Annotated in this window: 44 protein-coding genes and 1 tRNA gene (2 of these 45 cut by a window edge); 25 read left to right on the top strand and 20 right to left on the bottom strand. The window is 64.6% G+C overall.

All coding sequences use genetic code 11. The features are described from left to right. The 3 genes in view from F8O07_RS10435 to F8O07_RS10425 are tightly spaced (each overlapping or abutting the next) and all read right to left on the bottom strand, a layout consistent with a single transcriptional unit that may run on beyond the window. Window positions 1-220, bottom strand: the 5' end (the start) of a protein-coding gene (locus F8O07_RS10435; RefSeq protein WP_158032122.1) for a MazG family protein. The gene continues 533 nt to the left of window position 1, outside the view; the window shows 220 of its 753 coding nt (coding positions 1-220); it begins with the start codon at window positions 218-220; its stop codon lies off the left edge, out of view. Then, window positions 213-1367 carry an ABC transporter permease gene (locus F8O07_RS10430; protein WP_158032121.1) on the bottom strand — a complete coding sequence of 385 codons (1155 nt, stop codon included), beginning with the start codon at window positions 1365-1367 and terminating at the stop codon, window positions 213-215. Before F8O07_RS10430 ends, F8O07_RS10435 begins: the two co-directional genes overlap by 8 nt. Continuing rightward, entirely contained in the window at window positions 1367-3850 is a 2484-nt protein-coding gene (locus tag F8O07_RS10425; protein WP_158032120.1) for an ABC transporter ATP-binding protein, read from the bottom strand. The genes F8O07_RS10430 and F8O07_RS10425 overlap by 1 nt, the downstream gene beginning before the upstream one ends. 184 nt (window positions 3851-4034) lie before the next feature. On the opposite strand from F8O07_RS10425, the gene hisS reads away from it, so the two are divergent. The 8 genes from hisS (at window position 4035) to F8O07_RS10385 (ending at window position 12442) form a co-directional block, all read left to right on the top strand. Then, window positions 4035-5390 (top strand): histidine--tRNA ligase, encoded by a 1356-nt coding sequence (gene hisS / locus F8O07_RS10420; RefSeq protein WP_158032119.1) that lies wholly within the window; start codon window positions 4035-4037, stop codon window positions 5388-5390. 159 nt (window positions 5391-5549) lie between these two features. Further along, window positions 5550-6626 carry a methionine ABC transporter ATP-binding protein gene (locus F8O07_RS10415; protein ID WP_158032118.1) on the top strand — a complete coding sequence of 359 codons (1077 nt, stop codon included), beginning with the start codon at window positions 5550-5552 and terminating at the stop codon, window positions 6624-6626. A 5-nt stretch (window positions 6627-6631) separates the two neighbouring features. Then, entirely contained in the window at window positions 6632-7369 is a 738-nt protein-coding gene (locus F8O07_RS10410) for a methionine ABC transporter permease (RefSeq protein ID WP_225733287.1), read from the top strand. Window positions 7370-7422: 53 nt separating this feature from the next. Beyond that, the gene (locus F8O07_RS10405; protein ID WP_158032116.1) at window positions 7423-8244 is read left to right on the top strand and encodes a MetQ/NlpA family ABC transporter substrate-binding protein; all 822 of its coding nucleotides are present in this window, start codon (window positions 7423-7425) and stop codon (window positions 8242-8244) included. Between the two features lie 374 nt (window positions 8245-8618). Next, the gene (eno, locus tag F8O07_RS10400; RefSeq protein WP_158032115.1) at window positions 8619-9896 is read left to right on the top strand and encodes a phosphopyruvate hydratase; all 1278 of its coding nucleotides are present in this window, start codon (window positions 8619-8621) and stop codon (window positions 9894-9896) included. A gap of 15 nt (window positions 9897-9911) precedes the next feature. Continuing rightward, window positions 9912-10415 carry an FtsB family cell division protein gene (locus tag F8O07_RS10395; protein WP_158032114.1) on the top strand — a complete coding sequence of 168 codons (504 nt, stop codon included), beginning with the start codon at window positions 9912-9914 and terminating at the stop codon, window positions 10413-10415. Between the two features lie 41 nt (window positions 10416-10456). Further along, a complete protein-coding gene (locus F8O07_RS10390) occupies window positions 10457-10936 on the top strand; it encodes a DUF501 domain-containing protein (RefSeq protein WP_158032167.1) in 480 nt (159 codons plus the stop codon). 75 nt (window positions 10937-11011) lie between these two features. After that, window positions 11012-12442, top strand: a complete 1431-nt coding sequence (locus F8O07_RS10385; RefSeq protein WP_158032113.1) for an NAD(P)/FAD-dependent oxidoreductase — start codon at window positions 11012-11014, stop codon at window positions 12440-12442. A gap of 311 nt (window positions 12443-12753) precedes the next feature. Here F8O07_RS10385 and F8O07_RS10380 read toward each other — a convergent pair whose 3' ends face one another. Together F8O07_RS10380 and F8O07_RS10375 are read right to left on the bottom strand one after the other, a co-directional pair. Further along, complete coding sequence (locus tag F8O07_RS10380) at window positions 12754-13650, bottom strand: M48 family metalloprotease (protein ID WP_158032112.1); 897 nt, start codon at window positions 13648-13650, stop codon at window positions 12754-12756. An 8-nt stretch (window positions 13651-13658) separates the two neighbouring features. Next, on the bottom strand, window positions 13659-14228 hold the full coding sequence (locus tag F8O07_RS10375) for a LemA family protein (protein ID WP_225733286.1): 570 nt from the start codon (window positions 14226-14228) through the stop codon (window positions 13659-13661). A gap of 141 nt (window positions 14229-14369) precedes the next feature. On the opposite strand from F8O07_RS10375, the gene F8O07_RS10370 reads away from it, so the two are divergent. Continuing rightward, window positions 14370-14443 (top strand) — tRNA-Leu (locus F8O07_RS10370). Window positions 14444-14602: 159 nt separating this feature from the next. On the opposite strand, the gene F8O07_RS10365 is transcribed toward F8O07_RS10370, so the two are convergent. The 3 genes from F8O07_RS10365 to F8O07_RS10355 form a co-directional block, all read right to left on the bottom strand. After that, window positions 14603-16237, bottom strand: a complete 1635-nt coding sequence (locus F8O07_RS10365) for an MFS transporter (protein WP_158032110.1) — start codon at window positions 16235-16237, stop codon at window positions 14603-14605. Next, window positions 16237-17250 (bottom strand): glutaminase A, encoded by a 1014-nt coding sequence (gene glsA, locus F8O07_RS10360; RefSeq protein ID WP_158032109.1) that lies wholly within the window; start codon window positions 17248-17250, stop codon window positions 16237-16239. Before glsA ends, F8O07_RS10365 begins: the two co-directional genes overlap by 1 nt. A 95-nt stretch (window positions 17251-17345) precedes the next feature. Next, window positions 17346-18053 (bottom strand): hypothetical protein, encoded by a 708-nt coding sequence (locus F8O07_RS10355; RefSeq protein ID WP_192496766.1) that lies wholly within the window; start codon window positions 18051-18053, stop codon window positions 17346-17348. Between the two features lie 197 nt (window positions 18054-18250). Here F8O07_RS10355 and F8O07_RS10350 point away from each other — a divergent pair, with 197 nt between their 5' ends. Continuing rightward, window positions 18251-19045: an NADPH-dependent oxidoreductase gene (locus F8O07_RS10350; RefSeq protein ID WP_158032107.1), complete on the top strand. Its 795-nt coding sequence runs from the start codon at window positions 18251-18253 to the stop codon at window positions 19043-19045. Window positions 19046-19092: 47 nt separating this feature from the next. Here the strand turns inward: F8O07_RS10350 and F8O07_RS10345 are convergent, their stop codons facing one another. Then, entirely contained in the window at window positions 19093-19812 is a 720-nt protein-coding gene (locus F8O07_RS10345) for an AraC family transcriptional regulator (RefSeq protein WP_158032106.1), read from the bottom strand. Window positions 19813-20123: 311 nt separating this feature from the next. Here F8O07_RS10345 and F8O07_RS10340 point away from each other — a divergent pair, with 311 nt between their 5' ends. Further along, window positions 20124-23438 (top strand): immunoglobulin-like domain-containing protein, encoded by a 3315-nt coding sequence (locus F8O07_RS10340; protein WP_192496765.1) that lies wholly within the window; start codon window positions 20124-20126, stop codon window positions 23436-23438. A 120-nt stretch (window positions 23439-23558) separates the two neighbouring features. Here F8O07_RS10340 and F8O07_RS10865 read toward each other — a convergent pair whose 3' ends face one another. Beyond that, on the bottom strand, window positions 23559-23888 hold the full coding sequence (locus F8O07_RS10865) for a helix-turn-helix transcriptional regulator (protein WP_192496764.1): 330 nt from the start codon (window positions 23886-23888) through the stop codon (window positions 23559-23561). Between the two features lie 659 nt (window positions 23889-24547). Between F8O07_RS10865 and F8O07_RS10330 the strand changes: the two genes are divergently transcribed. From F8O07_RS10330 to F8O07_RS10300, 7 genes are all read left to right on the top strand, one after another. Further along, entirely contained in the window at window positions 24548-25540 is a 993-nt protein-coding gene (locus F8O07_RS10330; protein WP_158032103.1) for an iron-siderophore ABC transporter substrate-binding protein, read from the top strand. After that, window positions 25540-27924: a hypothetical protein gene (locus F8O07_RS10325; RefSeq protein ID WP_158032102.1), complete on the top strand. Its 2385-nt coding sequence runs from the start codon at window positions 25540-25542 to the stop codon at window positions 27922-27924. The genes F8O07_RS10330 and F8O07_RS10325 overlap by 1 nt, the downstream gene beginning before the upstream one ends. Beyond that, window positions 27921-28772, top strand: coding sequence for a hypothetical protein (locus F8O07_RS10320; protein ID WP_158032101.1), 852 nt, complete (start codon window positions 27921-27923; stop codon window positions 28770-28772). The genes F8O07_RS10325 and F8O07_RS10320 overlap by 4 nt, the downstream gene beginning before the upstream one ends. Before the next feature lie 218 nt (window positions 28773-28990). Then, window positions 28991-31357: a YncE family protein gene (locus F8O07_RS10315; protein ID WP_158032100.1), complete on the top strand. Its 2367-nt coding sequence runs from the start codon at window positions 28991-28993 to the stop codon at window positions 31355-31357. Window positions 31358-31414: 57 nt separating this feature from the next. Then, window positions 31415-32533: a FecCD family ABC transporter permease gene (locus F8O07_RS10310; protein WP_158032099.1), complete on the top strand. Its 1119-nt coding sequence runs from the start codon at window positions 31415-31417 to the stop codon at window positions 32531-32533. After that, a complete protein-coding gene (locus F8O07_RS10305) occupies window positions 32530-33726 on the top strand; it encodes a FecCD family ABC transporter permease (protein WP_225733285.1) in 1197 nt (398 codons plus the stop codon). The genes F8O07_RS10310 and F8O07_RS10305 overlap by 4 nt, the downstream gene beginning before the upstream one ends. Then, window positions 33723-34637, top strand: a complete 915-nt coding sequence (locus F8O07_RS10300; RefSeq protein ID WP_158032098.1) for an ABC transporter ATP-binding protein — start codon at window positions 33723-33725, stop codon at window positions 34635-34637. The genes F8O07_RS10305 and F8O07_RS10300 overlap by 4 nt, the downstream gene beginning before the upstream one ends. Before the next feature lie 416 nt (window positions 34638-35053). Here the strand turns inward: F8O07_RS10300 and F8O07_RS10295 are convergent, their stop codons facing one another. Next, the gene (locus tag F8O07_RS10295; RefSeq protein ID WP_158032097.1) at window positions 35054-35779 is read right to left on the bottom strand and encodes an SDR family oxidoreductase; all 726 of its coding nucleotides are present in this window, start codon (window positions 35777-35779) and stop codon (window positions 35054-35056) included. After that, window positions 35776-36417 carry an isochorismatase family protein gene (locus tag F8O07_RS10290; protein WP_158032096.1) on the bottom strand — a complete coding sequence of 214 codons (642 nt, stop codon included), beginning with the start codon at window positions 36415-36417 and terminating at the stop codon, window positions 35776-35778. Before F8O07_RS10290 ends, F8O07_RS10295 begins: the two co-directional genes overlap by 4 nt. Before the next feature lie 564 nt (window positions 36418-36981). Between F8O07_RS10290 and F8O07_RS10285 the strand changes: the two genes are divergently transcribed. The 4 genes from F8O07_RS10285 (at window position 36982) to ilvA (ending at window position 41726) form a co-directional block, all read left to right on the top strand. Then, on the top strand, window positions 36982-38337 hold the full coding sequence (locus F8O07_RS10285) for an enterochelin esterase domain-containing protein (protein ID WP_158032095.1): 1356 nt from the start codon (window positions 36982-36984) through the stop codon (window positions 38335-38337). A gap of 9 nt (window positions 38338-38346) precedes the next feature. Beyond that, window positions 38347-38910: a nitroreductase family protein gene (locus F8O07_RS10280; RefSeq protein ID WP_158032094.1), complete on the top strand. Its 564-nt coding sequence runs from the start codon at window positions 38347-38349 to the stop codon at window positions 38908-38910. Window positions 38911-38990: 80 nt separating this feature from the next. Beyond that, complete coding sequence (locus F8O07_RS10275) at window positions 38991-40304, top strand: AI-2E family transporter (protein WP_158032093.1); 1314 nt, start codon at window positions 38991-38993, stop codon at window positions 40302-40304. Between the two features lie 177 nt (window positions 40305-40481). Beyond that, window positions 40482-41726: a threonine ammonia-lyase gene (ilvA, locus tag F8O07_RS10270; RefSeq protein WP_158032092.1), complete on the top strand. Its 1245-nt coding sequence runs from the start codon at window positions 40482-40484 to the stop codon at window positions 41724-41726. Between the two features lie 2 nt (window positions 41727-41728). Here the strand turns inward: ilvA and greA are convergent, their stop codons facing one another. After that, window positions 41729-42217: a transcription elongation factor GreA gene (gene greA, locus F8O07_RS10265; RefSeq protein WP_158032091.1), complete on the bottom strand. Its 489-nt coding sequence runs from the start codon at window positions 42215-42217 to the stop codon at window positions 41729-41731. Window positions 42218-42302: 85 nt separating this feature from the next. Next, a complete protein-coding gene (locus tag F8O07_RS10260) occupies window positions 42303-42704 on the bottom strand; it encodes a DUF4307 domain-containing protein (protein ID WP_158032090.1) in 402 nt (133 codons plus the stop codon). Between the two features lie 218 nt (window positions 42705-42922). Here F8O07_RS10260 and mca point away from each other — a divergent pair, with 218 nt between their 5' ends. Continuing rightward, on the top strand, window positions 42923-43936 hold the full coding sequence (mca, locus tag F8O07_RS10255) for a mycothiol conjugate amidase Mca (RefSeq protein WP_225733284.1): 1014 nt from the start codon (window positions 42923-42925) through the stop codon (window positions 43934-43936). A gap of 52 nt (window positions 43937-43988) precedes the next feature. Next, complete coding sequence (locus F8O07_RS10250; protein ID WP_158032089.1) at window positions 43989-44399, top strand: hypothetical protein; 411 nt, start codon at window positions 43989-43991, stop codon at window positions 44397-44399. Between the two features lie 486 nt (window positions 44400-44885). Here the strand turns inward: F8O07_RS10250 and F8O07_RS10245 are convergent, their stop codons facing one another. Then, a complete protein-coding gene (locus F8O07_RS10245; protein ID WP_158032088.1) occupies window positions 44886-45662 on the bottom strand; it encodes an isoprenyl transferase in 777 nt (258 codons plus the stop codon). Window positions 45663-45997: 335 nt separating this feature from the next. Here F8O07_RS10245 and trhA point away from each other — a divergent pair, with 335 nt between their 5' ends. Then, window positions 45998-46609, top strand: a complete 612-nt coding sequence (trhA, locus tag F8O07_RS10240; protein ID WP_158032164.1) for a PAQR family membrane homeostasis protein TrhA — start codon at window positions 45998-46000, stop codon at window positions 46607-46609. A gap of 15 nt (window positions 46610-46624) precedes the next feature. Here trhA and F8O07_RS10235 read toward each other — a convergent pair whose 3' ends face one another. From F8O07_RS10235 to F8O07_RS10215, 5 genes are all read right to left on the bottom strand, one after another. After that, entirely contained in the window at window positions 46625-51784 is a 5160-nt protein-coding gene (locus tag F8O07_RS10235; protein WP_192496763.1) for an NAD-glutamate dehydrogenase, read from the bottom strand. A 347-nt stretch (window positions 51785-52131) separates the two neighbouring features. Beyond that, window positions 52132-52713, bottom strand: coding sequence for a GNAT family N-acetyltransferase (locus F8O07_RS10230; protein WP_158032086.1), 582 nt, complete (start codon window positions 52711-52713; stop codon window positions 52132-52134). A gap of 41 nt (window positions 52714-52754) precedes the next feature. Next, a complete protein-coding gene (locus F8O07_RS10225; protein ID WP_158032085.1) occupies window positions 52755-54221 on the bottom strand; it encodes an aldehyde dehydrogenase family protein in 1467 nt (488 codons plus the stop codon). 585 nt (window positions 54222-54806) lie between these two features. Beyond that, window positions 54807-56753, bottom strand: a complete 1947-nt coding sequence (locus F8O07_RS10220) for a hypothetical protein (RefSeq protein WP_225733283.1) — start codon at window positions 56751-56753, stop codon at window positions 54807-54809. Window positions 56754-57223: 470 nt separating this feature from the next. After that, window positions 57224-57671 carry the final stretch of a DUF4238 domain-containing protein gene (locus tag F8O07_RS10215; RefSeq protein ID WP_158032084.1) on the bottom strand. The gene runs 608 nt beyond the window's last position, so only the last 448 of its 1056 coding nucleotides appear in the window; the start codon falls outside the window, past its right edge; its stop codon occupies window positions 57224-57226.

Below are 57671 nucleotides of genomic sequence, written 5' to 3'. Positions count from 1 at the left end.
TCAGCGCGGCGGTCGCCTGCTCAGACCCGTCGTCGGTCTCGATCGCATCGAGTGCCTCGTAGGTCTCTTCGAGCAGGTACTTCGCGAGCGAGCGGTGGGTCTGCTCGCGATCCCATGGGCAGCCGCCCTCTTCGAGGAGTGTGTCGACCGTGTCGACCAGTCCGTCAAGCCCCGGATGATCGGCCGCGTCGGCCGCGTTCGAGAACAGCGAGTCAGCCAATGCGCTGCCCCTTCGCAGAGTTGCGGTACGGTGCGCGGGTGCGCGACGTGGCCCATCCGAGCAGAACCAGCGAGAGCACGACCTGCCCTGCGATGCCCCAGAACCACACCGGCTGCGTGCCGGCCATCTGCTGCTCGGGAGTCTTCGCGTCGGCCGACCACTCGCACTCCTCGATCGTCTCGACCGGAATCGCCGAGTGCTGCGCCTTGCGCAGTTCGACCTTGAGCGTGGTCAGCAGGTTCGTCGGGTACCCGACCGCAGTTCCGGCGTCACCATGCCCGAAGCGGGCGGGGGTGGCATCGGCCAGAATGACGAACGGGTTTGCGGCCAGCACAGGCCAGACCAGATCGGGGCGCTGATAGCTGCGCTGCTCAGAGACGACCTGGCAGCGTCGGCTCTGCGTGCCCTCACCGGGCTGCGTGCCGTCGGCGGATGCTCCCTCGCCCTGCGACTGCGCGTCGCCGCCCGCCTCGCCGTCAGCACCAGGCTGGCCGTTCGACCCGTCAGCAGCCGAACCACTCTGCTGGCTTGAGGCTGTGACGTGCGTGTTCACCTGGACGGTGCGCTCGCTGGTCAGCAGGGCAGAGCCGATGTTGAACGCGAAGACGGAGCCGACGCTCAACAGCGCGATCACGAGGTATGACATCGCGGTCGCGGCACCGGCGCGGCTGAAGATGCCCGAGAACGCGACCGAGATGGCCGAGAAGAAGGCGAGCTCCAAGAAGAGCACGACTAAGGCGGGCACTACGATGATCCAGCCGACATTGCCGATGACCGCTGCGAAGAGCAGGAACGGCAGTGCAACCAGGACCAACATGAGCGAGGCGATCCAAGCGGCGAACGCCTTGGCCCAGACGATGGTGGCAGCCGACACCGGCGCGGTCTGCACGAGTGTGAGCACTCCGCTCTCACGGTCGCCGTTGATCGACCCACCGCCCAGTGCGGGCACCACGACGGCGGCAAGGAACAGTGTGAAATACAGGATCAGCGAGAACAGCCACGCGCCCATGGGCTGGCCGTTGCTCTGGCTGACGAAGTAGGCGCCGGCGGTGAGCCCGCCGATTGCGAGCAGCCAGATGATCAGCAGTGGGAGCCACCCAGACCCGCGCATACGCTGGCGCAGCTCGAGGCCGATGAGTGTGAGCATCAGCGGTCACCTCCTTTGCGGTCGGATCGGTCGGTCGGGGTGCGACCTGCGCCCTTGCCTCGGCCCTTACGATGCCTCTCGTGCGAGACCTCAGCCGGCCCGTCGCTATCGTCAGCGGCACCGCCGACGGAGGCGTCAGCCGTGTCGTCTGGCTTCGCGCCGAGCGCGTCGAGCACCGACTCGGTGGTGTCGGACGGAGCCTGCTGCTGCAGCGCCCGGAACGTCTGCTCGGTCGCGCTGAACGCCGGACTGTAGTCGTGTACCGGAACTCCGGCGATCACAAGCCGCGCGAGCAGCAGGTTCGCCGCCTCATCGCTGCCCATCAGCACCTCGACGGCCTGCGTGACCGGGTCGAGATCGAACGGCGTCTCGAATCGCTGCAGCGCCTCAAGCAGCGCCTGTGGGTCGAGACTGCGGATGCGCCACGCGCGCGGTGCGGTCGCGGCCTGATTGACCTCGGCTGACGAAGCGCTGACGCCTTCGGTGAGATAGACGACGTGGTCGGCGTAGTCGTCGAGGCCTTCGAACCAGTTGGTCGAGATGACCACCGTCTTGCCCTCGTCGGCGAGCTGACGCAGCGCGGCCTGGACGCGATCGCGGCTGATGTTGTCGAGACCTGACGTGGGCTCGTCGAGCAGCAGCACCTGCGGGTCGTGCACGAGCGCCCGCGCCAGCGAGAGCAGCTGACGCTGACCTCGCGAGAGCTGACGCGCCTGACGCTTGGCCACATCGTTGAGACCGGTCTTGGTCATCAGGTCGATCGTGCGTTTGCGTGCCTCGGCCCGAGGCAGCCCGTAGAGCCGGGCGAAGGTCTGCAGCGTGTGCCGCACGGTCATGCGCGGCCACAGCGGAATGTGGTCGGGCACCCATCCGATCGACGAGCGGGCGTCCTGCGGGCGGGCCACGGCGTCGATGCCGTTGATGCGCACCTCGCCGTTCTGAGGCTTGAGCAGTGTCGCAAGAATCTGCAGCACTGTGCTCTTGCCTGCGCCGTTCACGCCGACCAGAGCGGTGACATGCCCTGAGCGGGCGGTGAAGCTGACATCGATCAGCGCCCGGTTCTTGCGGCCGAACGACCGCTGCAGGTGGCGCACTTCGACGTTGCGTTCGGTGATGAGCGGCGCCGACGAAGGCTCGAGCCCATCGTCTTCGGCCGACGTCTGAGTCGCGGCCGCGGTCACGCTCGGGTCGAGCTGGCGTGTGGATGCGGTATGGGGCGCGTCGTCCCGGTCACCTGATCGCGGGGTCGCTTCGACTGCCTCTTCGGGAACCTCAGCGGTGGGCTGCTCGGCGAACTCGGTAGCCGCAGCGGGGACTGACGCATCACGGGGAGATGCCGCAGCCATACGTGCGGTCGCTGCCTCGAACGGCGAAGGCCGCGAGGCGGATTTCGCTGCTGCAGCAGGCTCTGTCGTCGCAGGCTCCTCGCTCGCAGGCGCCTCAGCAGCTGCCGGTGCGTCGTCGAGCGAGATCGGCGTCGCAATCAGCGGAAGCGCCGACGGATGTGTATCGACGTCGACGTCTGGATCGTACGTCGGTGTGGTGCGGGGGGCTCCGCCGAGCTGAGGCTGCTCGGTGTCATCACTCTGCTGCGCGAGGAGTGCGCTCGCCGCGGCCTCTTGCGGGGCGATCGGATTCGGCTCGGTCACTGGGGTCGGTGCGTCTTCCTCTGAGTTCTCTGAACTCTCTGATTCCTTTAGGCGCTCTGGCGCCGGTGCTGCTGCAGCTGCTGCTGCGGGCGCAGACGCTGCTGCATTCGCAGAGGGCTCAGACGCTGACGCCTTTGCTGCTTCGCCCGTGGACGGGGTCGCGACAGCCGAGGCCAGGGTGCCTGCAGCTGCATCGCCGCTCTCGGAGGTCTGTTCCTCGACTGCTGTCACGTCATCGGGCTGTGTCTCAGCAGGGGTCGTCGCGGCCGCATTCGAGGTCTCTGAGGCATTGGGCTTGGCGGCATCGACGTCGGCGGGTTTCACCGCGTCAGCGACATCGGCCGCACCCTCATGATGCTCATGCAGCGGGTCGGGTGCTCCAGCGGGCCGGCGGGCGCGAGCCGCACGCAGGATGCGGGCAGCATCCGCCGCAGCCTGACCGCTGTCATAGACGGGGCGCTCGGGCATCGCCGGCGGAACGAACCGATCACCCGGCTGTGTCGCCGCACCGGAGACCTGCGGGCCGTGCGCGTCGAGGCCGGCCTCAGCCGCACTCGGCACGTCGGGCTTCTGCCCACCTGCGGCTGAACCGCCGTCAGCGTCGGCTTCGGGTACGTCGATCGACTGCGGGTCGACTGGGTCAGCGGATGCGATGAAGCCCTCGGGCTCGCCGATGGGCGCCGTCTGTGGATGCGGTTCGTTCGCAGTCCGATCGGCATCGACCGCGGAGGGGCCAGGCTCGGGCACCTCGACGGTCGTCTCGGCCTTGGTGCGCTTGCGCCAGCCGAAAAGACCGCGCTTGTGCTCGTGCGCGTCGTTCTCGTTGTTCGCCATGCTCCGCCTCACTGATCGGGTTCAGACACCTGTCTGAACATTCAGCCTAAGCATGAACCTCTGACATACTCTGTTCCTCTTCGGCGTGCCCCGCACATTCCGCGTGTGAAATCCACAGCGCGCAGGCGTTCTGCACCGGCTTTCGGAGCAGCCGACCGGTCGGCGCGTGGCATGATAGACAATCATGGCTCAGCAGATCAATCCGCCTCGCGGCATGCGCGACTTCCTGCCCGCTGACAAAGCACGCCGAGAGCGTGTGCTGTCCACGATTCTCGACACCTACCGTCGACACGGGTTCACCCAGATCGAGACACCGGTGCTCGAAGAGCTGAGCAGGCTGACCTCGGGCATGGGTGGCGACAACGAAAAACTGGCCTTTCGCGTGCTGCGTCGCGGGCTCACCCCCGAGAAGCTGCAGCACGCGCTTGAGACGGGCGACGAAGCCGACCTCTCAGATCTCGGCCTGCGCTTCGACCTGACCGTGCCTCTGGCGCGCTACTACGCCTCGCATCACGCCGAGCTGCCCAAGGTGTTCCGTTCGATTCAGGCCGGTCCGGTCTGGCGGGCCGAGCGCCCGCAGAAGGGCCGCTACCGCCAGTTCGTACAGTGCGACATCGACATTCTGGGCGAGCCGAGCGTGCTCGCCGAGCTCGAACTCATCACCGCGACCTCGGCGGCGCTCGCTGAGCTGGGGCTCACCGGGGCGACCATCCGCATCAACGACCGCGGCATCCTCAATGCGATTCTGGCCGACTCGGGCTTCGCCGAGGCCGATACCGCTCGCGTGCTGATCAGCATCGACAAGCTCGACAAGATCGGTGCCGATGGCGTGCTCGCCGAACTGCGCGACGCCGGCCTTGGCGCCCAGGCAGAGCGTCTGGGAGGCTTTCTCGAGCGTGTGGAACAGCTCGGGCTGCAGCCGCTCAGCCGCGAGGCGATCACGACGGCGCTCGGCGACATTGATGCACCCGCGGCGGTGGAGAATCTGGTCACCATCGCAGACGCACTCGCTGCGACGACCGCGGGCGACGCATCCGTCGCAACCACGGCTGACGCCGCCGGTGTGCGCCGCAAGGGCGCGCCGGCAGCAGCGAAGCTCGTCTTCGACCCGACCCTCGTGCGCGGCATGGGGTATTACACCGGTACGATATTCGAGATCTCGCACCCGTCGTCGAAGTCATCGGTCGGCGGCGGCGGCCGCTACGACGGCATGATCGGACGCTTCTTGGGGCAGCAGGTTCCGGCAGCCGGGTTCTCGATCGGCTTCGAGCGCATCATCGATCTCGTCGACGATTCGGCGTCGGGCCCCGAGGGCGGCCTCGTGCTGCTCGCCGACCGCAGAGCCGCTGCCGGGGATCTCATCGTGATCAAGGCGCAGGCTCTCGCGCAGACCGACCACACACGTGTCGACATCGTCACCGAGCCCAAGAAGGCGGGCAGGCTGCTCGACGAGCTGGCGGCCGACGGGTACACGCACTTCGCACGCGTTCCGGCGGATGCCACGTCACTCGCCGAGATCGAGGTGCGCTCGCTGGGCTGAGCGCGATGAACGTCTGAGCGACGACGGAATCTCGAGCTGCGTTCGTGCACGTCCGGCCTCGTGCGGCGTTCATCGTTCGCAGGTGCGGGAAACGTCACACTCCGTCACATTCTCGGTCGTGATTGGGGGCTCATGGCCCAGTACGGCTAATCTTTGCGAGTGATCACCGCTTCTCATCTCTATAAAACCTACGGCTCGGGTGTTGCCGCCGTGCACGCGCTCGACGACGTGAGCCTCACCGTCGCCGACGGCGAAATCTTCGGGGTAATCGGGCAGAGCGGCGCTGGCAAGAGCACGTTGCTGCGCACGGTCAACGCGCTTGAGCGCCCCGATCGCGGCAGCGTCGTCGTCGGCGATCGCGAGGTCACCGCGCTGACCGGCAGTGCCCTGCGTGCTGCCCGTCATGAGATCGGCATGGTGTTTCAGCACTTCAACCTGGTGGGCAACCGCACGGTGCAGCAGAACGTCGAGTTCGCGCTCGAAGCCGTCGGCGTGCGCGGCCGCGAGCGTTCCTCGCGAGCTCGCGACATGCTCGATCTGGTGGGCCTTGCCGATCGCGGAGGGCACTATCCGGCGCAGCTCTCGGGCGGGCAGAAGCAGCGCGTGGGCATCGCACGGGCGCTCGCAGGCGAACCGAAGGTTCTGCTCTCTGACGAGGCGACGAGCGCACTCGACCCCGCAACCACGCGTTCGATTCTTGAGCTCTTTCGCCGCATCAACCGAGAGCTCGGGCTGACCGTGCTGCTCATCACCCACGAGATGGACGTCGTCAAAGGGGTATGCGACTCGGCTGCGCTGATGGAGCACGGCCGCATACTCGAGCAGGGGCGGCTTCTCGATCTGATCGCGACTCCAGGGTCGAAGCTCGCGCGCGAGCTTTTCCCCCTCGGCGTCGATCAGGCGGAGGCATCGAGCGCGCTTGGGCAGACCGTCGTCGATGTCACCTTCGGCGGCGGTGAGGTCGGTCAGGCCGTCATCGCGCGGCTCGCACGCCGACGCAGTCTCGACGTCAGCATCCTCGGAGCGATGATCGAGCGCATCGCCGGCCAGTCGGTCGGCCGCACACGGCTCGCGCTGCCTGCAGTCGGTGCCGAGGCAGAGGCCGCGATCGCAGAGCTCAAGGCAGAAGGGCTGATCGTCGATGTGCTTTCGGGCGGAGCCGCCGCGTCCGCGTCGTCCGCCGCGCACATCGCGGACCCTGAAACGGCGCACACTGACGAGGAGGCCGGCCGATGATCGACATGAACGACCCGAAATTCTGGCCGAATCTCTTCGACGTGGTGCTCGAAGGCACCGGCGAGACCCTGTACATGGTGCTGATCGCGACGATCATCACCGTGATCGTGGGGCTGCCGCTCGGCGTGCTGCTCGTGGCCACCGAACGCAACGGCTTTCTGAGCAGCATCTTCGGTTCGCGTGCGCTGGCTCGCGTGCTGAACGCCGTGCTCTCTTTCATCGTGAACCTGGGGCGATCGGTGCCGTTCGTGATTCTGATGATCGCGCTCATCCCCGTGACCCGGTGGCTGGTCGGGTCGTTCATCGGCACCGGCCCGGCGATCGTGCCGCTCACGCTGGTGGCGATTCCCTTCTTCGCGCGGCTCGTCGAGATCGCGGTCAAAGAGGTCGACCCAGGGCTGTTCGAGGCATCCGAGTCGCTGGGCGCGAGTCGCTGGCAGCTCGTGCGGCGCGTGATTCTGCCTGAGGCGATGCCGGCGATCGTGCTCGGCCTGGCGACCACGTTCACGTCGATCGTCAACTTCTCGGCGATGGTCGGCGTGGTCGGCGGCGGCGGGCTGGGCAATGTCGCGCTGAGCTATGGCTGGCAGCGCTACAGCTGGATGCATGTGATCGTCGTGATCGTCGTGCTCTTCGCCATCGTGCAGATCGCCCAGCTCATCGCGAACTTCGCCGCCCGCCGGCTGAGCCGCCAAGACGCAGGACGCACCGAGACCGTGCAGAAAAACCTCGAGACCGCCTGAACGCCAGGCGCTCGACACCCGTTCGACCAATAAGAAAACAGGAGAGACACATCATGAACAGACTCACCAAACGACTGCTCGCAGCCGGTGCCATCGTTGCCGCGGCGGTCAGCATGACGGCCTGCAGCAGTGGGTCTGGGTCGTCGAACGACGGCAGCAGCCTGGGCACGATCAAGGTCGGCGCGCTGCCCACTCCGGCCGGTGACATTCTCAAGTTCGTTGCCGACGGCCAGGCGAAAGACGCCGGGCTCGACCTGCAGTACGTCGAGTTCAGCGACTACAACACGCCGAACCCTGCGCTCGCAGACGGCTCGGTCGACGCCAACCTGTTTCAGCACCAGGCCTTCCTCGACAACTCGAACAAGAGCAACGGCACTGATCTGGTGAGCGTCGGCACGATCTACCTGCCGGCCGCCGGTTTCTACTCGAAGAAGGTCGACAGTCTCGACGCGCTGGAGAACGGCAGCACCGTGGCCATTCCCAATGACCCGACCAACGAGGGTCGCGCACTCGAGCTGCTCGCTGCGAACAAGGTGATCGAGATTCCCGAGGGAGCCACCTCGGCGAGCGAGATCTCATCGAACCCGCGAGAGCTGAAGTTCGAAGAGCTGGACAACCCGACACTGGCCCGTGCCGTCGACGATTCGAACATCGACGCGGCCTTCGTCACCTCGACGTTCGCACTGGGTGCGGGGCTGACCGCCGACCAGGCGATCATCCTCGAGACCACCGAGAAGTACGCCAACGTGCTGGCGACTCGTCCTGAGCTCAAAGACGACGCGCGCGTGCAGAAGCTGCACGAGCTGCTGACCAGCGATGAGACGAAGAAGCACATCTCTGACACCTGGCAGGGTCAGGTGCTGCCGCTCAGCTGAGTGCGCCGATCGTCTGATTGACGACGGATGCCCGGGGCACGTTCGCGTGCACCCGGGCATCTCTGCGTGGCGGGGCAGGCCTGGCGTGGCGGGGCAGGCCTGGCGTGGCGGGGCAGGCTTGGCGTGGCGTGGCGGGGCGAGGCAGTGCCGTGTGCGGGATGCGCAGGGCAACGTGCTCTGCGGACGGGCGCCGTGCGACGGGGGCCGGAGACCCATCGGTGGTGGGCCGGGTCTGGCGAAGACAACGTAGACTGTTGAGAGAACCCGTATCAGCATCGACTGTCGCTCTGCGGCGGCGCATGGCTGCCCGCGGGTTTCACACAGAGATCACGAGCCGAAGACATCACCTTCGGAGACCCTGAGAGGCATTCAGCATGGCAGGCATCGTTTCGGTTTCAGCACGCGAGATCCTGGACTCGCGCGGCAACCCCACCGTCGAGGCAGAGGTCACCCTCGACGACGGCACCCTCGGTCGCGCAGACGTTCCCTCGGGTGCGTCCACCGGCCAGTTCGAGGCTGTGGAGCGTCGTGACGGCGGCGACCGCTACCTGGGCAAGGGAGTGCTGGGCGCAGTCGAGTCGGTGAACACCGAGATCAGCGATCTGCTCGCCGGGCGTGACGCCGCAGACCAGCAGGGCATCGACGAGGCGCTCATCGCCCTCGACGGCACCCCGAACAAGGCTCGCCTCGGCGCCAACGCCATTCTCGGCGCATCGCTCGCCGTGGCACGAGCCAACGCTCTGTCGAAGCAGCAGGAGCTCTACATCTCGGTCGGCGGCGACGCCGCGGTCACTCTGCCCGTTCCCATGATGAACATTCTCAACGGCGGCGCACATGCCGACTCGAACGTCGATTTCCAGGAGTTCATGATCGCCCCGATCGGCGCGAAGAGCTTCGCCGAGGCGTTGCGCTGGGGCAGCGAGGTCTATCACACCCTCAAATCGGTGCTCAAAGAGCAGAAGCTCAGCACCGGCCTGGGCGACGAGGGCGGCTTCGCACCGAGCCTCGGGCACAACGCCGACGCCTTCGCCGTCATCACCGAGGCGATCGAACGTGCCGGCTACCAGCTGGGCAGCGACATCGCGCTGGCACTCGACGCCGCATCCAGCGAATTCTTCAGCGACGGCAGCTATCACTTCGAAGGCGAATCGCGTGATTCGCAGTGGCTCATCGACTACTACGACAGCCTGGTCAGCGAGTACCCGGTGGTCTCGATCGAGGACGGTCTCGATGAGAACGACTGGGCCGGCTGGAGCGCCCTGACCGCCAAGCTCGGCGATCGCGTGCAGCTGGTGGGCGACGACCTGTTCGTCACGAACCCAGAGCGCCTGCAGCGCGGCATCGACGACCAGGCGGGCAACTCGATTCTGGTCAAAGTGAATCAGATCGGTTCGCTCACCGAGGCGCTGCGTGCCGTCGAACTCGCTCAGACGAACGGCTACAGCGCCATGATGTCGCATCGCTCGGGCGAGACCGAAGACACCACGATCGCCGACCTGGCCGTCGCCACCAACTGCGGTCAGATCAAGACCGGCGCCCCGGCACGCAGCGAGCGTGTCGCCAAGTACAACCAGCTGCTGCGCATCGAGCAGCAGCTCGGCGACCGCGCGGTCTACGCAGGTGCAACGGCGTTTCCCCGGTTTGCGAAGTAAGCAGCGCGACTGCAGATGAGCGAACAGCGACAGGGGCGGCGGTTTCCAGCGTTCCCCGTGATTCTCACGGTGGCGCTGGTCGCCGCCGCCCTGCTGCTGACGCCGAACATTCGCCTCTACGTCGAGCAGCAGCAGCAGAAACAGCAGCTGCAGGCCGAGGTCGACCAGCAGCGCAGCGAACTCGGCGAGCTGCAGCAGGAGCGTGCACGCTGGGACGATCCCGCGTACATTCGCGCGCAGACGCGCCAACGCCTCTATTTCGTGGTGCCGGGCGAGACGACCTATGTCGTGGTCGACGGCGACCAGGCGAAGAGCGCCGATGACCGCGCGCACCAGACGCCGAGCCAGAGCGTGACCAGCAGCGATCAGAAGTGGACCGATCTGTTGGGGTCGTCGATCGTCCAGGCGGGTGTCGGAGACCAGCCACTCGACGGCGACCAGACGCAGAGCGGCGCCGGTCAGCCTCCCTCAAACGACGGCGACCAAGGCGGACAGAACGACCAGCAGGAGCAGCAGTGACCGAAGCACAATACGAGGTGAGCGAGCGCGACCTCGAGATTATGAGCGAGCAGCTCGGCCGGCCGGTACGGTCGGTCGTCGCGGTGGCCGCACGCACCGGCGACGGCACTCCCACCGTGGTCAGCACCGCCCCGCGGCTGGCCGATGGCACGCCGTTTCCGACCTTCTACTACCTGACGCATCCGGGGCTGACCGCTGCGGTCTCGAATCTCGAGGCCATCGGACGCATGAACGACTTCAACGAGATGCTCGCCGCCGACGAAGAGCTTGCCGAACGCTACCGACATGCGCATGCGGCCTATATCGCCGACCGCGAAGAGTTCGGCGAGGTGCCCGAGATCGCCGGCGTCTCAGCAGGAGGCATGCCGACTCGTGTGAAGTGTCTGCACGCGCTGGTGGGGCACGCCCTGGCCGCCGGACCGGGCGTGAACCCAATCGGTGACCTGGTGCTCGAACAGGTAGGCTGGGACAACCTCCACGGCACCTGCGCGCGGCCCCGCGTGCAACCTGATGCAATCTGAGACGGTCCCGAGACCTCGCAGGCGCTTTGGAGTAGATTGATCCATGTTCGTCAACAAGTCTGCAAAAGGAACGTCGTGACCAAGATCCTGATCATTGGTGGTGGCTACGCGGGTTTCTACACCGCGCGCACACTCGAGAAGCTGCTGAACCCCGGCGAGGCCGAGATAACTCTGGTCGATGCTCGACCCTATATGACCTACCAGCCCTTCCTTCCTGAGGTCGCGGCCGGGTCGATCGAGCCTCGCCACGTCCTGGTGCCGCACCGTCGCCACCTGAGCCGTACGAACCTCATCAACGCCAAGGTGACCGCTATCTCGAACGCTGACAAGCAGGTCACCGTTCAGGCTGAGGGAGGTGCGCCCTACGAGCTGGACTATGACGTCCTCGTCGTCACGCTGGGCGCTGTCTCTCGCACCTTCCCGATTCCGGGCATCGCTGAGAACGCGATCGGTCTGAAGTCGGTCGAAGAGGCCGAGTGGATTCGCAACAAGATCACCACCAACTTCGACCGTGCGGCGAACCTCCCCGTCGGCCCCGAGCGTCAGCGTCTGCTGACCTTCGTCGTCGTCGGCGGCGGCTTCGCAGGCATCGAGGGCTTCGCAGAGGTGCGCGGCCTGGCCACCAAACTGCTGAAGTTCTACCCGCAGATCAGCGAGAGCGAGCTGGAGTTCCACCTCATCGAGGCCGCTGACCGCATCATGCCTGAGGTTTCGCTCGAAACCGCGAAGTGGGTCATCGACGACCTCAAGAACCGGCATGCGACGATTCACCTCGAGACGCAGGTGACCAGCGCGGTCGACGGCATCGTCGAGACCTCGAAGGGTGACAAGTACCCGACCGACGTGATCATCTGGACCGCTGGTCAGATGGCCAACCCGGTGCTGCGCAACAGTGACCTGCCGCTTGAGCCTCGTGGCCGTCTGCGCCTGCGCGCCGATCTGCGCGCCGAGACCGACGACGGCGTGCTCGAGAACGTGTGGGGCGCCGGTGACTCGACGCAGGTTCCCGACGTGACCGGTAACGGCCTGCCGTTCGACGGATCCTGCGTGCCGAACGCGCAGCACGCGGTGCGTCAGGCGAAACGCCTGGGCAAGAACATCGTGGCCTCACTGCGTGGCGATGCCCCCATCGACTATGTGCACAAGCCCGCTGGCGCGGTTGCCGGTCTGGGCGTCGGCAACGGCGTGTTCACGGGTGGGCAGAAGAAGTTCTCACTCAAGGGCTTCCCGGCGTGGGTGTTCCACCGCGGCTACCACGGTCTGGCGATTCCGATGTGGGAGCGCAAGTTCCGTGTGTTCGGCGACTGGTGGCACCAGATGTGGATCGGTCGCGACCTCGCGACCACCAGCCACGGCGTCGAGCCTCGTGCCTTCTTCGAGGAGTTCGCCTCGCGCCCGCGGCCGAAGCCGGCCGAGGCTGAGAAGCCAGCCGAGAGCAAGGCAGCAGACAAGGCCGCTGATGCCAAGCCTGCCGAGAAGGCCGCTGATAAGGCTGCTGCGAAGTAGACCCTGCTGCCGGTAGCCACCGACGTAGGCGGTTGCGAAGCAGGTTCTGTCGAGCTGACGTGGAGAGGCCCCGCACTGTGAAGTGCGGGGCCTCTCCACGTTTGAGCGGGTACTCGGGCCCGCGCAGGGCTGCGGCAGGCGAAGTGGTCCAGCGCGAAGAACTCCCGTGCCCACACAGGTTTTGAACGGGTGAGCAGTATGCGTGGTTCTGCGCGTCGATTCCCGCACAAAGTGTTGATCGGACGTGCGCGTCTTGTCGATCGGACGCGCGCGTCACCGATGAGAGCTTCGGCTCTGCCCGACGTCAGCCTTCAGAACTTGTCGGCACTGTTCAGCAGGCGGCGTATGCGGTCGGGAATCGGCGGGTGCGTCGCGAACAGTCTGTCGACGAATCCGCTTTTCAACGGGTCTGCGATGTACATGTGAGCCATCGCCGAGTTCTGCCGCGCCAGTGGTTGTGAGTACCGTTGCAGCTTGTCGAGCGCACTCGCCAGTGCCTCGGGGTCACGCGTGGTGAGCGCCCCGGTCGCATCGGCCAGATACTCGCGCTGTCGCGACACGGCCAGCTGCACCATCGTCGCGGCGAGGGGAGCCAGCACGGCTGCAGCGATGCCGACCACCAGCATGATCGGGTTGCCACCGCCGTTGTTGTTATTGCGGTTGCCGCCGGTCATCCCGCTCCAGAAAGACATGCGCATCAAGATGTCGGCGACCATGCCGATCGCCGCGACCAGCCCGAACACGATCATGTTCAGCCTGATGTCGTAGTTGCGCACGTGCCCCATCTCGTGGGCCATGACCCCGGTGAGCTCCCGGTCGGTCATCAGCTCGAGGATGCCGCTGGTCGCACACACGATGGCATGCTCAGGGTCGCGGCCGGTCGCGAACGCGTTGGGCGCGGGGTCGTCCATGATGTAGACCTTGGGCATCGGTGTGCCCGTGGTGATGGCGAGGTTCTCAACGATGCGCCACAGTCGAGGGTTTTCTGCCTTGGTGATCTCACGCGCCCCGCTCATGGCGATAGCAGCACGGCCCGCCATGAAGTACTGAATCACTGCATAGATGCTTGCTCCGACGAGAGCCCAGATGGTGATCGTCCAATTGCCGAAGAGCAGGCTCGCGGCGTATCCGAGCACCGCGATCAACACGATGAACATCAGGATGATGAACACCGTGTTGACCTTATTGCGGCGGATGGCTCGATACATGGATCAGGTCAGAACTGGACGCGCGGCGGCTCGGCAATCGCGCTGGGGTTGTCGACCTCGAAGAACTCGCGGCTGGTGAAGCCGAAGGCGCCCGCGATGATGTTGGTCGGGAAGGTCTGAATCTTGGTGTTCAGCTCGCGCACGCCTCCGTTGTAGAAGCGGCGTGACGCTTGGATCTTGTCTTCGGTGTCGACGAGCTCCTGCTGCAGATGCAGAAAGTTCTGGTTCGCCTTGAGGTCGGGATACGCCTCGGCCACGGCGAACAGACTCTTCAGTGCCTCCTGCAGATGCCCCTCGGCCACGGTCGCCTCTGCGGGTGTGGCTGCGTTGACCGTCTCGGAACGCGCCTGCGTGACCGCTTCGAACACGCCCTTCTCATGTGCCGCGTACCCCTTGACGGTCTCGATCAGGTTCGGCAGCAGGTCGGCTCGCCGTTTCAGCTGCACGGTGATGTCGCTCCAGGCTTCGTCGACGCGCACACGCAGACGAACCAGAGCGTTGTACGTGGCCCATAGCCAGATGCCGATGATCGCGACGATCGCGATCACGACAATGAGGGTGATCCATCCAGCGCCCACAATGATCTCCTTGTTCAAGTCACCAGCGGACATGGTGCCCGCTGGCTTAACTCTACAGAGGCCGTCTTTCGCAGCCACTAAGATGTCAGAGCAGGCGATGCGCTCGCAGCGGAATGTCGCTGCAGATCTCGCTCGTACCGGGCCCCCATAGCCCAATTGGCAGAGGCAGCCGACTTAAAATCGGCCCAGTGTCGGTTCGAACCCGACTGGGGGTACAGATCTGCCGCCCTCGAACTCTCCGGGCGAAGCCTTGGCAGCGCAAGCCTGGTCACAGCACCACGGCACCGCTCGTCAGAGCAGAGACTCCGACGGGAATGATTCGCTCAGAAAGTGACCCTCATCGTCCTCATCGTTCTCGTCATCGGGCAGGCTGATCAGCTGCCTGTCGATGCGGCATCGGGAGCAGGAATCTCATGCGGTCGGTAGCGGGGCAGGCGTGAGGCGGGGAGGATGGCGATCGCACTGAGACCAGCGAGGATGAGCAGGCCCAGTTTGAGAGCGCGCAGACGCTGCTCCTCGTTGAGCTGAACCGCTGCCTCGACCTGAGCTCCGGTCGCGTCGGTCTGCGACAGGACCTCTTCGAGCCGATCGTTCGACACGAAGTTGACGCTGTCGAGATCGACCTGTGTCACGAGATCGTCAGGGAGTTCGGGGTGCTCCGCCACGGCGCGCCCGACGCCGACGCTCAAGAGAGCGACCAGCAGTGCGCCGACGACGGCGGTGCCCACCGCCGAGGCAAGGTTCTGCGTGCTTCCGCGAATCGACCCGACGTCTCCAGCGAGTTCGGCCGGTGCAGCGGTGACGAGAACGTTGAACATGAGAGTCACGAGGGCACCCTGGCCGATGCCGAAGACGATGAGTCCGAGGATGGTCGGCAGTGTCTCCCAATTGTTCGTGACCACGAAAGAGAGCCACACCAGCGCGCAGGTCGTGAGTACGAACGCTGCCATGCCGATGGTCCGAGGGCTGAAGCGCTTGTAGAAGCGCACAACCAGTGTCGCAGTGATGAACACTGTCAGGTTGAACGGCATCATGGCAAGCGAGGTCTCGAACGGGGTGCGCCCCTGCACAATCTGGATGTACATGGGAACGGTGAAGTTCAGGGCCGCCTCAAGCGCGACAACGACGAACATCGCATACACAGCTGCTCGCTCAGACGGTGAGCCGAGCACCGAGAGGTCGACGAGGGGAACCTTGTCCTGACGCATCCGTCGCCGTGTCCATGCGAAGAATGCCTGGCCGAAGATGATGCCGAAGACGATGAGCATCGGCGCTGGGGAGATTCCCAGGACGTCGAAAGGCGCACCTGGTGTGGCGAAGAATGCGCCCCACCCGTTGAGATTGTTGAAGCCGAGGGTCAGCAGCATGATCGACAGACCGATGAGGGCCGAGGCGACGAGGTCGATTCTGATACCCGCATCCCCCTTGTCCGAGCGCAGCTTGAAGCTGAAGAGGAACACGGCGATCGCGAGAGCGAGCACGATCATGAAGACCGGTCGCCAGCCGACCAGCGTGCCGAGCGTTCCTCCGATCAGGAAGGCGCTGATGCCTGACAGCGCACGAGCCGACCCTAGAGAGCCGATCGCGGTTGCCTGCTGGTCGCCGCTGTAGTTCTCTGCGATCAGCGCGACCAGTGAAGGCACGATGATCGCCGCCGCGGCACCTGCGAGACACTGACCAGCGATCGCCCAGCCGACTGAAGGCGCAAGAATCATCATCAGCGACGATCCGGCGAACACGACGATGACGCAGCGAAAAATGAGCACCCATCCGACGCGCTGCCCGAGCTTTGCGCCGGTCATGACCAACGCCGCGACAACCAAGCCGTACACCACGATGGTGGTGCTCGCGGTGGTGGGCGGAACCCCGAAGTCAGCGACCATGCCGCCAATTGAGATCGGCAGCGCTGCAACGTTGAATGACATGAGAATCTGAGCGAGGAAGAGACCGATCAGAGGAACCCATGATCGCTTCGTCTCTGATTGAAGCGTCTCTGCGGTGGCGGTCATCAGGCGACCTTTCCTGTCTGTCGGTTGCTGTCGGAGGCGAAGAGATTCAGGCCCAGTGCCCGAGAGAGATATGCAATCGCACGCTGGCCGCGCACACTGTTTCCTGCGGAGTTCAGGCGCGGGGAGAACGCGCCGATGGAGCCCTTGCCAGGAGCGATCGCGACGATGCCCCCTGCCACACCTGATTTCGCAGGAATCCCGATCTCGAACAGCCATTCGCCTGACCGTTCGTACATTCCGCTCGCGGCGAGCACCGAGAGCGTGTCTCTGCAGACCTCGGCCGATACGACCTGCTCACCCGTCACCGGGTTCATGCCTCCGTCGGCGAGCGTCGCCCCCATCACTGAGAGATCGTGCGAGGTGACGAGCATCGCGCACTGCCGGGTATAGATGTCGACCATGTCTAAAGGGTCGTGGTCGAGGCGTCCATAGCTTTCGAGCAGTCGGGCGATGCCTTTGTTGCGAGAGTTGGTCTTCATCTCTGAGGCATAGACCTCACCGTCCATGGTCAGCTGTCGACCTGCGAAAGTCGAAAGGCCGGTGCGAATCAGCTCCCATTGCTCTGCGGGCGTGGCTCCGGGCATCATCGCGGTCGTCGCGATCGCCCCAGCATTGACCATGGGGTTCATCGGGTGGCCGCCGTTGAGTTCGAGTGCCATCACGGAGTTGAAAGGCAGACCGGTGTTGTCGACGCCGACTCTCTCTTTGACGACTGCATGGCCATAGGCTTCGCACACCAGTGCGTACACGAATGCCTTGGAGACAGACTGGATGGAGAACGAGTAGTCGCTGTCGCCGGCATCGTGCGTAGCACCGTTCACCTCGCTGACTGACAGGCCGAACAGCGTCGGATCCGCCTCGGCCAGCGCGGGAATGTAGTCGGCCACCCGTCCGTCGTCCAATTGGCGATAGCGCTCATAGGCGGTGGTCGTCAGCGAAGCGACCTCGGCCTCCCCGGGAAGATGCCCGGTCGACACCTGTTGATCGACCGTCTGAGATTCTGAAGTGATCATGACTACGCCTCTTCGTATCCGTAAAACAGAGAAATGCGCTCGTGAGAATCGACGACTGAGGAGAAGTGCGCGGGGGAGATCTCTTCAGGCGCCGGTCAGCTGGCCTGACGCATCGGAGCGGTCTCTTGCGCCAGAATCGCCTGGGCTCGCGCACCGGGTGCGCCCGTGGACTGAGCCTCGTCGGTCGCGGCAGCCCCATGAGCATCGACCTCTGTCGTGCCCTGCATGATGGCTGGCGTGCCGGATGTGTCGGGAGAGGCCGTGTTGCGAGTGCTGCGCGACCACCATGAGGTCCAGGAATGCGACCGCGGAGACTCCGCCTCTGCTGTGCGGCGCGCAGCACGGGTCTGTCCGGTGACCTGGGTCGCAGCTGCCGATGACGATGCGGATGCGGTGGTCGGCTGCACGTGGGACGGCGAGTTCGTCGCAGCTTGAGCCGGCGATGCGTGAGGGACTGAACTGGCGGCTGCCTTGGCCGTGGTCTTTCGCCTGGGCTTCTGCCAGACGCTCTTCTTTGCCTCAGTCGGGGCAGGAGTGACGGCTGCGGCACCGGCGGAGGCAGGTGCACGTGCACCTGCAGAACGAGATGTCTGCGCTGCGGCTTTCGCGCGCTTCTCGCGTTCGAGCCTGGCGCGACGCTGAGCCTTCTCGTGCTCGTATTCGCGCAGGGCGGTGCGTGTGCCAGACCGCACGGCTTCACGAATGACCACGTACATGAGCAGCAGCCCGACGACGATGACGAGCAGCGAACCGGCCACGATGAGCAGGATGAAAGCGACCGTAGTCACATCGATGTTCTCCATAACTCGCCTCCCCGTCTGAGAAGAGTCTATGAGAAGCCTCTGACATTGCGCGCGACATGCCGACGACAGTGATCGAATCGTTACGGAACGACGTGTCGCACAGGTCGTAGAATCTGCTGCGTGACGGTTCGTCGCCGTCGCGCGACCAGCGCCGCGCCGTCCCGGGCGCTCAGACGACGTGATGAACGGAGAGCACAATGCCTGCACAGAAGTCGACATCGGCAGACGAAGTGAACTCAGCACCCAACGCGACGATCGCCGCGCAGCTCGCACACCGCAGCATCCGTGCGTACACGGCAGAGCCGGTCGACGAGTCGACCATGCAGACGCTGCTCGACGTCGCGTCACAGGCGGCGACCAGCAGCTTCTACCAGCAGCGAACGATCATCCGAGTGAAAGACCCAGAAGTGCGTCAGCGCATCTTCGAGTCGTCGGGTCAGCCCTACGTCGGCGGCGACCGGGGCGAGCTGCTCGTCTTCGTCGTCGATCTGTACCGCAACGCACAGATTCGCGAGCGGCAGGGACGAAGCCTCGATCCGCTCGAGACAACCGCCCTGTTTCTGCAAGGCGTCGAAGACATCCTGATCGCGGCGCAGAACGTGGTCGTGGCCGCTGAATCACTTGGACTCGGCACCGTCTACTTGGGCAGCATCGGGGGAGACCCCCGTAAAGTCATTGACGCGTTGCAGCTGCCGACTCGCACGTTTCCTCTGGTCGGACTGCTGATCGGCCACCCTGACCAGGAGCCGCAGCTCAAGCCGCGCCTGCCCAAAGAGATCACGGTCGGCGTTGACGCATACCCAGATCTCACCGACCACGATGACGCGCTCGCAGCCTACGACGAGATCGTGCAGACCTACTATGACCTTCGCGACACCAGCCGTCGCATCGATTCGTTCTCACACCAGATCGCCACAAAGCCAGGCAGCGGGGCGGCCGAGAAGGCTCCTCTGCTGGAAGTGCTCCACGAGCAGCGGCTTGCGCTGCGCTAGTAGCCGACGTGCGGCCCAGCGCTTTGAAGAGCGACTGACGAAGGCGGTCAGGCTGAGCGGCGGATGTCCGAGTTCCGTTCGGCGGCCGGCTGCCGGGGCAATTCGATCAGCTCGCAACTCTGCCTCAGCAGTGCCGATGGCAGCATCCCGATCTGCTGTCGAAATGCCTGGGCGAACGCTGAGGCCGAGGTATAGCCCGCGGCGGCCCCGAGCACGGCGAGATCAGTGCCGGTCGTGAGATGTTCGAGGGCGTACAGCGCTCGTGCCCGCTGGCGATAGGTGCTGAAGGTCATTCCGGTCTCCCGCTGAAAGCTGCGCTGAACGGTCTTGCTGCTCACCCCGAGGGCTGCGGCGAATTGTGCGGCGGTGCGACGGTCGGCGGGGCACTCGCGAAGCTGCTGTGCGATCCACTCGGCGTCTTCTGACCTCGCGCAGGGAACCTGTGCCGTGATGACCTCGCAGCTGCTTATCGCGGACATGAGTGCCTGCGTGCTGGCTCCGCACGCGCGCAGGCACAGGCCGCGATGTTCGACTGAATCGCACCCGTGCAGCAGCTGATGAGAGATACGCTGCAGAATCTGATGCTGAACCTCGTCATCGACGAGCAGGGCTGTGAGCGATGAAGGCGCGAGATCGAAGAGGGACTCAGCAGTGGATGCGGGGGCGGTCACTGGCAGCATCGTCAAAGAGTGCGTGAGCTGCCCGTCGAGCTGGTCGGCAGCCGCGACGTCTGCGGGCACCCAGAGAACGACACGTGGGGTGACCACATGTTCGACAGAGGCAAGGGCGACTCGATGCTGCCCTTCGAGAGCGAGTATGACTGTGCCGATTCGATGCGCCAGCTCGAGTGTCCGATTGGCTTGATCTGGCTGTCGGATGCCATGCACCTGTGCTCGAGATGCAGAATTTCTTCTTATCGAGTTCACAGAGATGGCCTCCTTTGCCAAGCTGGTGCAGGTCCGTCCTGAGTTCTGAGGTAAGCCTCGCCTGCATGCACGCGCATCAATATAGCAAGGTCTGCCTCTCTAACGACAGAGGATTGTCGACTGCCAATACGAAAGAAGGAAGTGGCGTACAGATGACAGCTGTCAATCATGTGGGCTCTGTATCGAATCGACGAGGCAGATCATTCCTGCGTCGAGCCGGTGCGGGTACCCTCGGCCTCGCGCTTGCCGCAAGCGGCGCGCTAATCGCTCCACTGCAGGCGTCGGCTGCAGATGAGGCATCGCAGATCACCCCGGTCACACGTGACATCGCGATCACGTCAGAGAAGACGCAGAGCATCCCCGGGCAGTATCAGATTGCCTACTCGTCGTCGCAGGACGCGCTCTATGTCACGGGCTCGGTCGGACGACCGCCGATCGTGACCAGCACGATTGCCAAGCTCGATCCCAAGACCCTCAAGGTCGAGGCTCTCGCAGAGCTGCCGACCATTGCTCGTGACGAGACCAAAGACGGCGTCGTCTCGCACGCAGGCGTCAAGCGTCTGGGCGCGTACGGCATCGACGTCGACGACGCGAACGGGCAGGTCTGGGTCACCAACACTCGAGACAACCAGGTGTCGTCCTTCGACCTCAACACGCTGGGCAAGGTCTGGAGCAGCTACGACGAGAACTCCACCGTGCGCGATCAGGATGAGGTCGTGACGACGACTGACAATACTGGTGCGACGAAGTCGACGACCTACAAGGCCGGCACGACCAAGGTGGAGCAGGAACTCTCTCACCCGCGTGAAGTCATCGTCGATGAGAAGCGGGGCTTCGTCTACGTCTCTGCAGCTGCACGCGGCGGAGACAACAGCCATGGTGTCCAGGTGTACGACGCCAAGACGCATGAGCAGGTCAAGAGCATCGAGACCGGTGAAGGCACCGTGACCATGGGATTCGCTCTCGATGAGGCGAACGGCAAGCTCTACACGAGCGACATGTCACTGAACAAGATCTACGAGATCGATCTCGAGAAGCAGGAGATCTCGAAGAGAATTGATCTTCAGACGAAGACCGACGGCAAGACGTTCAGCTCGTCGAACGTCGCCATCGACGCGAAACTGGGTGAGGTCTACACCGCGAACCAAGGCGGTGGCGCACTCGCGCTGCAGGCGTACGACATCAACACCGGTGCGCTTAAGTACGAGGTGAATACCGGCAACAGTGCTCTGGCTGTGGCTGTCGATCAGGAAAAGCACCTGATCTATGCGGCAGACTTCAAAGACGGCACAGTCTCGGTCGTCGACGGTCTGAGCCACGGTGTCATCAACACGGTGAAGATCGCTGACAAATCAGCAAACCACCTCGTCGTGGCCGACGGCAGCGCCTTCGTCGTTGACAAGGCCGGACGCAACCAGAACGCGACCATTCCGTACGCGCTCGATATTCTCACTGGCAAGTCGATCAGTGCCAACACCGAGGTCAAAGGCTCAACGGCGGATCCCACGCCAGTCAACGCCGATGACATCACGAAGATCACTCCGGGCAAGACCACTGCTCGCGTCTATGTACAGAACACCAAGCAGGTCATCCCGGGCGATACCGAACAGCCACTTGTGGTCTCGGGCAGTGGATTCGAGCCGAACCAGCACCTTGCGGTGAAGATCGATCGTGATGCATACGGGCAGATCGCCGCAGATGACGGCGAGGACGCGCCCAATGCAACCCGCGCGCGAATCGTGACCGACGCCAACGGCAGCTTCACGAATGAGAAGATCACGGTTCCGGCGAAGACATCGGCAGGAGTTCCCACCACTGCCGGCGAGCACACGCTCTTCCTGCTCGACAACGAGCCGGTGACATCTGTGCAGGCGCCGTTCCAGACCACGGCGGCAGCTGTGGGCCCGGGTGAGACGCATCAGTCGAAGTCGTATGGCGACAATAAGCAGGGCAAACTCCGCCAAGTCACGTGGACTGACCAGGTGACCGCAGACGGCAATATCGTGGTGACCGGAAGCAACTGGCTGAATACCGCAGGCACCGGTGGTGCCCGCGTCGCTTTCAAGGTCAAGACTCCAACGGGTACCTTCATCACATCAAAGTATCCAGTGGAGAACACTGGTGAGAACGCAGCTGCAGATGATTGGAAGTCTCGTCAGGTCAATGCGATCGCTCAGGCAGACGGCTCGGGAAACTTCTCTGTGCGCATTCCTGTGCCGACTACGGCGAACTCGGACGTCTCGTCCGACCTCAAGCCCGGTGACCGTTTTGACGTACAGCTGCTTTCGGGGAGCCTGTCGGTAGACCAAACTGGGAATCTTCTTGACCCGCCAGGTGCCGGTGCCTTTGGGTCAGTTGCGGTGGTGACCGAAGGCGCATCGCCTGTTCCGGGTGACGTCACTCCTCAGGCGTTCGAGCCCGCGACCTCCGTGCCGACGATCATCCCGTTCCAGGGGTATCCCGAGTCGCTTACCGGGGGCCCTGACGTCACGGCTCCGGAGCTGACTGTTCCTGCCGATCAGACGGTGAATGTGGGTGATGCGTTTGATCCGAAGGCTGGTGTTTCGGCCAAGGATGCTGTCGATGGCGATCTGACTGACAAGGTCGTTGTCGAGGGAACGGTGGACACCTCGAAGGTGGGCGAGTACACGCTGACCTATTCGGTGAAGGATGCCGCCGGCAACGAAACGAAGAAGTCGGTCACTGTCACTGTTGCTGACAAGACGGCTCCGGAGCTGACTGTTCCTGCCGATCAGACGGTGAACGTGGGCGATGCGTTTGATTCGAAGGCTGGTGTTTCGGCTAAGGACAACGTTGATGGCGATCTGACTGACAAGGTCGTTGTTGAGGGAACGGTGGATACCTCGAAGGTGGGCGAGTACACGCTGACCTATTCGGTGAAGGACGCTGCCGGCAACGAAACGAAGAAGTCGGTCACCGTCACTGTCGAGGTCATTCCGCCTGCAGCCACTTATGGGCAGTCGGATGATCTGACTGATCAGAACCGTGGCGGTGTGTCGCTGGTGTCCCTTGATGGCACGGTGGCAACGCTGAAGGTGGAGGCTCCCAACGTCCAGGAAGGCGAGTCGCTCTACGTCTATGGCTACTCGACGCCTCAGGGTCTCGGCTGGGCGAAGCTGACCGACGGTCAGATCGCGATCGACGTCGCGAAACTCGGCGCCGGCGATCACAAGCTCGCTGTGCAGAAGGCTGACGGAGACTTCCTCGGCTGGGCTGGCATCACTGTGCCTGAGACGGATGAGGATCCGGGCGCGACTCCTAGCCAGAATGATTCTGGCGAGCAGGCCCCGGTCAAGCCCGGCCAGGATGGCAAGGATGCGACCGGCACGCAGAACTCGGGCACGCTTGCGCACACGGGTGCAGGCGTTGCGGGTGTGCTCGGAGGTGTGGCGCTGTTGATCGTTGGCGCCGGTGCTCTCCTGGCCGTGCGTCGTCGTCGCGCCTAGCCATTTGGGTCTCGCGCACAGGGGTGAACTGCCCTGAGAGCGTGTGACTCTCGGCACTCAAGTGTGGGGTCGAAGGTGTTCTCATCTTCGGCCCCACACTTTCTGTTTGGGAGGCGTCCGTTATTCGGGCTGCTCGTCGAAGGCGTATCCGTATGCTGCCGGAGGGGCCCCGAACGTTCTGCGGAATGCTGCGAGAAAACTGGTCGTCGACCTGTACCCGCATTGCAGCGCCACGTCTGTGAGTGAGACGTTCTGGTCGAGGAGTTTCAAGGCCAGGCGCATCCGCACCCGCAGAGTGTACTGTGCGACAGTGCAGCCGGATTCGGCTCGGAATCGGCGGAGCAGCGTGCGGGTGCTGGTGCCGCTATCTGCGGCCCACTGAGTCAATGAGGGCGGGGATGCCGGCTGCCTTTCGATGGCGATCGCCAGCTCGCGTGCGGTCGCGTTCACTGGCTGCGTGACTGATACCTGCGGTCGTCCGACCCTCCGTAGTGCATCAACTACAGGCTGCACGTCAAGCTGAGCGCCTCGAAGCCGGCCAGAAATGTACGTGAGAATGCTGGTCCGCAGATCCACGTCCACAGGAACGACTCTCGGCAGCTCTGGCAGGGACTGAGCGCCGTGCGCTACGGTCGGCACCGCGACTCGAAAGAGAGGGCTGTGCCGCGCTGGTTCGACGCGAAAACTCGTTGACGCCGGAACCCAGACGGCCTGTGTTGGTCCGGCAGGCCATCGCTCGGCATTGACGACGACCTCCAGCTCGCCCGTAGGCGGCCAGAACAACGAGTGCGCATGGGCTTGCACCTAATCAGGCTCCCGAACTGTCGGCGTCATCACCAGGCCGATGTGTAAGGAAGTACACACTGAGGTCGGATGATTCAAAAAATGTCTCTTTAGCATAGTCATTCTGTCGGATCAGAATCTACGGGGCCCTGGCCTTGGGAGCATCTTTCAGAACGGTTTGACTAGACCGGCATGTGTCTCTGCCTATAGGGCGGTGGTAGCCGTCAGGTGAGTGCCTGACAGGCTGAAGAATTGGAGGTCACAGTCTCGTGTCATCACGCCGTGAAGGTTCTGCAACTGCCCGACGCCGCAGAGGTGCAGCTCGAATGATCGGTCTCTTCGCCGCGCTTGCTGTCTCTTTGGGGCTCGCGGGCTGCGGTGTCGTCTCAGGCGGCAGCTCCGACAGCACCGCTGATGCACAAGGAAACCGCACCATCACAGACTCAACCGGCGCGGAGGTGACGATTCCGGCCTCCCCGAAGAAGGTCGTCACCCTGAGCGAGCCGACACTTGACGGTGCGCTCGCCTTAGATGTGACACCAGCGGGAACGACCTCAGGCCGCGGGCAGAAGACAGCGCCGGGATACCTTGGAGACCGCGCTGCGAGCATTCCGATCGTCAGCGATGTCGCGAACCCCAACTTCGAAGAGATCGGCAAACTCAAGCCCGATCTGATTCTCACCGATGGCACGAGCATCAACGACGATGCACAGATTCAGCAGCTCAAGGCGATCGCCCCCGTGGTGATCGCAGGCGAGGCCGGTGGCTCTTGGCGAGACAACTTCGGCATCGTGGCCGATGCGCTAAACAAAGCCGACGACGGTAAGAAGGTCGTTCAGAACTACGACGACCACGTCCAGCAGGTCAAATCAGGTCTCGGCACCTACCAGGACAAGACGTTCTCCATCGTCCGCTGGCAGGGCAACACGGCATCCCTGATCTTGAAAGAGCTCCTGCCCGGGCAGGCTCTCGAAGACCTCGGCCTCAAGCGTCCCGAGAACCAGGACCGAGCTGGTGCCGGTCACTCCGAGCCGGTCTCACTCGAGAACCTGAGCGAGATCGACGCTGACTACATGTTCTTCGGCACGCTTGGCGGCTCATCCGTCGGCAACGCGGATGCCGGCGGTGCGACCGACGAGCAGGGCGCGAAGGATGCGCTGCGTCAGGCCGTAGCCGTGCCCGGGTTCACCGATCTCAACGTCTACAAACAGCAGCATGTCTTTCTGGTCGACGGGTCCCGGTGGACATCGACCGGCGGTCCGATCCTGATGGACTCGCTGATCACTGATGTGCAGCAGAAACTCGACGGAGCTCAGTGATGCAGAAGAGAGTCAAAGATACGAGACACGACGTGAGCGTGCTCGACCGATCATTCACCGCCGTTCGCAACCTCACCGCATTCGCCGCAGCTGGCCTGTTGGCGCTTGGTGCGCTCGGCGCAATGCCGGCTTCGGCTGCGACGGGAGCGTCAGGAGAGACTGACGGTGGGAGCGTGCAAATCCTTGGCAGCGGATCTCCAGCGGAATCGCTGCAGACCATTCGAGCAGTGTCCGATAGCGCTGCAGCGCAGGATGATCGCTGCGAGGATCTGACAACGCAGGGCACCCCGAGACCAAACGGACAGGACCAGGGCTCTATCGCGGTTTCCAACTGTCGCAAGGTCAGCCCGGGCGATGCGATCACTGTGACCGGTCAGGGAATGGCTCAGCGCCCTGAAGGAACGGGGCAACTCACCTTCAAGATCGACGACGTCAATGATGATGATCACACGCGTTTGGCTGCTGAACAGCCGAACGGCAAAATCGATCAGGGTGGTGTGACAGTCACCGATGCCCGATACCTGCCCAATGCGAACGGTGACATGTCCGTTGAGCTCAGGCTCAGCCCGAGTCTCTCAGATGGTGTGCACTGGGTGCGCGTCTTGGGCGGTTCCGGTGACGGTGGCGAGGGAGTCAGCCAGTACGCGAAGTTCCTGGTCGGGCCCAAACCCGACACGTCCAGCCCCTCCGTCGCGCCCGAACCTGGGAGTACCATCACCAGCGGCTACAGTGCGACGTTTGAGCTCAGCGGATTCACGAAATCTGCAGGGCAGACGGCCGCCCTCGTCCTCCAAGAAGACAGGCCCAACGGGCAGTCTTGGCCGCTGACCGCAGCAGACGTCGCGAAGACGGTGCTCTCGTCAGATGGCGCTGCAACCGTCGCTGTGACAATTCCCAAGGGGCTGGCCTCGGGCAGCTATCTTCTGACAGCCAAGACAGATGCTGAAGAATCCACCTCAGCTGTCTTCGATCTTGAAAAGGCTCAAGCGCCGGTCATCGCAGGACGGATGAAATCGGTGCCAACACCGTTGAACGATACACAGCCGTTTAGCGTCATCCTCAACGCTGACGCTTCTCCGATACCGACCGTGACTTGGGAGCGCTCGACCGATTCAGGGTCAACCTGGACGGTCGTGCGCGCGCCGAGTCAGGGCCGGGGGGAACTGTCGTTTAAACCAGATCTCACCATGACTGCCGAGCAGGACGGCGATCTGTATCGCATGACTGCGACGAACGGGGAAGGATCAGCGACGAACACTGCCACGCGGACGCTGATGGCCGACAGCAACAGCAGCGGAGGGCTGGGTGGGGTTCGGTCTGAGGGGTGGAACTGCCAGACAGTGAAGGTCGAAGGCGACCCGGGTGCTCGCTTCTGCATCGTGAACTCCGCGAACCGTATGGGCACTCTCCACCTCGAAGGTACCGGCTGGACGACGTCGAATGGAAAGCTGGGGTCGTGTATCGCAGTGAAGTTCGGCACGAATCCGGATGCCAATGGTGATGTTCTTGCCGCAAATCCTGCTTCGACTGACGCTCAGAACATCTGTCATGGTGGTGGCACGACATCCAACATCTTCGGATACTACGCAGCAGATAACAATGGCAACTGGATTGCTGATGTGCCGATTCCGACGCGTGCCAACGCAACGACCCTAGCCCAGTCAGGCTCTGAATGGGAACCGGGCACAGAACATTCGGTGACGCTTCTGACCGGTAGTGCGCGAACGGGCGACAAGCCTCGGAGTCTGCGCCTGAAATTCGGCATCGAGACTCACACAGATGTGGCCTCGAGCGGAGCGGACGCAGGCTCCTCGGACAACATCGTCGTCGTGCCGTCAGGGAGCACCGGCAACAGCAACCTCACGCTGAAGGCGTCAGGCAACAGCCTCGTGAGCATCGGCGAAGCCGCGGCGGGGCAGCGCCCGTTGATCACCCCGGCGGCTCCGGTGCTGGCCGAAGACGACCTGACCGATCTCAACCGTGGCGACGTCGAAGTCGAACAGGACGGCACGGTTCTGACGACCACGTTCAACAGTCTCGAACCGGGTGACTGGGTGTATCTGCACGCATGGCCCGGCCCGCAGGGAGTGGACTGGCTGCAGCTCGACGCTGAGAAGAAGGTGCGGTTCGACATCGTCGATCTTGAGCCGGGAGACCACAAGTTCAGCTTCGTCGGTCAGCAGGGAGAACTCGTCGGCTGGGTCGACGGCAACCTGCCAGGAGAGAGCAGCCGCAAGAGCTTCGAGAACACAAAGCCGGTTGCCGGGCTGGTCACCCCCACGAACTGGAACGGCCCGCTGCTGATCGCAGCCTTCGGAACGTTGGCCCTGGGGCTTGCGGCGACCACGATTCTCGGCATCGCACGCAGCAGGAGGTCGGCATGAGGCACAACAGCGATGAGACCCAAACGAACCATGACCCGGCACGCAGCTGGGTGCGCATCGGCCGACGGATGCTGGCTGCGGCGGCCGCGACGCTTGCATTGACCTTCGGCGCCTCTTCGATTGCATCCGCTCTGCCTCCGGCGGGGGCGAGCCCAGACAGTCCGGGTACGAGTTCTACGGTCAGCTCTCGCTCGGTGAGCGCTGGGGAGCCTCTCTCATTCACTGTGACCGGGTTCCCCGCGAACCGTCAGATCAGTGTCAAGATCGCTGACGGCCAATACTGCGGCCAGGGTGTTCGCTATGGGTCGTGCGTCGTGACCCGCGTGCAGAGTGACGCCAGCGGGCGGGCCAGCGGAACGATCGTGATCCCGAATGATCTCACCGCTGGCTCTTATTGGCTGCGTTTTCTGACAGACACACCTGCGACCTCCAACCGTGGAAACAGCGAGTTCAAAGTCGTTCCCAAGAGCGCTTCGTCGGCACAGGGAGGAAGCGCCACGGTCGAAGGCGGCGGGTCGGCCATGACCCAGCAGGTCGAACAGCAGAAGACCGTCGGCGACGGGGCCGTATTGATGGTGCCGGCTCCAGACCCGGCTCAGGCCGCCAAATCGGTGACCGACGACGAGCTGCCGATCGCGGGCGGGGCCTCCAACGGCGGAAGCAGCAGCGTGGATTCCTCGGCTGCTGCAGACAGCAGTGAGGCGGCACAGTCGGCAGATCACACGGCATTCTCCAAGCCCGGCTTTCCGTGGGCTGGCACGGTCGTCTTCGCCGTGACGCTGCTGCTGGTCGCAGCGGGAGTCATCGCGGTTCTCGTCTGGCCGGTGAGGTCGAAACGGCCTGAATGAGAGCAGTGGGGGGCTCACCGTCTATAGCGGACCGTACGGCCCAACAGACACGTGGTTCACGTCGAGAGCGTCAAGCTTGTGGAGAGCTCTGTCTGTGCACATATCGCAACCCATCTGCAACGCGAATTTCGCTCTGGCGCAGTCAGGGCTCGAGGCGTAGAGTCTCATCGTTCAGCAGCTGATAATTAGGCTGCACTAACTCATAGAAGTCAGGAATGATGTCAAAGAACACTACGCAGAACCGAACCGTTCGACGAAGTGCCGCGATCACCGGCGCAGGGGCGCTTCTCGCTCTCACCTTGACGGCCGGAGGCGGGCTGATCGCCAATGCCGCTCCCGTGAGCGGAGCATCCTTCGGCCCGGCGGCTGCCGCTGCAGAAGTCGCGGCCACGCCACAGATCACGCTCGACAAGACCAGCGTGGGTCTTGACGGCGCGACCATTCACGTCACTGGCACAGGGGTCGCTCCAGACCCAGAAGGCAACCCTCGTCAGTGGTTCGCCGTCAAACTGCTCACCGGCGGAACGGGCGTCGTGCTGCCGAACCAGGAAGCCGGCACATGGGATGCCAGTGGCTTCCTCAAGATCTCGGACGCGAAGTACCTGCCCGATGCCAACGGGAACTTCGCATTTGACCTGGTCGTTCCATCGCTGAAAGCCGGCAGCTACACCGTGCAGATCCTCGGCGGCAACGGCGGTGGGTCTTCGATGAATCCGAAGGCGACCTTCACCGCCGAGCCGCAGGCGGCAGAGGCCACAATGTACCTTGACGAGGTTCTGGTTGCAGACAACAAGGTCAGCGTTTGGGTCTTCGGCAAGAAGCTGCCGAAGGATTCGAAGCTTACAGCGCAGTTGGACGGCAAGAAGGTTCCCGGTACATGGATGCTCAACAGCAAACCCACCGACGTGATCGGCCCGGACAACGATGCCGGCGACTTCAACCATCGTGTGCTGCTCGACGCCGGGGCGGCTCTGGCAGGCTCAGAGCATGTGCTCACCATCACGAACTCGCTCGATAACAGCACGTACGACATCCCCTTCACCGCTGTGCCGTCCACGGTAGACAGCTCATTCAACACGCCGAGTCAGGGTGCTCAGGGCGATATCACCTTTGGCAACCTGCCTCAGGGGGCGAAGGTGACCGGAATCGGGCCCGACGGCGCAAACTGGCTGGGCACTGACCAGGCTGCTGTCGCAGGCGCCGACAATCGTGCGAAGATCTCGTTCACGATTCCTGCGGATGCTCCTGTGGGTCAGGACATCAGGGTCGCGTATCGGGTGGGCGAGAAGAACCTGAGTGTCGACCTTGGGCAGAAGGTCACGCCCAACAACGCCGAGATCAACGCAGACAAATTCACTGTCACGCATGCGACTGGACCGCAGGGACTGTACCAGTTGGTGGACGACAAGAAGACCGGCAGCCTGTTCGCCACGTTCACACAGTGGGGCAAACAGACCGGCGTCGCCAAGATCGATCCGAAGACGCTCGCAGTGCTGCAGACCGGCCCGGCTGCAAAGACCGCAGAGGGTGCGGACATCCAGGTCTTCGGCATCGGCATCGACAACTCAGCGCGGAAGGTCGTCGCCAGTGCGACCAGCGGTAATGGCATCGTCGTCTACGACGCTGATGACCTGACGAAGGCGCCGGTCTACGTTCAGGGAGGTCCAGAGCTCAAGCATGCTCGAGACGTCGCTGTGGACGAGACAAGTCACAAAGCGTATGTGGGGTCGTCACTGTCGAACACGATCGGGGTCTTCGACCTCAATGAGAACAAATATGTCGACACGATCGCTCTCGGAACCGAGGAGGAACCGTTCACTGGGGTTATGAGCTTCGACTTCGACGAGGCGACCGGTGATCTCTACACGACCTCGCTCTCAGGCGGTCGTGCAGCGAAGGTTGAGACCCGCAACGGCAACAAGGCGACCTACTACCAACTCGGAGAGCTATCCAGTGCGTCAGGCACCGCCTTCGACCCGGTCAAGAAGCAGCTGTTCATCGCGGCTCAGGGCAACAGCGACGTCACCGTCGTCGACACGGTCAGCGGCAAGGTCGTCAAGAGCATTCCGACTGGTGGCGGCGCACTCAATCTCTTCTTCGATCCGGTGCATCGCTTCGTCTACTCGGCCAACCGCACCGGTGGCACCGTGAGCGTCATCGATGCCGACTCGTTGGAGCGTGTCGGCAACCTCGATGCGGGACAGTACCCCAACGATGTGACCGTCACTCCTGACGGCGTCGCGTACGCGGTCAACAAGGCAGACGAGAACAACCAGATCTTCCGCATCGATCCGACCGGCTTCCCCGTGAAGAAGGACGACGACAAGGAACACGACAACGGAGCGGGCACAGGCGACAATGACACGAAGCCTGAGGCCAAGACACCCGCTGATGACACGAACCACGCTGACCTCAATCAGGTCGGCAACGCTGGTGACAACAGCAACGCCGCGCAGGCGAACGGCAGCGAGGGCAAACTGGCTCGCACCGGTCTCGATGAGGGGCTCCTCATCGCAGGTGGCGCAGCAGTCATCGCTGCAGGGGCCATCCTGGTCGCTCAGCGTCGCCTTCGCCGGCATGGCTGAGAGTATGTCTGCTGACTGGTCAGATGTTTGCACGGCTTGGCAAGGTAACATCCAACCATGACCCAAGTCGCACCCACATCGAGTGCCCGCGTCCCCGGCGCGGGCACTCCCGGGTCTGGCTCCCCGTCGAAGCAGAGCGCGACGACTGATCACAGACCAGGCCCCAAAGAGATCCATCGCCCAGGCGCCGTCAGAGTCGCCGCCCTGGTGGGTGTGCTCGTCGCCTTGGCGCTCACCGTGCTGCTGAGCCTCTCACTCGGGTCGAAAGACATTCCGCTTGGCGAGACCTGGCGTCTGCTGCTCGCCCCAGACGGCAGCCAGAACTCGGTCGTGCTGCAGGAGCTGCGCATTCCGCGCACTGCGATGGGTCTCATCGTCGGCGTCGCACTCGGCGTGGCCGGAGCCCTCATGCAGTCACTCACGCGCAACCCGCTCGCCGACCCCGGCATCCTCGGTGTCAATGCGGGCGCCTCGTTCGCCGTCGTCCTCGCCGTCGCGCTCACCGGTATCAGCGGCATCAGCTTCTACCTGTGGTTCGCCTTCGCCGGCGCCGCCGTCGCGTCGGCCGCGGTCTACGCGCTGGGTGCCAGCGGGCGCTCGTCTGCGACCCCGGTGCGCCTCGCTCTGGCCGGCGTCGCGATCAGCGCGGCCCTGCAGGCACTCACCGAGGCCGTCATCCTCGGCAACCAGGTGGCCTTCAACGAGTTTCGCTTCTGGGTCGCCGGGTCGTTGGAAGGCCGCGGCTGGGATGTGCTCGTGCTCGTGTTGCCGTTCATCGTCGTCGGGCTGATCATCGCGCTGCTGCTGTCGCCCTCGCTCAACGCCCTCGCTCTCGGCGACGACACCGGCAAGGCGCTCGGCGTGCGGGTCACGAGCACCCGTGTGTTCACCATGATCGCCGTCACCCTGCTTGCCGGAGCGGCCACGGCCGCCGTCGGCCCGATCGGCTTCGTCGGTCTCGCCGTGCCGTTTCTCGCACGCTGGCTGGTGGGCACCGATCAGCGCTGGGTCACCGCATTCAGTGCGATGCTCGGGCCCGTCTGGCTGCTTGCGGCGGATGTCGTCTCGCGTCTGCTGGTTCGGCCCGATGAAGTGCAGGTCGGCATCATCGCCTCACTGATCGGCGCCCCGATCTTCGTGCTCATCGTGCGCAGAAAGAAGATCGCAGCCCTATGAGCCAGACACCCGTGAAACCCTCCGATCGCGGCCCCCAGCCGAAGGTGCCCAGCCAGGCGAAGACGCGCAGTCAGCGTGACATGGCATCCGCCGCACACCTGTCGATGATCACGCCCACACGCGAACAGGAGCAGCAGGTCAGGGCCAGCCTGCGCCAGGCGCACTCGCACTGGAGCCTCGGCCCGTTCACGCTGCGCTTCGAACGCCGAGGCGCGATCGTCTATCTGATTCTGGTCATCGCGATTCTGGCCGTCGGCACCGTCAGCGTGCTGTTCGGCGACTACGACATCTCGGTCGGCGACGTGTTCGGCGCGATCTTCGGCACGCAGCGGTTCGATGACCCGCTGGTGCCCTACTTCGTGAACCAGGTGCGCCTGCCGCGCGTGGTCAGCGGCATTCTGGTCGGCATGGCGCTCGGCACCTCGGGCGCGATCTTCCAAGTGCTCAGCGGCAACCCGCTCGGTTCGCCCGACATCATCGGGTTCACCCGCGGTTCGGCCACCGGCGCGATTCTGGCGATCATGTTCTTCGGCGGCTCGACCCCGATCGTGGCGGCCGGAGCGATCGGCGGCGGCCTGATCACGGCAGCCATCGTGTACGGGCTCTCGTGGCGCGGCGGAGTCGCCGGCTACCGCCTCGTGCTGGTGGGAATCGGTGTGGGCGCGGTGCTTGCCGCGATCAATTCGCTGCTCATCGTGAAGGCCGATCTCGCCGCAGCCCAGAAGGCCCAGCAGTGGATGGCCGGGTCGCTGAATGCTTCGCTGTGGCCGCAGTCCGGCATGATCGCGGTCGCGCTCGTGCTGCTGCTGCCTGCGGCGTGGAGCCAGTTTCGTGCGATGACGCTGATGCCGCTGGGCGACCCGCTTGCGATCGGGCTCGGCGTGCGGGTCGAGCGCTCGCGTCTGGTGATGGTCGTCGTCGGTGTGGCGCTGATGGCCGTGGCCGTCGCGGCCGCCGGCCCGATCTCGTTCGTAGCGCTCGCCGCGCCGCACCTTGTGCGGCGCATCACTCGCACGCCCGGTGTCGGGCTGATCGGCGCAGGGCTCATGGGCGCGTTCTTGGTGCTGGTGTCAGACCTGATCGCCCGGCGCATCTTCGCGCCGAACGAGTTGGCGGTCGGCGTGGTCACGGGATCTCTCGGCGGCATCTATCTGATCATCCTGCTGGCCATGGAATGGAGGAAACGCGCATGAGTGCATCCACCGAACACGCAGCTTCCCAAACGGGCGTGACCACAGCAGCACAGGCGGGCTCGACCCCAGCGGCGCAGGCGAGTGGAGCATCCGCCGCAACGTCGCGGCTGCGCACCGAGAGGCTCGTCACCGGATACGGCAATGCCAAGACCGGGCGCGAGATTCTGCATGAGGTTTCCGTCGAGATTCCCGAGGGGGAGCTCACGGTCATCGTCGGGCCGAACGCGTGCGGCAAGTCGACGCTGCTGAAGTCGATGGCGCGGATGCTGCCGCCGCGCACCGGATCGGTGTGGCTCGACGAGCAGCAGATCACGGACTATGCGCCGAAGGAGGTCGCCCGACGGCTCGGGCTGCTGCCGCAGAACCCGAATGCGCCGGAGGGCATCATCGTGTCTGATCTGGTGGCGCGGGGGCGGTTTCCGCATCAGAACCTGCTGAAGCAGTGGACGCCTGCCGACGAGCGCGCCGTCATCGAGGCGATGGCCGCGGCGAACGTGTCTGACCTGGCCGACCGCACGATCGACCAGCTCTCGGGCGGCCAGCGGCAGCGGGTGTGGATCGCGATGGCGCTGGCGCAGCAGACGCCGCTGCTGCTGCTCGACGAGCCGACCACGTACCTGGACATCGCGCACCAGGTCGAGGTGCTGAACCTGGCTCGGCGGCTGCACCGCAGCGGTCGCACGGTCGTGGCGGTGCTGCACGAGCTGAACCTGGCGTTCCGGTACGCGACGCATCTGATCGTGATGAAGGGCGGCATCGTGGTGACGCACGGGGCGCCCCAAGAGATCGTGACGTCGGAGCTGATCGAAGAGGTGTTCGGGCTGCCCAACGCGATCATCGAAGACCCGATCAGCGGTACGCCCCTTGTGGTGCCGCGCATCGAGGAGTTTGACGAGCCGGCAGGGGAGTAGGCGCGGCTGGGTCACTGCCGAAGAACTGGCTGAGGGCTTCTGCTGATCGGGTCATGGGGAATGCTGGTCCTTTCCGATCGAGACATGGGTTTTGTCGCTCCAGACGATCGAGACATGGGATTTGTCGCTCCAGACGATCGAGACATGCCAAGTTCCATGTCTGGATGCTCGGGGCCGACATTTGGGGCGGCTGGGCAGCTGGACTCTGGATGGTGGGACGGCGGACGTGGGACATTTGGGGCGGCTGGACGCTGTGGTGCGGCTATGAGACGGACGGACGCTTTGCGCTGGGAGGCACCCGAGCATCCGCCGCCCGACCCGACTGCCCCCACCGACTGCCCCCAACCGATCGCCCCACAACTGCACGCGACTCGGACCCCGACTGCGACCCCGCCGGCGATCGCCCCCGCGATCAGTCAGCGCTGGCTTGCGCCGCCGTCGACGATCAGCTCTTGCAAGGTGATGTGGCGGGCCTCATCCGAGACGAGAAAAGCCACTGCTGCGGCGATGTCGATGGGCTCGGCGATGCGTCCCAGGGGGATTCCGGCCTTGAACGCTTCAGGCACCCCGGCGACGATCTGAGCCGGATTCTGCAGATCGCCGATCATCGGCGTGCGCGTCGTGCCCGGTGCGACGACGTTGCAGCGAATGCCATGCGGCCCCAGCTCGAGCCCGAGCGACCGCGTGACCTGGCTGGCCGCAGCCTTCGAAGCAGCGTAGGCAGCCATGTCGGCGCGCGGAACGACCGCCGAATTCGAGGCGATCGTGATGATCACTCCGCTGCGGTGCTCGATCATCGACCCGGCGACCGCCTTGGCGAACAGGAACGGTGCCCGGGCGTTGATTTCGAAGAGCCGGTTCCACGTCTCGATGTCGGTCTCGATCGCGGGGCCGTGTGCGAAGACACCAGCGCAGTTCACCAGCACGTCGATGCGGCCGTTCTGGTGCTGCGCCTCGTCGACGACGCGGGCGATCTCGTCTGGCTGGCGGATGTCCCCGTTCAGATAGCGCACGCCGTCGACCGGCGATGTCGGTGCGACCGAGTCGGTGCCGGTCACTCGAATGCCGTCGTCGTGCAGGTGACGGACGACGGCTGTGCCGATGCCTCCCGCGGCGCCGGTGATGAGGGCGTGGCGAGTCATTCTGCGCCACAGCTCAGCTCGGCGGCTGCGGTGTCAGCGTCGACGACCCGGGCGCAGCGTTCGGCGGCGTAGGCGAGTGCCTGCTGGTGGTGCGCGGCGGAGAAGTCGGCGAGGGCGTCGCCGATGAGGAACGGCTGGACGTCTTTCATGAAGGCAGACAACGCGGTGGCGAGGCAGCCGATGTGTGCATAGACCCCGACGACGATCAGCTGGTCTCGGCCGGCGCGCTGCAGCCGGTCGGTGAGGTCGGTGCGTTCGAATGCGTCGTAGCGCCACTTTGTCATGATCTGGGACTCGTCGACTGGGCCGAGGGAATCGATGAGGCGAGCTTCGTCGTCGGTCTGCAGGCCAGGGCCCCAGAAGTCGGTCAGCAGGGCGCGACGTTGAGCATCCTGCGCTGGAGGCTGAGCGCTGTAGACCACCGGCACGCCGTGGGCGACGGCTATGTCGCGCAGCCGGACGATGTTATCGACGGCAGTGTTCAGAGCGGTCGACTCTGGTGGGTAGGACGACAGGAAATGCTGCTGCATGTCGTGCACGAGCAGCATGGCGCGTGACGGATCGATGCTCCAGCTCACCCGGTTTGAGGGAAGTTCGGTCGGGCACGGTGGTACGTAGTCGACGATGGCATCCAACATGCGATCTCGGTCGCCTCTCGTGTGGGAAATATTGGACAGGCTCACCTTAGTCGACATTCGTGCTGCGGGCACCTGTCTCGGGTTGGGCGTCTGCGCTGTGGGCTGCGAGTGTGCAGAACGTGCGGGTGTTGGCGAGTGATGGGCACAGGTTCTGTACTTTCGCGAACGGTATCCCGGCTGCGAGCCGCGCCTGGGGATCGAGGGCACGGAAAAGTCGTCTCCCGGGATCGAGGCGTGGGAAATGTCGTTTTGTGGGCGTCGAGACATGCCAAGTTCCATGTCTGGATGCTGTGGTGCAGCATTTGGGGCGGCTGGATGCCAGGAACGGGTCGATTGGGGGCAGGTGGCTGCCCGGCGTGGGGGAGTCGGGGCGGATGGGGCTGTGAGCGGTTGAGCGCGGTCGAGTCCCGTTGAGCCCGGCCGAGTCCGGTTGCATACGGTTGCACACTGTGAGGTGCATCTGCGCATGGCCAGAGCCCGACCACCGTGCCAGAATGAGCGGGTGAGCAAACAACGGGTGAATGCGCAGTGAAGAGCGTCGCCGAACCAACAGGGGAGCCGAAGATGAGCCCGGCCAGGCGGCATCCGCCGAAGACCCGCCGCCCAGAACCGGCACCGCTGACCACCAGCCCGTTGATCGCCGGGCTTGAATCCCGTATCGCTGACCTGCTCCAGCATCCTGACGGCATACGCACGCCGCAGACGCTCGCCGACGAGTTTCGGGCTGAGCACCCGGTGAGCCCGGTGTTCGAGCATCTGCCTGCCACTCCCGAAAATCCCGACGCCCCAGACGATCCCGATCACCGCATCGTCACTTTCGTTCTGCATGACGCCGCGGCCGAGCAGGTGCTGCTCTTCATCAACCGCATCACCGACGAGACCGATCTCGACCGGTCGCTGATGCATCGCATCCCCGGTACCGACCTGTGGCACCTCAGCTATCTCATGCGACGCGACTGGATTGCCTCGTACAGCTACCAGATCGCGCTGCCGGGGGCACCGGTCCCGTGGCAGGGGCTTGATCAGCGCGGCATCCGCGAGGTGCTCGACCACGGGCTGCCCGACCCGCGCAACCTGCGCCAGATCACGAACCGGGCTGGGGTGCGCATGTCGGTCGTGGCGTTGCGGCACGCGCCGTCCGAAGAATGGCGGGCGCCTCGCGACGACGTTCCCGAGGGCACGCTGGCCGAGCACCTCGGCCCGGACGACCGTCGCCTCTGGGTCTACGAGCCCAGCGCGCTCGAAGTGGCGAAGCCTGGCCGCACACATCAGGCGCTCGCCGACGCCGGCGCTCAGGCGATGCTCGCAGGCCAGCAGCTGCCCCTGCTCATCGTGCTCGACGGCGACGTCTGGGCGGGCGTGCAACCGCTGCCGACCATCCTCGACAATATGATCGCCGAGGGAGTGATCCCTCCGCTGCTGGCCGTCTTCGTCGACAGCGCCGACCGCGAACGCCGCTGGGACGAGCTCGACGAGCACGGCGGTATCGTCGACTGGCTCGCAGACCGCCTGCGCCCGTGGGTGGTCGAGCACTGGGGTGCGGCTCTGAGCTGGGACCCTCATCGCACCGTCGTCGCCGGCCAGAGCCTGGGCGGTCTCGCCGCGATCGCTGCCGTGGTGCGGCGTCCCGACGTGTTCGGTGGCGCGATCAGCCAGTCTGCCGCGCTGTGGCAGCCGGATGTCGCGCTCGAGGCCGCCGCCCGGCCGCCGGTGGGTGCGCGCATCGACCTGCAGGTCGGCCTGCAGGAGTGGGTGCTGCTCGAACCGACGCGCGCGCTGGCGGCTCAGCTGAGCGAAGCGGGTGTGGACGTCACGCTCACCGAAGTGAACGGCGGCCATGATTACGCATGGTGGCGTCGCACTCTGGCCACCGCGATCGAGCATCAGTTCGGCGACGACCCGGTGCATGTTCGCCGCTAGGCTGAGAGCATGAGCTTTCGAACCAAAGACGGCAAGCGGCTGGCAAAGACTCTGCGCGCGCGGGCATCGCAGCCACGCGTGGGCGAGCGGGCACCCAGCGACAAGCAGCTGCGCCAGTATCTGAAATCGGCAGGCAATGCTGCCGATCACTCCGGGCTGCGCCCGTGGCGCATGATCACGCTGCGCGGCGACGAGCGCTCCCGGCTGGGGGCTGCGATGAGCGAGGCTCACGGTGACAAGCACCCGAGCACGAAGCCGCTGCGTGCGCCCCTGCTGATCGCGGTGGTCGGCAGCTACCGCGCTGACAAGTACTACAAGGTGCCGCAGTGGGAGCAGCTCGCGGTGGCCGTCGAGGTCGTGCACGGGCTGCAGCTGCTGCTGCAGGCCGAAGGGTGGGGTTCTTTCTGGCGCACCGGGCGCGTCGTCGAAGAGGCTGCCGTGCGTGAGTTCCATGGCTTGGGTGAGCACGAACAGCTGCTTGGGTGGCTCTATGTCGGTGAGATGACCGATCGTCCCAAAGTCGCCCGCAAACGTTCGCTGCCGGATGCCTCGCTCACCTCGCTGCGCGGCTGACGGCCGCGTGGCATGTCACTGCGCTGTGAAGGGTCGCGTGTGGCACGGTGGTGTCTGCGCGCACGACTAGAATACTGAGCATGTCAGCAGACTCAGGTCGAGACCGGTCGTCGGATCGCGAGAGCGAGTTCGTGCCCCTGGGCGTGCGCATCGCCGCCGGCTGGAGCTGGCGGGTGATCATCATCGTGGCGGCTGTCGCACTGATCGTTTGGACGGTCGTGCAGATCAGACTCGTGGTGATCCCCGTGGTGGTCGCCGTGCTCTTCGCCTCGCTGCTGCGCCCGCTCGTGCTCTGGCTGCGCCGGCACGGCATGCATCTCTGGCTTGCGGTGGCACTGGTCGAACTCGGCTTCCTGGCCATCGTCGCCGGGCTGTTCTGGACGATCGCCACCCAGCTCAGCCGCGGCCTGAACGGGCTGATAGAGCACTCGGAGAACGCCTACCGCGAACTCAAGACCTTCCTGCTCGACTCGCCGCTGCACATCACCGAAGACGACATCAACAGCTACCTCGGCGGGCTGTGGCATTCGGCGCAGCAGGACAGCCACGCGATCGTCAGCGGCGCGCTCTCGGTGGGCACCACTGCCGGGCACATCGCCACCGGTGTGCTGCTCGTGCTCTTCTCACTGATCTTCTTTCTCGCCGACGGGCGAACCATCTTCTTCTGGGCCATGCGCCTGGTGCCGACGCGGGTGCGCGCGGCGGTCTCTGGTGCCGGCCACGCGGGCTGGCGCACGCTGTCGAGCTATGTGCGCGTGCAGATTCTGGTGGCCGCCTGCGACGCTGTCGGCATCGGCATCGGTGCCGCGATCCTTGGTCTGCCCATGGTGGTGCCACTGTCGATTCTGGTGTTCATGGGATCGTTCGTGCCCTTCGTCGGTGCGATCGTCTCGGGCATTCTGGTCTGCGTCGTGGCCTTGGTCTACAAGGGATGGATCATCGCGTTCATCATGCTCGCGGTCGTCATCGCTGTGCAGCAGCTCGAGAGCCACGTGATGCAGCCGCTGATCATGGGCAATGCGGTCAAGGTGCACCCGCTCGGCGTGGTGCTCTCTGTGGCCATCGGCACGATGCTCGCCGGCATTCCCGGTGCGCTCTTCGCGGTTCCCTTCGTCGCGGTGACGAACCGCATCGTCAACTACTTCGGCGACCGTGACTGGGAGACCGATCTCTTCGCCCAAGGCGTGCAGCTGACCATCGATGACAACTCTGGCAGGTCGTCGTTCACTGGTCCGCATGCGGCGAAGAAAGACGCAGCCGTGGTCGCAGCGGCCGTAGCCAACGGGCTCAGCGATGGGGCATCCGTCGCTGCAGACGCCCACGATGCGGGCACCTCGAACGAAGACGGGCCCGAAGACGAGAACGGCGACGGGCCGAGAATTACCAAGGGCTGAGCGCCCTGCGCCAGCCCGCACCAAGCCTCCTTGCAGACGCAGTCGGCTGCTGCGCCTGCCTTCGAACCGACCGGCCGGTATTCTGGGAACGTCGCAGCATTGCATGCATGGTTCAGACCATCTGCACACGGTGCCGCGTGTGACCGGTGAAATCGCACGAAAGCAGAAGAACTTCACATGACCACACCAACAGGACTCGCCGCGGCACCTTCGCTGCAAGAGATTGAACGAGCACGCGCGAACGTCTCGCAGATTGCCAAGATCACTCCGATCGAGCGGTCGAAGGCTTTGGGCGCCGAGCTCGGTCACGAGGTGTTCATCAAATGCGAGAACCTGCAGCGCACCGGAGCCTACAAAGTGCGCGGGGCGTACACCAAGCTGCTCTCGCTGACTGACGAAGAACGTGCCCACGGAGTCGTCGCAGCTTCGGCGGGCAACCACGCGCAGGGCGTCGCGATGGCGGCTCGTGAGCTGGGCATCAAAGCGACGATCTTCATGCCGATCGGTGTGGCGCTGCCCAAGCTGCAGGCCACCCGGCGCTACGGAGCCGAAGTGGTGCTCGAAGGCGACATCTTCGACCGCACCTTGGCTGCGGCCAAGGCGTTCAGCGCCGAGACCGGTGCCACGTTCATCCCGCCGTACGACGACCCGAGAGTGATCGCCGGCGCCGGAACGATCGGGCTCGAGATTCTCGACCAGCAGCCCGACGTCGAGACCGTCGTCGTGCCGATCGGCGGGGGAGGCCTCATCTCGGGCGTCGCCGCAGCGGTGAAGCAGAAGGCGCAGCTGCTCGGCCATCGCATCCGTGTGGTGGGGGTGCAGTCAGACCGCGCCAGCTCGTATCTGCCCTCGCTCGAGGCGGGGCACCCCGTGACCGTACCGGTGCATCCGAGCATCGCTGACGGTATCGCGGTCGGCCGCCCGGGAACATTGAACTTCGAGATCATCCGCGATCTCGTTGACGAGATCGTGACGGTGCGCGATGAAGAGATCGCGCGGGCCATCGTGCTGATGCTCGAGCGCGCGAAGCTCGTCGTCGAGCCGGCAGGTGCGGCTGCCCCCGCGGCGATTCTCGCGGGCAAGGTGCACAGTGACGGGACGACTGTCGCGATCGCATCGGGCGGCAACATCGACCCGCTGCTGCTGCAGCAGATCATCCAGTACGGTCTGGTCGAGCTGTCGCGCTACGCCACCATCTCAGTGATGCTGCCCGACCGGCCGGGGCAGCTGCAGATCATCTCGGAGCACGTGGCCGGCCAGGATGCGAACGTGGTCGAAGTGCTGCACACGCGCCATGGCAAGGGCTTCGACATCGGTGCGGTCGAACTGCAGATCTCGGTTGAGACGAAGGGTGAGGAACACCTGCAGCAGGTGCTCAACAGTCTGCGCGAGATCGGGTACGATCCGCAGATCGTGCGGTGAGCCTACTCGCCTGAGTAGGTCTCGACCGAGACGATCTCGACCTGCATGGTCTTGCCGTTGGGAGCCTCGTACGAGACGGTCTCGCCGGCCTTGTGATTCACAACGGCGCCGCCCAGGGGGCTCGCTTCGCTGAAGACCTTGATGTCGCCGCTGGCGATCTCACGGTTGCCGAGCAGAAAGCGCAGCTCGCGACCGGCGACATTGGCTGTGACGACGGTTCCCCGAGCGGCGCGGCCGTCTTCTACCTCGACGGTGCCGACCTGCGCGTTGTGCAGCAGCGCCTCGAGCTCGCGAATGCGCCCCTCGAACTTGCCCTGCTCGTCTTTCGCAGCATGATAGCCGCCGTTCTCTCGAAGGTCGCCCTCTTCGCGCGCCTCTTCGATGCGCTTCGCGATGTCGCGGCGCCAGGGGCCGCGCAGATGGTCGAGCTCTTCGTGCAGGCGGTCGTATGCCTCCTGCGTCAGCCAGGTTCCCTCTTGCTGATCAGCCATTGCACTCTCCTCAGATGACTAAAGGCCAATTGTACCCCCACCCTCTGACAGGGAGTGGCCGCTCGTGCAGTCTGCGAACGGCGGGTCAGACGATCCAGCAGCTGTCGACCGAACCGGCCATGGCCGGCTGTACGGTCTTCACGGTGACCTCAATGGTGCGGCTCTGCGCGTCAGCTGCCGGCACGTCGACGTACTTCCACCCGACCTGACTCTGGCCTTCGCCACGGGCGTCGACCGCACAGCGCGTCGTAGTGCCTGGGGCGACGTTGAGCGTGAACCGCACGGTCGCATTGCCGTGATCGTCGATCGCCGACGTCGTCGTCTTGGCCTGCACCGACGCCATCGGCTGCGATGCAGAGAACCAGGCGAGCGCAATGATCGAGAGCACGATGAGTGCCGAGCCGAGCCAGATCCAGCCGCGGCGACTCAGCCGACGGGGAGCCCGGCCGTAGCGCTCCTGCAGCATCGCACTGTTGCCTGCACTCATGCTCCGACCCTCACCTTGTCTCGACAGTCACTCCGCTTGAGTCTATCTGTGTCAGTGCGACTCAGACACGTCGGGAACGATGCGGGTCAGACACGTCGGGAACGATCGCAGTCGACCACTCTGATTACACTTGAGTCTGCGCACGCGAGTGACGATGCGTCCGGCGACGGACGCGCACGCCCCGCCCAGTGCGCAACCGCAGCTGAGGAGGCCCGCCAGTGACACTTCGCCTGATGGCCGTGCACGCGCATCCCGACGACGAGTCGAGCAAAGGGGCTGCCACATTCGCACACTATGCGCAGGCCGGAGCCAGCGTCACGGTGGTCAGCTGCACCGGCGGTGAGAGCGGCTCGGTGCTCAACCCGGGCCTGCGTCGCATTGCGTGGGCCGAACGCGACATCGCCGGTCTGCGCCACACCGAGATGGCGGCTGCCCGCGACATCCTCGGTGTCGACCACATCTGGCTCGGCTACCGTGACAGCGGCCTGCCTGACCCCGGCGAGACGGTGCCACCGCTCTCATTCGCATCTCTGCCCATCGAGCTCACCGTGCAGCCGCTCATCCGGGCGATCCGTCGCATCCGCCCCCACGTGCTCATCACCTACGACGAGAACGGCGGCTACCCGCACCCCGACCACATTCGCTGCCATGAGGTGAGCGTGCACGCGCTGCGCGCGGCTGCCGATGCCACCGTGCACCCGGATCTCGGGCCGGCGTGGCAGGTGCAGAAGCTGTACTACGACCGCATCCAGAACTACCAGCGCTTTCAGGCGGTGCACGCGGCGATGGCCGCTGACATCAGCGAGACCTGCAGCAGCGGGGCGAACGGCTGCGAGGGAGGCGATGGCACCGTCGAGCGAACCGCTGAGGCTGACGAGCGGGCTGCGGCCGCCGCTCGGGTCGGCGAGGTCGCGGAGCTGTTTCGGGAACGGCCGCTCAAGGTCACGACCCAGGTGGAGTGCGGGGAGTGCTTCGAGACGCGCGATGCGGCGCTGCGCTCGCATGAGAGCCAAGTCGCGCCAGACAGCCCGTTCTTCTTTCTGCCCAACGACCTGCAACGACGGGTGTGGCCCCACGAGGATTACCAGCTGGTCGACTCGCGGGTGCCGACCGCGATTCCCGAACACGACCTCTTTGCCGGTGTCGCGGACGATGGTGATGATGCTGGCATCGGGGATGCTGGTGCGACGAGCGATGCTGCTGCCGGAGTCGATGGGGCTGCAGGCGCTTGAGGCGCTGCAGCGTGACGATTGATCGTGCCCCGACCGTGAGAGACTAGAGACCATGACTGTGCTGCCTGAAACCGTGACTTCGGCTCTGCCGATCGCTGACGCTTGGAGTGCCGAGACGGAGACCAGCCCCTCGCCGTCGCCGACTGACCAGCCTCAGCAGGATCAGCAGCAGATCGGCGCCGGACCGGGCGCCTTCTTCGCGATCTTCGTCATCGCCATACTCGTGGCTCTTCTGGTCTTCGACCTGGTTCGGCGACTGCGACGCATGCGCTACCGTCGTGAGGCGCGGGTCGAGCTGGCTGAGAAGTACGGTGTGGTCGAAGAGGAGTTCCCCGAAGGGCTCGACGAAGACGATGAGCCGGTTGATCCGTTCGAGCGTAAGAAGCGGCAGATCGCCGAGCGCGATGCCAAGTTCGAGGCTCGTGCTGCCCGCCGCGAGGCCAAGCGCAGGAACCGCGGCTAGGGGCGTCTGACCTGGCTTTGGCCTGGGCGGTTGTGGTGCTCAGGACTGGGGCGGTGCGGTTGGCAGGTGCGAGGCTGTTGCAGCGGTGGCGGGTCTTTGTCACTGCTCTGCCCACTGAAAGCCCGGCTGTTGCCATTGTGCTGCGGCTAACCTCCGGCTGCTGCCCGTTGTTCGGCCGCGTTCGACCCAGTCGATTCCTGTCCCGCTGTATCCGCCCGTCCCAGGTGTTGGCCAGACTCATCGAGCCGTCCCAAATGTCTGTCAGCGTGATCGAGGCATGCCAAGTTCCATGTCTGGATGTTGTGCGTCGTCATTTGAGCCGGCTGGATGCTGTGGGGCGACATTTGAGACGTCTGGACGTGGTGGCGTCATTTGGGACGTCTGGATGAGCCGCCGTACCGGACATCCCTACTGTTCCGACCGTCGGGGCAGCCTAGGCGCCATTCCTACCATCCGGCCACCAAGGCCGCCCGCCAGAGCGACCGATCAGCTGCCGAAGCGTCGCTGCCGCAGGGCATACGCCCGCAGAGCGCGCAAGAAGTCGACCCGGCGAAAATCAGGCCACAACACGTCAGCGAAGTAGAACTCGCTGTGCGCCGCCTGCCAGAGCAGAAAGTCGCTCAGCCGCTGCTCTCCAGAGGTGCGCAGAATCAGGTCGGGGTCGGGCTGGCTGCCCGTGTAGAGATGGCTCGCGATCTCGCTCTCGCTGACCTTCGCGGCGAACTGCGCCAGCGACCGCCCCTGATCTTCCCAGTCACGGGCGGCCAGGCGCACCGCATCCACAATCTCACGGCGACCGCCGTAGCCGACCGCGAGATTCACCTGCATGCCGGTGGCGTCGGCAGTGCGCGCCTCGGCTGACTGCAGCGCCTCGACCAGCTCACGCGGCAGATCGTCGATGCTGCCCACATGATGAATGCGCCAGTCGCTGCAGCGCGAGATCTCATCGGTGAGATCGATGATGATCTGTATCAGCTGGGTGAGCTCGTCGGTTCCGCGGTGGCTGAGATTGTCGGTCGACAGCAGATACAGCGTCACGATGCCGATGCCGAGCCCGTCACACCACCCGAGGAACTCTCGGATCACAGCGGCTCCGGCGCGATGCCCGGTCGCCGCCTGGGAGTTCTGCTTCTGCGCCCAGCGACGGTTGCCGTCCAGAATCACCGCCACATGCTGCGGAGGAGTCTGCTGCCTCAGCTGCTTCTCAAGACGACGCTCGTAGATGCGATACAGCAGAGGGGTGCGATGTGCGGTACTGGACACTCCCCCAACGATACCCAATTGCGGGCGGTCGCGGGCTGGCCGCTGATCCGCTCGCGAGTAAACTGTGGCCCATGAGCGACCAGACACGGGGGCAGGGTGTGGGGGCTGATGCGGGGAACGCACAGGGTGCGCCGGGTGCGAGGGCCGCGGCTGAGGGTTCTGCGGCGGATGCCGAGAGCCTGATTCGAGCAGAGCCTGACGGTGCACGGCCGGCTGAGTGCGCTGCCGTCAACGGCACTGAGCAGGAGGTCGAGCGTGCCGTTCAGGCCGAGGAACCTCGACTGCCGCACCTGCCGATCACCGAGGTCACCCGCGAGATCCGTGGCGACAAACCCATGCTGCGCGGGTGGCTGCATGCAGTGAGCTTTCCGTTGGCGCTGGCCAGCGGCATCGTGCTGATCACCCTGGCGCACGGACTGTGGCCGAAGCTGGCCTGCGCCGTCTACATGGCCTCGTCGATCATGCTCTTCGGCAATTCGGCGGTCTATCACATCTTCAACTGGGGGCCGCGAGTGAAGCTGGTGCTCAAACGCATCGACCACTCGAACATCCTGCTGCTGATCGCGGGCACGTACACGCCGCTCGCCACGATGACGCTGCCGCCGACACAGGCGAGAACGCTGCTGCTGATCGTCTGGAGCGCGGCGCTCGCCGGCATCCTCTTCAGGGTGTTCTGGATCGGCGCGCCCCGCTGGCTCTATGTGGTGATCTACCTGCTGCTGGGCTGGGGCGCCGTCATGTACGTGCCGGCGTTCTACCGGGCGAACCCGGCGACGATGATCCTCGTGATCGTGGGCGGTCTGCTGTACAGCATTGGGGCCGTGGTCTATGCGCTGAAGAAGCCGAATCCGTTTCCGAAGGTGTTCGGGTTCCACGAGGTGTTCCACTCGTTCACGGTGCTGGCCTTCGCCTGCCACGCCGTGGCGATCTACCTTGTGACGGTGTGACCACGGCCCCTCGGCTCACAGCACGGTGCGCAGCAGTCGCAGCGCCACCACGAGCGGCGAGGCATCTCCGGTGGGAGCCTCGGAGAGTCGGTTCGCCAGCGCCCGCACACGGTCGATGGTGCCGGCATGCTGCGCCTCCCACGCATCGAGCCGAGCTGAGGCGGTGTCGCGCTGGTCACCGTGCTGCGACGCCTCGACCGTCTGCAGGGCGCTGCCCGTGATCTGGCGCAGCACCCCGTAGACATCTTGGCGCAGCGACGAGCGTGCGAGCGTCTGCCACAGGTCGTGCCGTGGCAGACGGCTGACCAGCTGCAGCAGCTGCTCGAGGTGGTACCGGCGCAACGCCAGGAACTCGACTGCTGCCGCGTGTTCGAGTGCCGCATCCGACGCGTCGGACCCGCCTGCGGCATCCGCCGACGAGGGCGAAGCCTGCGCCTCGTCGACCAGGTCGACCACACCGATGAGATGCACCTCTTCGAGAGCGAATGCGCTGCGCTCGGCGACGGTGGCCGGCACCCCGGCATCGACCAGGCCGGCCTCGGTGCGCTGCTCGTGCTCACCGTGATGCAGAGCCGGCAGCTCGCTGCGCAGTCGGGCCAGCGGCCGCACGTACCGCTCGCGCAGCTGCGGCACGTCGAGTCTCTCGCTGTGCGTTTCGAGCAGCAGACGAACGCCGCGGCCGAGTGCCCGTTTGAAGCGGATCAGCATGCCGTCCTGCGTCTCGGTCGAGACGGCGTTGTCGGTGGCCGCGATGTCGCCGAAGACGGTGTCGACTTCGAAAGCCTCACGAATGACCGCCCATGCCCGCACCACCTGCGCCGGGTCGTCGCTGGTCTCTTCGATCACGCTGAACACGAACTGCACGCCACCGTGGTCGACGATGTCGTTGGCCAGAGTCGTGGCCTTGATCTCGCGCGCCAGCGGATGCCGCTCGAGCGCCTCGCCGTAGCGGGTGACCACCTCGGGCGGAAAGTACTCGCGCAGCAGCTGGTCCGTCCACGGTTCGTCAGGCACGCTCGACTCAAGAATCGCATGCTTCAGCGTGATCTTGGCGTACGAGAGCACGATCGCGAGCTCAGGCGAGGTGAGGCCCTCACCGGCGGCGATGCGTCGATCGAACTCGCTGTCTTCTGGCAGATACTCGAGGGTGCGATCGAGCACACCGCTGGCCTCCCACGCCGCGACCAGCCGCTGGTACGAGGGCATCAGCTCACCACGATCGCGCTCGAGGCCGAGTGCGCGGTTCTGCCGATAGTTGTCGGTGAGCACCAGCTGCGCGACTTCGTCGGTCATCGACGAGAGCAGCTCGTTGCGCTCGTCGAAGGTCAGCACGTGGCCGTCTGCCTGCGGCGACGCGAGCAGAATCTTGAGGTTCACCTCGCGGTCTGACGTGTCGACGCCGGCCGAGTTGTCGATGGCGTCGGTGTTCAGCCGGATGCCATGCTCGGCTGCCTCGACGCGCCCGGCCTGACTGAACCCCAGGTTGCCGCCTTCGCCGACCACTCGCACGCGCAGGTCGCGCCCGTCGACGCGGATCGCGTCGTTGGCCCGGTCGCCGATCTCTGCGTCTGATTCGCTGCTGGCTTTGACGTATGTGCCGATGCCGCCGTTGTAGAGCAGATCGGTCGGCGCGGTCAGCAGCGCCTTGATCAGCTCGTTCGGCGTGAGCGTGGCTGGGGCCTCGCCATCGCGGTCGAGCCCCAGCACCGCTGCGACCTCAGGCGAGATCGGCACCGCCTTCGACGCCCGCGAGTAGACGCCGCCGCCCTCACTGATCAGCTCGGGGCTGTAGTCGGCCCACGACGAGCCGGGCTTCTCGAAGAGGCGCAGACGCTCGTTCCAGGCCGCCTCGGCGTCAGGCTGCGGGTCAAGGAAGATGTCGCGGTGGTCGAACGCTGCGACAAGACGGATGCTGTGGCTGCGCAGCAGCCCGTTGCCGAACACGTCGCCAGACATGTCTCCGATGCCGACCGCGGTGAACGGGTCGGTCGCCACGTCGACGCCGAGCTCGCGGAAGTGCCGTTCGACCGAGGTCCAGGCTCCGCGGGCGGTGATGCCCATGGTTTTGTGGTCGTAGCCGTGCGAGCCGCCTGACGCGAAGGCGTCCTGCAGCCAGAACCCGTAGGCGACGGCGATCTCGTTCGCGGTGTCTGAGAAGCGGGCGGTGCCTTTGTCTGCGGCGACGACCAGATACGGATCGTCGGGGTCGTACGCGACCACGGCTTCTGGACGCGTGACCGTGCCTGCCGCCAAGTCGCGGTTGTCGGTGACGTCGAGCATGCCGCTGATGAACAGTCGGTAGGCGTCTTGGCCGGCTGACATCCACGCGCCACGGTCAACGCTCGGGTCGGGCAGACGCTTCGGGTAGAAGCCGCCCTTGGCCCCCGTAGGCACGATGACCGCGTTCTTGACGACCTGCGCCTTGACCAGGCCGAGCACCTCGGTGCGAAAGTCTTCGCGTCGATCGGACCAGCGCAGACCGCCACGGGCGACCTGGCCGAAGCGCAGGTGCACGCCCTCGACTTCGGGTGAGTAGACCCAGAGCTCGAAGAGCGGCACCGGCTGAGGCACGCCGCTGATGCGCCGCGGCTCGATCTTGAAAGTGATCTGCGGCTTGGGTGATCCGTCGGCGGCGAACTGATACGCGCTGGTGCGCACCGTGGCGATCACCGCTTCGGTGAGCCGGCGCAGCACCGTGTCGATGTCGAGGCTGGTGATCTTCGTCAGCGCCTGTTCGATGTCGGTCTGGATGGCGAGCACGCGTTCGCGGCGCTCGTCGATCGTGCCGCCGACGGCCGGGTCGAACGACTGCTCGAACAGCTCGACGAGAGCCAGTGTGATGTCTGCGTGGTCGACGAGGGTTCTGGCGATGAACGTCGTCGAGTAGGCGAGCCCGATCTGTCGCAGGTAGCGCACGTAGGCGCGCAGTACGCTGACCTCACGCCAGGTCGCACGAGTGGTGGTGACCAGGCGGTCGAGCGGGTCGGACTCGACCCAGCCCAGCCAGGCCGCCGCGAACGCCTCGACGAAGTCGGCCGCGAGGCTGTCAAGAGTGTCAGCTGCGCGCACCCCGTAGTCGTGCACGTAGACCGGGGAGTGGCCCGGGCCGGTCTGCACCACGAATGGGTGTTCGTTGACGACCTCGACACCGAGGTTCGTGAAGATCGGCAGCACCTCTGACAGTGCGATCGGCTCGTCGTGAAAGACTTTCACGTGCGCTTCGCCGTCATCGTCTCGATACAGCCGCAGGGAGAGCCGGTCGGCATGCGCGATGGCGCTCGGCGCCGGTGTGCGAACGACGCCCTCGGCCTCGAAGATGGAGGTCGGCGAGGTCTCGGCCGAAGCATCCGCCGGCTTTGCCGTCACGGCTGCGGGCGACGTGTTCAGCGCGCCCGGCAGTGCCGACTCGGGCGATGCGACCGCATACAGATGTGGCAGATCTGCCAGCGCTTCAGCGGGTGTGAAGGCCTCGCGATAGCTGTCGGGGAACGCCTGCCGCAGCTGACGGGCGACGGACGCCGCGGCGATCTGGCCCGAGCGGCTCGCCACCAGCTCGGCGAGCTGATCGTGCCAGGTGCGGGTGAGCCCGATGATGCGCGCGTGTAGAGCATCGATGTCGGCATCGGGCAGCAGCTCGCCCGGTTTCAGACGTGCGACGAAGTAGAGTCGCGCCAGCGCCGAGTCGGACATACGCGACTCGTGCTCGACATAGGCAGCGTGGTAGGTCTGCTGAAGCAGGTCTGAGATGCCCAGACGCACCTGCGTGTTGAACGCGTCGCGAGGCAGATAGACGAGTGCCGTCACGAACCGCTCATAGGGGTCGGTGCGAAGGAACACCCAGCTGCGCCGCCGCTCGGCGACCTGCCGCAGAATCAGCACGTTGTGTCGCAGCGTGTCTGTGTCGGCCTGGAACAGCTCGTCGCGGGGGTATGTCTCGAGCAGGGCGAGCACATCGCGGCCGTTGTGGCTGTCGGTGCGAAAGCCGCTGCGTTCGAGCACGTTCTGCACCTTGTCGGCGACGACCGGGATGCTCAGCACCGACTGTGTGTAGCTGGTCAGCGTGAACAGGCCGAGAAAGCGGCGCTCGCCGTCGACCCGGCCGAACGCGTCGAAGCGCTTGACGCCGATGTAGTCGAGGAATGCATCGCGGTGCACCGTCGACCGAGAGTTGGCCTTGGTGATGATGAGCACATCGCGCTCGCGGGCCTTCTCGAGGTTTTTGCGCAGCAGCGGCTTCGGCGCAGGGGCGGCCGACGCGGTGTCCGACTTCGGGGTCACGGCGCCGTCGCGGGGGCGGAAGAGGCCGAGCCCAGTGCCGGTGACCCGCTGCAGAGCGTCGTTGCCGTCGACGGTGACGAGGTCGTACTCCTGATAACCGAAGAAGGTGAAGTTGTCGTCGTCGAGCCACTCGAGGAATCGCGAGGCCTGTGCGGAGCTCTCTTCGAGCCCGAGCGGGGGAGCGGCCCGCAGCTCGGCGCTGATGCGCTGAGCCTGAGCCCGCATGAGCGGCCAGTCGTCGTTGACCAGCGTCACATCGGCCATGACCTTCTCGATCGCCTGAACGAGGGCCTGCCGCACGTCGTCGTGCGCGATCAGCTCAGTGCTGACATAGACCCACGATTCGACGGTGACTTCGTGGCCAGGCTGGGGCAGCACGAAAGACTCGGTGCGGGCGGTGGCCGTGGGCGGGCTGATCACCGACACGACCTGGCCGTCGGAGTCGCGCGTGACGACGAACGTCGGGTGCACCACCGCGTGCACATCGATGTGCTGCCGGCCGAGCTCGGCGAGCACAGAGTCGACGATGAACGGCTTGTCTGGCGTCACGATGAGCAGCGCACCGCTGAGCTGCCCGTCTGAATCGGGAGCGGCCGGGCTGGTGAAGCGCACCAGCGACTCACCGTGGGCGCGAGTGGATGCGAGGTCGAGATGGTCTTGGACGACCTCGGCGAGCAGCGCGCCCCCGATCGAGGTCACATCCTGGTCGCCGAGCGCACGAGTGTACCTGGAGAGCAGATCGGCGAGGTCGTTCACGGCGTCGAGCGTCGGAGCGTCAGACGTGCTCTGCGTGAGGATCTTTCGAGCCTCGGCGAGCACGCTGTCGCGTGCTTCGGTGTCGCTGCCCTGCGCCTCTTCGTCGAAGTGGGTGGGGGTCGTCGTGGCTTCGCCGTTCACGTGTTCCTCCTGGATCACTCTGAATCGTTCTGACTCACTCAGTAGTCTGACACCGGGCCACAGCGAGCACGCGGAGGCCCGGTGCTTCCGGTCATGCATCACCCTACCCATTGCCACGGACACGAGGCGTCAGGCGGTGATTCGTATATCGCCGAGATGGCCATTGCGTCGGACGCGCAGAGAGAGTATGCGTCGCGACGCATGTTGGCTACGGCAGTATCTGTTTGCGTGCGGATGTGTGCAGAAAGAGCGGGCGCGACGACGGAGCGGATGCGAATGCGGATGCGAATGCGAATGCGAATGCGAAGCCTGACCCACGGTGTCGGCCTGGCTGGTGTCCGAGCCGATCAGCCCTTGAGATCGAGGCGCATCAGGGCGCGGTCGAAGTGCTGCCCGCGCAGCATGACCTGCTCATAGTGCACGACGGCGAACCCCTGCCGTTCGAAGACCGGAATCGCGACCAGACTCACGTGAGAGGTGAGCTCGGCGGCGCCGTGATCCCGGGCGCTCGCGATTGCCGCGGCCAGCAACCGGGTGGCGATGCCCTGCCTGCCATGGTCGGGGTCGACGAAGAGGTGGTCGACGTAGCCTGAGTCGCGAAAATCGACGTATCCGACGACATGTTCGACTGGGGTCGGGGATGCCGCACCGGGGTCGGCGACGGCCATGAGCCCCTTCGGGCTCTCGTCATCAGCGCCGGAATCGGCTGCGACCGCGACCAGCGTGTGATGCGCCGTGCGATCGGCATTCCAGCGGTGCACAGAGCCACCGCCTGCCGCCCAGGCTGTTCGCTGCTCTGGGGTGTAGCGCGAACCGGCGGTGATTCTCACGGCACGCGAGAAGATCTCACGGGTTGCGGCGGCATCCGCCGAGGAATACGGCCGAATGCGCACTGCAGACGCTGCAGCGGACTGCACGGAGGCGGACATAGCCGAAGTCTACCGACCCCGTCTTTCAGACGCGTGGCGGCTCAGCCACGGCGCTGCAGCCTTCCGAGCAGGTTGAGCAGGCGCTCGCTCGTGCCCGGATTCAGCAGACGGAGGGTGTCGGGACGCAGCGGTTTGGTGAGCACCGGTTTCAGATGCGAGAACCGGCGGAACGAGTGCACGCCGTGGTAGGCGCCCATGCCGCTGGCGCCGACACCGCCGAACGGCAGTGCGCCGATGCCTGCGTGCACGATGGCCGCACCGTTCACTTGAGCCCCGGCCGAGGTGTGCTGAGCGAAGTAGGCGCGTGTGGCCGCGTCGCCGAAGATGTAGAGCGCGAGGGGCTTGTCCCAGGCGTTGATGACGCGGGCGGCCTCCTCTTTGGAGGACACTGTCAGAATAGGCAGGATCGGGCCGAAGATCTCTTCGCGCAGCAGCTGGAACGGGGCGTCGTCGCCGATCACCGTCTCGTCGAGGTTCAGGAACGTCACAACGGTCGGCTCGATGTAGAGATCGTCACGGTCGGTGCGCCCGCCGAACTCGACGTTGCCCTCTTCGAGCATTGCTGCGAGTCGATCAAAGTGGCGCTCAGAGACGATGCGCCCGTATTCGCGGCCTGCGGCGGGGTCTGCGCCCCAGATGTCGGCGACCGCCTCGCGCAGGGCGGCGACCAGTGGTTGCACGCGATCGGGTGTCGTCAGCACATAGTCTGGCGCGACGCAGGTCTGGCCGGCGTTGGTGAACTTCGCCCAGGCCAGTCGGCGGGCCACCTCGGTGAGCTGCCGGTCGTCGTCGACCCAGACCGGCGACTTGCCGCCGAGCTCGAGCGTCACCGGGGTGAGGTTCTGGACAGCGGCCTCCATGACGATTCTGCCGACGCGACCCGAGCCGGTGAAGACGATGTGGTCGAAGCGCTCTTTGAGCGCGTTCTGGGCGACGTCGACGGCGCCGAGCAGCACGTGCACCGCGCCGTCGGGGAAGTACTGGGGGATCAGCCGCGCAATCGTCTCGGCGGTGTGCGGCGCGTCGGGGCTCGGCACGAGCACTGCTGCGTTGCCGGCCGCGAGCACCCCGACGAGCGGGTCGAGGGTGAGGTTCACCGGGTAGTTCCACGGTGACATCACCAGGATGACCCCGAGTGGCTCTGGCACGATCCTGGCTGATGCCGGCCAGATGAGGGGGCCGGCGCTGACCGACTTCGGGGCCATCCAGCGGCGCAGGTGTTTCTGTGCGTGTGCGGCCTCTCCGATCGTGACGTCGATCTCTGTGATGCCGGCTTCGCGTCGGCCTTTGTGCAGGTCGGCGAAGAGCGCTGCCTCGAATTCGCTGCGGTGCTCTTCGAGCAGTCGGCGCACGGCACTGACGTTTCGTCGGCGGGAGGCCAGAGACTTGGTGGAGCCTGACTCGAATGCTGCGCGTGCGGCTGCGACTGCTGCGGTGACGTCTGCCGGTGTGGCTGTTGGAGTTGTGGCGGCGTGTGAGACTCTCGGAGTTAGGGAGGTTGTGCTCATGATCCGAGGCTAACGCTGTGGCAAAACGAAGCCAATCAGTTTCGAAAATGAATGCGAGTTGCCGTGGAAGGCGGCTGATCGCCGGTCTGAGCGACTTTCCAGGACCACGGTGAGAGAAGACGGCGTTGTAACCAGGAATCTCAGTATTTCGCCCAAGTGCAGAGAATTCAGGACCTCAGGAACCTGAACGATTCCACGCACCTCATCTCACCCAAGCACAGCGGGCCCAGACCCCGAGTCGGGTACAGCAGGTACGGACTATGGGAAAGCTGCGGCAGTCTGGGGCTGATGCCGATGATGCAGGGCCGAGTCGCGCATCCGCCGTTGCGTCGGCAGGCTAGACGTTGAAGCGGAACTCGACCGAGTTCCGGCACATAGGTACATCTGAACACGGGGTTCACGTGCGCCCTCTCCCCCCACGGTCAGCGCCCGCTACTGAGCAGGGGACACAGGCTCACCCTCGACGTGGGTCAGCCTGCAGGACGCCACGAAGACGGTAGCGCGCCATCACGGCGGCAGGGAACCCGGCTGAGACGCCACATACTAGGGACCTGAAGAGGGCTCGACCATGCCAGCGGTCGGCCCCTATTCCTTCGCGAGCACGGCGTTATCCGTCAGGCAGAAGTCATCGTTGATCTTGATGACCAGCGCAACGAGTAGGCGGAGCGCTGTTAGATACGTCTGGCGGTGAACGCGGTCGTCGTCACCGTCTGCCTGTGATCCATGGAGGTAGCGGTTGCGCAGGCTAGGTCCGTTGCTGAACTCCTTATCGTTAAGGAAGTAGTTGAAGTAGCTGACCTCCGCGGTGCTGAGCAGCGTTGGTCGATGCACCAGCCATCCGGCGCTCACCATCTCGTCAATGGCTTTCTGGCCGGCAGCCGAGTGATGGAGACAGCTCGTCACCTCGCACTCCCAGAGTTCCTTGAGCACATGCAATTGTGGCGCGCTTGCGAACGCAATTCGGCCACGCTCTCCGGTCAGGATGCCCTTCTCGACCAGGAAGTCGATGTTGCGCTGTTGGTACTCGTGGAACTGGTCGTAGGCGATGCCATTGGCGATGACCAAGTGGAGGAAGCTCCGTGCCTCCAGATCGCTGCTGATGTGCACCAATCCGGATTGGTCCGAGAAGAGCAGGTGTTGAATTCCTTGGATGTCTGCGTTGTTGGCAACGTAGGCGTACTTGTCCACAACCTGACTCGGGATGTCGCCGTAGGAAAGCTGCTCCGATGTGATTGTCAGCAGCTCCGGGTCAACCTCGCCGTAGTCGACATGCAGCGTGAACTGCTTGAGGACGCTCTCCATCTCTGAGAACAGGTGCCGGCTCCTCTCAAGGTAGGTAGCGGTCGGGCTGGAGGCGCGGTACTTCAGCCCCTTGGCACCGAACTCCTGCTCAAGGTAGTCCGTGAAGAACCAAGCGATGACCGACTCGAGCTCTATACCTTCGGAGCTGAGGAAGCGCTCATACATCAAGGTCTGGAGCAAGGACGCCTGGTCCTGGAGCCTGAACGCCGCCCCCGTCCGGTAGTCGCCCTTGCCCAGCGTACCCATGAACCGCTCGAAGACGCCAAGTTGCGCTCCGTAGGAAGGGAGTTCCAGGAGCATGTGGTCGTTGGCGAACTTGAACAGGTGAACGAAGTTATTCAGGATGGTCGGGTAGTCGAGGTTCTCCGTGAGCCAGGTTCGGCTGTAGGAGTACTTGCCAACCATGCCGTCCAGAGACTGGACGACCTCTTCGACCTGATCGGCTGAGATGCCCACTTCGCAGCCGGTCTTGATCCCCTCCGTGGACTCGAACATCTTCTTCGTGAGCGCATCTGCCTTGCGACGAGCCTTTAGCTTCAGTCGTGGATCAACGCCGGTGTTCTTGTCAGCTCGTGCGGATGCGATCAGCTTGACGAAGTTGAGGTTGGGCTCTTCCTCATCGAGGTAGCGGTCAAACAGATCACGCTGATCCGCGGGAGTGAAGCTCTTCGGGAGATGGATTGGATCCCGCCCCTCGGACTGGAGGAACTTCCGCGCAAGCAGCTCAGCATTGCGCGGCTCAGCGAGTAGCAGGGCCCGAATCTCACGGTCGTAGGCACGCACGAGTGGCTGGCATGAGAGCAGATCGTGCGGGTGGAACCTCTGCTCTTGAAGTGCAGCAAGCACGATCGAGTCAGTGCAGCGCTCGAAGACCTTGTTCCTTCCGAGGAGATCGAGGACGTCTGTGCGGTACTGAAAGTCAACGTCCTGAACGAGCGTTGAGAAGGTGGCGTCAGTCACTTTGCCGAAAAACCTGCCGATGGCTTTCCGGATCTCGGGGACGTGCGCCAGAGGCGCCTCTCGCTCTGCTTCAGCCAGGTCCTTCGGGAGAACTTTGTGTTCTAGGAACAACGCGAGATGATGCAACTCAACAATGTCGTTTATGCCTTGATCGCCACGAGTAGCATCGAATTCACGGACGAGTTCTAGGAGCCGGTCGGCCTGCCAGAAGGTTCCGTAGTCGCTGAGGCCGAAGAACTTCAGTCTCTTCTCTGGTCCGCTTTCCGACACTCGAATCTCCCTCCCGGTAGGCGTCACTCTATATAGTTCGGGGGCGCCTAGTGGCACGAATTTGAAGTTGTTACCTGATCGTATAGCAGTCCCCCTGGACGGAGCCGTCGTCCACGTCGATCGTTGCGCCGGCTCCTCGTTCTGTCGTGGACGCGAGCCGAACTAGCGGCGCATCACCCCGAGGCGGACACGACCTACATCTCCATGGCCTTAATCCCGCGCCCCATCGGGCTCCTCCCCACCGCGGAGCGGCGCACGAGTACGATGCACAACTACGCGGGTAGGCCCCTTGCAAAAGCGCCGGGCACTAGTCCTGACTCAACACTCGACAAGAATCATCAACGAATCTCACTAGTTATTGAAACGGAACTCCACCAAATTCCGGTACATAGGTGCATCTGCTAACCCCGTGTAATCCAACCGACGGGGTGCAAACCTGCCCCTCATCGATCAACTTTGGCAGGCTTCACTCACGCAGGCGTGGGTTCGTTCCGACCGGGCGCGAACATCGGTTCACCGTCGAAGTCCATGTCGACGAGTCCTCCTATCGGCTTGATGTTGACCAGGTCCGGTTCGGGCAGATTGTCAGGGACGTACCGCTCGTCCTCGGGGTGGTGAAAGACGTACTCGCTGGCCGACTCCGCGGTGTGCAGATTGAACAGTCTCTCCATTGCTGTGGTCCCGGACTGGATCCGGTCGACCCGCCCAGCAAGCACCATCTCGCGGAGCTGTTGGACACGCGGATCGCCCCCTCCGACACCCTCCAACATCGCCATGGGATCGCTCATGAGCAGCCCCAGCTTGCGCGTGAGCGGGAACGTGACGCCCCATGCCGTCGCGAAGCCGACTCCCTCCCACGGCTCGTCGTCCAGTCGGCGCACCAGACTGACCGGAGCATCCGACGTGATGAGAGAGCGT

Source organism: Pseudoclavibacter sp. CFCC 13796, assembly GCF_008831185.1.
In the GTDB taxonomy this organism is placed as follows: Bacteria; Actinomycetota; Actinomycetes; order Actinomycetales; family Microbacteriaceae; genus Pseudoclavibacter_A.
This window is presented reverse-complemented; position numbering and strand designations above follow the sequence as displayed.

Coding starts and splice junctions, on each gene's coding strand:
- F8O07_RS10430 (WP_158032121.1), bottom strand. CDS start 1,367: ATGCTCACACTCATCGGCCTCGAGCTGCGCCAGCGTATGCGCGGGTCT.
- F8O07_RS10425 (WP_158032120.1), bottom strand. CDS start 3,850: ATGGCGAACAACGAGAACGACGCGCACGAGCACAAGCGCGGTCTTTTC.
- hisS (WP_158032119.1), top strand. CDS start 4,035: ATGGCTCAGCAGATCAATCCGCCTCGCGGCATGCGCGACTTCCTGCCC.
- F8O07_RS10410 (WP_225733287.1), top strand. CDS start 6,632: ATGAACGACCCGAAATTCTGGCCGAATCTCTTCGACGTGGTGCTCGAA.
- F8O07_RS10405 (WP_158032116.1), top strand. CDS start 7,423: ATGAACAGACTCACCAAACGACTGCTCGCAGCCGGTGCCATCGTTGCC.
- eno (WP_158032115.1), top strand. CDS start 8,619: ATGGCAGGCATCGTTTCGGTTTCAGCACGCGAGATCCTGGACTCGCGC.
- F8O07_RS10395 (WP_158032114.1), top strand. CDS start 9,912: ATGAGCGAACAGCGACAGGGGCGGCGGTTTCCAGCGTTCCCCGTGATT.
- F8O07_RS10390 (WP_158032167.1), top strand. CDS start 10,457: ATGAGCGAGCAGCTCGGCCGGCCGGTACGGTCGGTCGTCGCGGTGGCC.
- F8O07_RS10380 (WP_158032112.1), bottom strand. CDS start 13,650: ATGTATCGAGCCATCCGCCGCAATAAGGTCAACACGGTGTTCATCATC.
- F8O07_RS10365 (WP_158032110.1), bottom strand. CDS start 16,237: ATGACCGCCACCGCAGAGACGCTTCAATCAGAGACGAAGCGATCATGG.
- glsA (WP_158032109.1), bottom strand. CDS start 17,250: ATGATCACTTCAGAATCTCAGACGGTCGATCAACAGGTGTCGACCGGG.
- F8O07_RS10355 (WP_192496766.1), bottom strand. CDS start 18,053: ATGGAGAACATCGATGTGACTACGGTCGCTTTCATCCTGCTCATCGTG.
- F8O07_RS10350 (WP_158032107.1), top strand. CDS start 18,251: ATGCCTGCACAGAAGTCGACATCGGCAGACGAAGTGAACTCAGCACCC.
- F8O07_RS10340 (WP_192496765.1), top strand. CDS start 20,124: ATGACAGCTGTCAATCATGTGGGCTCTGTATCGAATCGACGAGGCAGA.
- F8O07_RS10330 (WP_158032103.1), top strand. CDS start 24,548: ATGATCGGTCTCTTCGCCGCGCTTGCTGTCTCTTTGGGGCTCGCGGGC.
- F8O07_RS10325 (WP_158032102.1), top strand. CDS start 25,540: ATGCAGAAGAGAGTCAAAGATACGAGACACGACGTGAGCGTGCTCGAC.
- F8O07_RS10320 (WP_158032101.1), top strand. CDS start 27,921: ATGAGGCACAACAGCGATGAGACCCAAACGAACCATGACCCGGCACGC.
- F8O07_RS10315 (WP_158032100.1), top strand. CDS start 28,991: ATGTCAAAGAACACTACGCAGAACCGAACCGTTCGACGAAGTGCCGCG.
- F8O07_RS10310 (WP_158032099.1), top strand. CDS start 31,415: ATGACCCAAGTCGCACCCACATCGAGTGCCCGCGTCCCCGGCGCGGGC.
- F8O07_RS10305 (WP_225733285.1), top strand. CDS start 32,530: ATGAGCCAGACACCCGTGAAACCCTCCGATCGCGGCCCCCAGCCGAAG.
- F8O07_RS10300 (WP_158032098.1), top strand. CDS start 33,723: ATGAGTGCATCCACCGAACACGCAGCTTCCCAAACGGGCGTGACCACA.
- F8O07_RS10295 (WP_158032097.1), bottom strand. CDS start 35,779: ATGACTCGCCACGCCCTCATCACCGGCGCCGCGGGAGGCATCGGCACA.
- F8O07_RS10290 (WP_158032096.1), bottom strand. CDS start 36,417: ATGTTGGATGCCATCGTCGACTACGTACCACCGTGCCCGACCGAACTT.
- F8O07_RS10285 (WP_158032095.1), top strand. CDS start 36,982: ATGAGCCCGGCCAGGCGGCATCCGCCGAAGACCCGCCGCCCAGAACCG.
- F8O07_RS10280 (WP_158032094.1), top strand. CDS start 38,347: ATGAGCTTTCGAACCAAAGACGGCAAGCGGCTGGCAAAGACTCTGCGC.
- F8O07_RS10275 (WP_158032093.1), top strand. CDS start 38,991: ATGTCAGCAGACTCAGGTCGAGACCGGTCGTCGGATCGCGAGAGCGAG.
- ilvA (WP_158032092.1), top strand. CDS start 40,482: ATGACCACACCAACAGGACTCGCCGCGGCACCTTCGCTGCAAGAGATT.
- greA (WP_158032091.1), bottom strand. CDS start 42,217: ATGGCTGATCAGCAAGAGGGAACCTGGCTGACGCAGGAGGCATACGAC.
- F8O07_RS10260 (WP_158032090.1), bottom strand. CDS start 42,704: ATGAGTGCAGGCAACAGTGCGATGCTGCAGGAGCGCTACGGCCGGGCT.
- F8O07_RS10250 (WP_158032089.1), top strand. CDS start 43,989: ATGACTGTGCTGCCTGAAACCGTGACTTCGGCTCTGCCGATCGCTGAC.
- trhA (WP_158032164.1), top strand. CDS start 45,998: ATGCTGCGCGGGTGGCTGCATGCAGTGAGCTTTCCGTTGGCGCTGGCC.
- F8O07_RS10230 (WP_158032086.1), bottom strand. CDS start 52,713: ATGTCCGCCTCCGTGCAGTCCGCTGCAGCGTCTGCAGTGCGCATTCGG.
- F8O07_RS10225 (WP_158032085.1), bottom strand. CDS start 54,221: ATGAGCACAACCTCCCTAACTCCGAGAGTCTCACACGCCGCCACAACT.